We start from the raw sequence: 56,599 nt of genomic DNA, 5'->3' as shown, positions 1-56,599 counted from the left end.
GAGGCCATCAGCTGATCGCCCTCGGAGCGGACGCCGGTCCTCCACGCGACCGGCGTCCGCTCCGCTGCGAGACTCGCTCCGTTCGAATACCATTCGAGCAACGGAACCTCGCCCCCACCCTCCAGTCCGCACCCACCTCGGAGTCTCAGTGACCGCCACCTCCGCCCCTGCCAAACCGGTGCTCAGCCTCGGCGACCGCGTGTTCTCGCGCTCCGCGGTGTTCGCGGGCAGCATGATCCTCGTCACCCTCGCCGCCGTCGCGATCTTCCTCATCGCCCGCAGCCTGCCGGCCTTCGTCGCCACCGACGAGAGCGCCTCGCTGCTCACCACCAACTTCTGGGCCTACGTCGGCCCCCTCGTCTTCGGCACGGTGTGGGCGGCGACCCTGGCCCTCCTCATCGCGCTCCCCCTCTCCATCGGCATCGCGCTCTTCATCTCGCACTACGCGCCCCGGCAGCTGGCCCAGGTGCTCGGCTACGTGGTCGACCTGCTCGCCGCCGTGCCCAGCGTGGTCTTCGGCCTCTGGGGCATCGGAGTGCTGGCTCCCGCAGCGCAGCCGGTCTTCGTGTGGCTCAACCAGTACCTCGGCTGGATCCCGCTCTTCGGCGGCACGGCCAGCGGCACCGGTCGCACGATCCTCACCGCCGCGCTGGTGCTCGCGGTCATGATCCTGCCGATCATGACCGCGATCTGCCGCGAGGTGTTCCTGCAGGCGCCCGCACTGCACGAGGAGGCCGCCCTCGCGCTCGGCGCGACGCGCTGGGAGATGATCCGCCTCGCCGTGCTCCCCTTCGGGCGGCCGGGCATCGTCTCCGCCGCCATGCTCGGTCTCGGGCGCGCGCTCGGCGAGACCATGGCCGTCGCGATGGTGCTGTCGGCCACCGGAGTCGTCTCCTTCCGGCTGCTCACCTCGGAGAACCCCTCCACCATCGCGGCGAACATCGCACTCTCGTTCCCCGAGGCCTACGGCGAGAACATCAATGTGCTCATCGCCACCGGCCTCATCCTCTTCGTCGTCACCTTCCTCGTCAACGCGGTCGCACGATGGATCGTCGCCCGGCGAGCCGAGTTCTCGGGTGCGAACTGATGCTGCAGCAGTCAAGAAGCAAAGAAATGGGGAACGATCCCGTGGCTCTCACCGTTCGTCCCGTCCGCGCGGGCTCCGCCCTCGCCGGCAACCGGCTGGCTCGCAACACCCCCTGGATCGTGCTCGCCGCCGCGCTCGTCGCGTCGTTCGCCCTCTTCGGCCTGCTCGCCATCGCCTCAGGCGGGGAGTTCTCGGTGGTCGGAGCCGTCCTGATCGGAGCGATCGCCTACCTCGTGGTCATCACCGTCATGTCCGCCACGGTCGAGGGCCGGCGGCAGGCGATGGACCGACTCGTGACGGGTCTCGTCACCGGCGCGTTCCTGCTCGCGATGGTACCGCTCATCTCGGTGTCGATCACCGTGATCAGCAACGGCATGGCGCGATTCGACGCGGAGTTCTTCAACTCGTCGATGCGCAACGTCACCGGTGAGGGCGGCGGCGCGCTGCACGCGATGGTCGGCACCCTGCTGATCACGCTCGCCGCGACCGTCATCTCGGTGCCGCTCGGGCTCATGACCTCGATCTACCTCGTCGAGTACGGCCGCGGCCGGCTCGCCAAGATCATCACGTTCCTCGTCGACGTGATGACGGGCATCCCCTCGATCGTGGCCGGCCTCTTCGCGTACGCCCTGTTCGCACTCTTCCTCGGCCCCGGCGTGCGCATGGGCATCGTCGGCGCGGTCGCGCTCTCGGTGCTGATGATCCCGGTCGTCGTGCGTTCGAGCGAGGAGATGCTGCGGCTCGTGCCCAACGAGCTGCGCGAGGCCTCCTACGCGCTGGGCGTGCCGAAGTGGCGCACGATCGTCAAGGTCGTGCTGCCCACCTCGATCGCCGGCATCACCACCGGCATCATGCTCTCCATCGCCCGCGTCATCGGCGAGACCGCGCCGCTGCTCATCACGGCCGGCTTCACGGCCTCGATGAACTACAACCTGTTCCAGGACCGCATGCAGTCGCTCCCGGTGTTCGTCTACACGCAGTTCGCCAACCAGGGCAACCCAGCCTTCGCGTTCCTCGAGCGCGCCTGGGCCGCGGCGCTGCTGCTCATCCTCATCGTCATGGCGCTCAACCTCTTCGCACGCCTCATCGCGAGATGGTTCGCGCCCAAGACCGGCCGCTAGCCCCTCCGGTCGAGCGGAACGGAATCGCACCCCGATCCCCGCCCGCCCACCGCCCCCTTTGATTTCGACTCCGCCCGATCAGCGGAGCAGACTCCCGAACGGAAGAACACACCACATGTCGAAGCGCATCGAGGTTTCCGACCTCAACGTCTACTACTCGAAGTTCCTGGCGGTCGAGGGCGTGTCGATGAACATCGAGCCCCGCAGCGTGACCGCCTTCATCGGCCCCTCCGGCTGCGGCAAGTCGACCTTCCTGCGCACCCTCAACCGCATGCACGAGGCCATCCCCGGCGCCCGCGTCGAGGGCGAGGTGCTGCTCGACGGCGAGGATCTCTACGGCCCCGGCGTCGATCCCGTGCTCGTGCGCCGCCAGGTGGGCATGGTGTTCCAGCGCCCCAACCCGTTCCCCACGATGTCGATCCGCGAGAACGTGCTCGCGGGCGTGCGCTTGAACAACCGCAAGATCTCGAAGAGCGACGCCGACGACCTCGTCGAGCGCTCCCTCGGCGGCGCCAACCTGTGGAACGAGGTGAAGGATCGCCTCGACAAGCCCGGCTCGGGCCTCTCGGGCGGCCAGCAGCAGCGCCTCTGCATCGCGCGGGCCATCGCGGTCTCCCCCGAGGTGCTGCTCATGGACGAGCCCTGCTCGGCGCTCGATCCCATCTCCACGCTCGCGATCGAGGATCTCATCGACGAGCTGAAGAAGGAGTACACGATCGTCATCGTGACCCACAACATGCAGCAGGCCTCGCGCGTCTCCGACCGCACCGCGTTCTTCAACATCGCGGGCACCGGCAAGCCGGGCAAGCTCATCGAGTACGACGACACGTCGACGATCTTCTCGACCCCGTCGGTGCAGGCCACCGAGGACTACGTCTCCGGGCGGTTCGGATAGGCGGTTCGGACCGGCGGTCCGGATCTAGAAGTGCCGCGGAGCTCTGAGCCTCGCGGCACTTTTCAATTCCACGGGGTCCGGTGCTCCTCCGGCTCCGCAGGCGCTCCACCCGCTCCGCAGGCATACCTCCGGCTCCGCAGGCATACCTCCGGCTCCGCAGGCGCTCCGCCTCTCTCCCTCACTCGTCAGAAGTTGCTGCCATTCTTCCGGTTTGGTGACAACTACTGACGCGCGTAGCGGCAGCGGTCGGCGAAGCAGGGGTCGCCGAAAGCACCGGGCGGCCGAAGCCGCAGGAGCCGCAGGAGCCGCCGAAGACACCGGTCGCGGCACGGGGTCGCGGTGCGTGCACGGGCAGAGAAAGGCCGGACCGCAGAACGCCTCTCGGCGGAAGGCCGCTCGAGGCGGCAGAAATTGGAGCCCGGGGTTACTGCGGCCCGGCGAGCAATAGTCTACCGCAGGGCATTCGCGCTCGCAGGGCGCCCCGCCCCGGAAAGCCGCTCAGGCGAGCGTGCCGTCGCGCCAGCGGCGCGCCCCGGCGTGGAGTTCCTGCGCGATGCTGGAGTAGCGCAGCGCGCGGGTCGTGAGATGCGCCGCGTGAGCGTCGTCGTGAGCGTCGCGCGTGTCGGCGAGGTCGGCCGCCCCGAGCGACATGACCCGGCAGTAGCTCGCCGCCCGGTCGAGCGCGTCGCCCACGTCGCCGACGAAGGCACCGCGCAGGATCGTGTCGCAGAGCTCGGCGATCGACATCGGCGTGACCGGCTCAGCCGCCCCCGCCACGACGGGATCGATCGTCGCCGCCGCAGCGGCGCCGCGGCGGAACAGTTCCGCGGATCCCGCGGGGTCCGCGGACACCACCCGGCGCAGCAGATACAGCCGCCAGAGCACTCCCGCGAGCGAGTGAGTGCCCTCCCCCGCCCACAGTTCGGCGATGTCGTCGATCCCGCTGCCCGAGGCGAGTCCCACCACACGCTCCACCACGGCCGGGTCGGCGACCGCGCGCACCCGATCGAGCAGCGCCCAGGAGGTCTCCTGAGCGATGCGGTGGGCGGCTCCCGGCTCATCCGAGCCGATGATCCAGTCGAAGCTGGCGGTCGGCTGCAGGAGCGGTCGCGGATGCTCTCGGGTCACATGACTCCTTCGGGGATCGGTGGGGGGTCGGGGTCGAGGCGGTGCGGGGCCTGAAGCGCGGTGCACTGCGGTGGGGATCGTCGCTGCGATCTCGGCTGCCGCGGATCGGAACGCCTGCTTCCGCCCGTCGACCCGTTCGCTCGGACGCAGCGAGTCTACGCCTCCGATACCCCTCGCACGTGCACCGGAGGCTCGACGAAACCCGATAGAATGGGTAACCAGGGGCTTGAGTTCTGAACCGAAGCCGTGCGGGCATCGCTCAGGGCTCCTGGGTCAGCTCTTCTGATGTGAGTTCTTCACCGCGAACGAGCAGTTCCCAGAAATCGAACACCACCTTCGTCTCACCGAAGTGATCCTGCAGGAGCGTTCTCAGCCGTTGGCCCTCCCGGTACTGCTCGCGGCACATCTCGCAACGGTCAACTCGCCGACTTCGTCGCGCTCAGCGAGGACATCCTCAGCGTCGATCCCACCGGTATCCGTGAGCTGCAGGCGACTCAGACGGTGATCGGCGGAGAGATCGCCTACGGGAGCCAGCGGCCCAGCGGTTCGAGCACCGAGGCGAGGCTTCCAAGGAACGCCGTACCTCGGCGCTTCTGATGCCGGACTGCATGAGAGCTCGTTCGCCGGGCCAGCGAACTCCAGCCGCTGTCTTGTCGTCGATCATGACCTGATGGGGTCCGACCACGAGGTCGTTGCTGCAGGGAGGGACATCCCTCCGCTCTCCATCTCCAGCGTTCATACCGCATCGCCCCGCCCACTCGGCAGAGTAACAACGAGGACCTCGCCGAAGACGATGAGGCACCCCGTCGCGTCAGGCTTTGTCTTTCCAGATAGCGCTGCCGTAGTAGTAGGTGCTTCCCTTCATCAGGTATACCTTGTAGCTGATCGCAGATCCTTCGGGAGCGTCGAACGCACAAGTTTTTGAAGTACCGCTTCCGCCCTTGTTGTCACAGGTTTTGATGCCCGAGCCCTTCCACGAAAGCTCAACCCGGGTCCAGTAGCCGTCGGCCCGCCGATCCTTCACAGTGACCTTGTCACCGTGCGACTTGTATGAGACCGTCGCCCGCAAGTATCCGCCATGGGAGTAGTCGTTCGAGGAGTCCGCATGCGCGGCCTGAACCCCGCAGAAGGTGAGTATCACGGCGGCGGCTCCAGCAATGCAGGCAGCGCGAATTGTTTTGTTCATTTGATAGTTCCTTTCAGTTTCCTGCCTCAGCGCAAGCTGAACTCGTGGAACCAGTCGAGGACTATTTGAGCCACGCCGGCCACGAGAAGAACGTGAATGGCGATGAATACCCAGGACCAGCTGCGCGCCCTCCCGAGAATCGCCTTACCCCGTACTCCCAACAGCCCGCGCCCCCCGAGCTCAAAAACGGATACCCAGAAAAGAGGGATCACCGTTACCCACACGACCATGCACCAGGGACACAGCGTCCCCAACATGAAGATGCTCTGGTACTGAAGCCATGACACGAACACAAGCGCCCCCATCACACCCAGCAGGTACACGCCCCAGAACCATCGCTTGAACTCGCCCCCTGCAAGCAGGGCTGCACCGACGAAAACCGGTGCCACGAACCCCGCAATTCCGAGGATCGTGTTCGAGAACCCGAACACCGACCCCTGAGAAGATCCCATGTTCGGGCCGCAGGTGACGAGTTTGGAGATACTGCAATTCGGGATGTACTCCGGAGTCACCAGTGTCTTGATGTACTCGGTCAGCAGCTCGAACGACGCAAAGAGACCCAGGATGCCAAACACGATGGAAAAACCGGCAAAGCCGACGGTCCACCGAGATGGTTGAGCAGATTTCATGGGCAAACACTAAACGAATACCCGAGACTCACGTGAGTGCCGTTGTCCCCCATCCGGGGGTCTTTTCCGACTGCTCACCGCCTTGAGGACACCTCGAAGGGTTCCCGGGCACCGCGATTGGTACCGCACTTCTCGCCGCGCACGCCGGAGGGGTCGCCGGAAAAGGAGGGCACCGAGCAGGGACGCTGAAACCCGGGTGCCCCCAGTAGGGATCGAACCTACGACCTGCGGATTAAAAGTCCGTAGCTCTACCGCTGAGCTATAGGGGCTGTCCGTAGTAGCCTATCGGATCCCGACCACTCGAACTCTCACAGCACGAGTCCTCAAGGGCGTCGCCGCGCGCGAGCCGAACCGCCGCACTACTCGTCGAAGGGCGTCGGCGTGCGATCCCGGTCGTAGGTGATCGACGAGTAGCCGTGCGGCGCCGCCCGCCCGTCCGGCCCGAGGTTCACGAAGACGATGCGCTCGATCGTGAGGATCGTCTTGCGCGTGATCATGTTGCGCACCACCGCCCGCATCGTCAGCGAGGTGCGCCCGAAGTCGACGGCGACGAGCCCCATCTCGATGAGGTCCCCCTGACGGGCCGAGGCCTCGAAGTTGATCTCCGAGATGAACTTCGTGACCACCCGCTGGTTGCCGAGCTGGATGATCGCGTAGATCGCAGCCTCCTCGTCGATCCATCGCAGCAGGCTGCCGCCGAAGAGCGTGCCGTTCGCGTTGAGGTCCTCGGGGCGCACCCACTTCCGGGTGTAGAAGTTGATGCCCTCACCCTGCTGCACTCGGCTGATCGTCATGCCTGCGAGCCTAGGAGCGCGACGTTACGAGGGCGCGACGGGAGTGTTTCGGGCAGCGCTCCGGCAAAGCCCTGGAGGGCCTGCTGAGAGCGCGCCCGGGGGTCAGCCGACCCGCGTGCCCCGGTCCCGCACCCACCGCGGGATCAGCCGGGCCAGCAGCACCATGGTGAGCAGTTCCACGAGCGTCTGGGCGACCACCGCGAGCGGCGCGAGGTCGAAGGCCGCGGGCAGGGCGAGCACGAGCGGCAGCACCACCAACGAGTTGCGCGTCACCCCGCTGAAGACGACGGCCCGGCGGCCCGGCGCGTCGAGACCGCCGAGCCGCCCGGTCGCGGCGCCGAGCGGCACCATGATCGCCGCGAAGAGCACGTACACGGGAATCGCGGGCAGCAGCGCGCCGATCCGTGCGCCCACCTCCGAGATCTGGGACGCGACCACCAGCGCGAGCGTGAGCATCATGAGCGGCACCATCGCCGCCGTCGCGACCTCCAGCACGATGGCGCCCGCCCGGGAGCGGGACGCGAACCACTGCGTCGCCGCCGCCGCCCCGAGCGGCAGCACGATGAGCAGCAGGAACGCCTCGACGAACGGCGCCGGATCGATCTCGGCGACGAGACCGCCTCCCGCGAACCAGCGCAGCAGCACCGGCAGCAGCAGCAGCTGCCCGAGCATCAGCAGGGGCGCTGCGGCGAGGAGGCGATCCCGCGCTCCGCCCGCGATGCCGGTGAACACGATCACGTAGTCCACGCAGGGCGTCAGCAGCACGAACAGCACGCCGATCAGCAGCGCACGATCGTGGGCGACGATCCTCGACAGCACGAACACGATCGGGGGCACGATCACGAAGTCGAGCACGAGCACCGTCACCAGGAAACGCCAATCGCGCAGAGACTCGCCGACCCTGCCGAAGGGCACGCCGAGGAAGGTCGCGTAGAGCAGCAGCCCGAGCACCGGGGTGATCGCCGTCTCCGCCGGCTCCGCCACCGCGGGCATCGCCAGGCCGGCCGCCGTTCCCAGCGCGAGCGCGAGCAGGTAGAGCGCGACCTGGTGCCGCTCCCACCGATCCACCCACTCGCGCATACGGCCATCCTCCCAGATCGCCGTCCGACGGATCGGGACGGGCGGATCGGGCCGGGCGGCGATCAGTGCACGAAGAGCAGCAGACCGGCCACGGCGATGAACAGGATCCCGAACACCGTGTTGAGGATGCGCTGCCCGCGCGCGGTCGCGACGTAGCGCCGGAAGGGCTTCGCCGCCGCCGCGAAGAAGAACCACATCACCAGGACGTCGATGCCCACGACCGTGCACATGAGCACGAGGTACTGCGGCAGCAGCGGTGCATCGGTGCGGATGAACTGCGGGATGAAGGCGAGGAAGAACACGATCGCCTTGGGATTGAGCAGGTTCACCCAGAACCCCCGGCGCAGCAGCGACCACGCGGTCTCGCCGGGCAGCGCCCCGGCGTCCTCCGAGACCGCGCTCTCCCGTGGCCTGGCGAGGATCAGGCGCACCCCCAGATACACGAGATAGGCGGCGCCCAGATACCGGATGGCATTGAACACGATCGGAGTGCTCGACACCAGCACGCCGACACCCGCGGCGACGATGAGGATGTGCAGGATCAGCGCCAGCTGCTGGCCCAGGACACCCCAGAAGGATCGCCGCCACCCCACCGTCAGCGCGTTGGACATCGTGTTGATGGCGCCGGCCCCCGGGGTTAGGCTGATCACGACGGAGGCGGTGAGCAGGGAGAACCAGATCGCGGGATTCACGAGCACAGTGTAGTGCGTGCGACGCGCCCGCGACGGCGCAGCCCGCTCGAACCGCGGCCGCACCCGACGAGCGGCGGGCCGAGAGAGAATTTCCGAGAGGCGCGACACCTTTCGCCCGATGCGCACTCTCTACAGGGTGTGGGATCTCCGCCGCGCACGCGGGGTAGGAGCAGTCGCGCCGGCGGATGCGCCGGAGAAGGGGGACGTCGTGAGCCGTGCGTACGAGCACCTGGCGCAGAACGGATCGAGCGACGCGGAGCTGCTGGGCAGGCTGCGCGAGGGCGACCGGTCGGCCTACGTCGCCCTGTGGGCGCGTCACATCTCGGCGGCGCTCCGCGTGGCGCACCGCCTGTATCCGTCGCGCGCCGAGGATCTCGCCTCCGAGGCGTTCCTCGCGGTGTATCAGCAGGTCGCGGTGTCGGGAAACGGCCCCCGCGAGGCGTTCCGGGCGTACCTGTTCACCACGATGCGCAACACGGCGATCCGCTGGGCGAAGGAGAGCAGCCGCTCCGACACGGTGGCGGAGATCGACCGCGTCGACCCGCGCGACGGGCTCGCCGTGCTCGAGGAGGACGCCGCGTCGGCCGAGCTGCTGGCGGCGTTCCAAGCGCTGCCCGAGCGCTGGCAGCGCGCCCTGTGGCTCTCCGAGGTCGAGAACGTCGCCAGACCGCGGATCGCCGAGGAGTTCGGGATCCGGCCCAACGCGGTGTCGCAGCTGCTCGGGCGGGCCAGGGCCGGGCTGAGCTATCAGTGGCTGGTGCAGCAGGTTCCGGCGGCGCTGCGGGACGACCCCGCGCACGTGGCCCGGCTGCTGCCGAAGTACCTCACCGACACCGACGCGGTCGCCGCCGAGGTCGAGGCGCACCTGCCCGGCTGCGACGTCTGCGCCGAGCTGCACGTCGACCTGCGCGGTGCTGCGGCGCAGATCCGCGGCACGACGCTCTCGGTCGCCGGGTTCACCGCGCTCGGCGTCGCACTGCCGTCGGTGTCGCCGCTCTCCGCGGGTCTGACGGCCGGGGCGACCGCGATGGCCATCGGCACCGTCGCCGGCGCCGGAGCGGCGGGCGGCACCGCCGGAGTGGGGGTCGGCCTCGGCGTGCTGGTCACCGGCGGCGTACTCGCGCTGACGCTGCTCGTCGCACCCGTCGTCCCGGGTCGCGACGCGGGTCAGAGCGCCGCGGGATCGTCGTCGCAGAGCACGATCGGGTCGGGGCGGCCCGTGTTCGTCCCCGAGGAGGACGACGGGGATCGGCGCCGTCAGGCATCCGGGACGCACGACGACCGCGGACCGGGCGACTCGAGCGGATCGGGCGGGGATCGCGGGACGGGGACCGGCGACGGTACCGGTTCGGGCGACGGAACCGGTACGGGCGACGGCCCGGGCGGCGACGGCGACCCCGGCGGAGACGACCGGAAGCGGCCGGACACGGGGCGCGGGAACGACGACGAGACGATCGAGGATGTCGACTTCGGCGGCGACTCGAAGCCCGACGATCGCGAGCGGCGCGACCGGCCCAGGCCCGAACCCGACGACGACGTGCCGGACCCCTCCACCGACCCGGAGGCGCCGCTGACGGTCGGCCTGACCTCGGCTCCCAGCAGCGACTACTTCGCGCCGACCCTGCAGGGCGCGACGCGTCCGGGGGCGCGCGTGCTGCTGCAGCTCGAGGGGTTCCCCGGAGCGGGCTTCCCGGGACAGCCCCGCACCTTCGCGGCGGACACCGCTCCGGACGGGCGATGGAGCTTCGACATGAGCCTGCTCGAACGCGATGCGGCGGGCACCTATGCGTACCGCCTGTGGGCGACCGACGGCACCGCCGCGTCGCAGCTGACGACGGGAAGCTTCACACTGCTGCCCATCGCCGTGGCCGGCTTCGAGGACAACCCCAGCATGCCGCTCGATGAGGCGAGTACCACCGGGGTGGTCATGGCCCTGCAGGGGCCGGCCGACGGATTCGTCTGCCTCGACTCCTGGACGGGGCAGAGCGCCATCATCCCGCTCGACGGGCAGGGCACCGCCGTGCGACGGGTGCGGCTGCTCACGGGAGGCTTCTACGTCTTCACATTCAGAGCCTGCAGCGGAGGAGTCCTGGGCGCCGGCACCGAGGCCTTCGCGGAAGCGGTCGACCCGGACGAGATCTTCGGCCCCTGGGGCCCCGGACTCCCCGAGGATCCGGTCTTCGAGATCGCCGAGATGTAGCGGCTGGAGCATCGATGGCGGCCTGATTTCGTTTCACGGTTCGGTTGCTGCTAGAGTGGTTCGCTGTCAGGGTCTGTGGCGCAGTTGGTAGCGCGTCTCGTTCGCAATGAGAAGGTCAGGGGTTCGATTCCCCTCAGATCCACCGAGATAGAGCGGGGTCGATCGGGCGGAAATGCCCGGCCGGGCCCGCTTTTCGTGTTTCTGGGTGAAGCGGCGATGCGACCGGCTCCGGTGATGAGAAGGTCACCTGGGGCAGATCCGGAGCGGCGGGCTCAATGAGCCGGATCGTCTCCCCGTGGTCGGCCGTGCCTGGTGGGCCGGTAGGCGAGTTCCTGGATGCGGCCGTCGAGGGTGCGGGCGTCGAGGAGTTCGAGGTCGAAGTCCGCGGCTCCCGCGAAGACCGGTTCGGTACCCACTGTCCCGCTGATCACCGGGAAGATGGTGACTTGGATCGTGTCGACGAGGCCTGCGGCCATGAGTGCGTGATTGATCGCGATGCTGCCGTGCGATCGCAGGGGAACATCGGAGTCGGCCTTGAGGTGCTCGACCGCGTCGGTGATGTCGCCGGGGACGAGCTCGGCGTTCGGCCAGTCGAGCGGGGCTGTGAGCGTGTTCGAGACCACGGTCGTCGGCAGATGCCGCATCCGGGTGACCCAGGGATCGTGCACGTCGGAGTCTCCCGGCTCCGCGGCCAGCATCTGCGCGAAGGCCCGATAGGTGTTGGCGCCGAGCACGAGCCGAAGCTCCTGATCGTACTGGGCGAGGCGATGGTCGAGGAACTCCGGCCCCTGCTTGCCCCAGTACCCGCCCCAGTCGCCCTCGTCGTTGAAGGAGCCGTAGCCGTCGAGGGTGCAGAACACGTCCCAGGTGTAGGTGGCTGTCATGGCAGCGTCCCCTCTCCTCGGCTTCGCGGAAGCCCTCAGACGTCTTCGGGCGACAGGTCGCCCTCCCCCTCCTCGCCGAGTTCCGCGATCACCGGATCGGCGCCCTGAGTCTCGGGCTGCACCTCCGGCGCGGGCAGATCCTCGGCCGGGATCTCCTCATCGTCGTCGGTGCCCTCGGCGCCGGGACCAGTGGCACTCGCCGCGCCGGGCTCTTCGTCCGGCACGCCGCTGTCTCGGGCATCCGTCCGCTCCCACTCGGCCTGCGCCGGGTCGTCGGCGGGATCGTCGGGGGCGGTCGCATCGCGGTCGCGGAGCGGCCGCACCTGCTCGAGGCCGTCCTCGTCGGAGATGAAATCAGGTGTCGAGTCCATGGCTCCTCCTGGTTCTGCGGCGGGGACGGAGGATCCGGCCCGCCTGTCCCCCAGTCTGGCTGCTGCGGCACCGATCGCTCAGAGGGTTGAGGAAACGTCGCCGACTGGGTAGAGTCGCGCGTCCGCCCGTCGACCGACCGGGAGGCCTGTCGGCGGACGGCGGCCGCACGGCGCCGCAGCACATGCCGCCGCAGGGACGAGGGATCCCGCTCGCAGCGGCGCGGGACGCGCTGCGCTCGGGCGAGAGACGCGCTGCGCTCGGGTCTAACTCGCGTTGCGGCGTCGGCGCAGCACGGCGTCGAGGTCGGGCATTCCCGCGCTCGTGTCGCCGATCACACCCATCTGGCGCAGGCGTTCCCGGGCCGCGCGCTGCTGCGCGCTCATCCCGGCAGCGGGCGCCCGTCGCGGACCGGCGCCCTCGCTCGAGATCTCCGCACCCGGAGCCTCCGTGTTCGAGCCCGCAGCGCCCGGAGCCGCGGGCTGCGGAAGCGCCTCGGAGGCGGCGCTGCGCTGCGGCTCGGCGGGTCGCGCTGCCGCGGAAACCGCCGCGGAGCCCTGCGCGCCGCGATCCCGCGCCGCCTGTTCCCGCGCTTCGCGCAGCAGCATCGAGTCGGGCTGGTTCTCGCGGGCGGCCGGCCGTTCGGCCCGGTTCCGGGCCAGAGCCCGTGCGCGCTCGATGCGCGCGGCGGCGGCCTGCTGCGCCGCAGCGTGCGCGGCCGCCTGCTGTTCGGCATCCTCGGTGGCGACGATCTCCTGCTCGACGTCCGAGGCCGGCTCGACCGGCGCCACCTGCTCGGCGGGGATCGTCTCCAGCCGCACGCGCCCCGGAGCCATCAGCACGAGCGCCCCCAGCGACGCGCAGAAGACCAGTCCGCTCCACACCACGATGGCGACGCCGCTTCCGGCCACCGCGAAGCCGATGCCGACGAGCGCCCCGATGAGACCGACCAGCGCACCCAGCGCCGCCAGTGCGCGGAACCGCCGCACCACGGGCTTCCGCAACCGCGCCGAGCGCTGCACGGCGGCCTGCTTGCGCTGCATCCGCTGCGCGTGGATCTCGGCCCGCACCTGCACGGCGCGCGCCTCGGCCAGCTCGGCCTGGCGCTCCGCCTCCTGCCGCTTCTGCGCGGTGCGCAGCAGCTTCTCGTGGGCGAGCGCCTGCCGGGCGGTGGCCTCGAGGTGCACCTCCTGCGGCACCTCGGCGGTCTCGGCGAGCACCCGCAGCGTCCGCTGCAGGCGAGCCGCGTTGCGCTCCGCCGCGCGGAACTCGCGGCGACGGATCCAGGCAGGCACCAGCACCGCCGCCCACAGCAGCGCGGCGATCACGAAGATCACGCCCCCGCCCAGTACGCCGCCCGTCATGGGGTTCACTGTACGACGTTCGCGCGGCGGACGCCTCCCGGCGCGCCGCGATCCTCGTCGAGTCCGCAGAAATCGTGGCGCTCGACTACGACAGCCGGCCCAGCATCCCGCCCGCGGCCTCCTCGCGGGTCACCACGTAGCACTCGTGGTCGCGCCACGCCCCGTCGATGTGGATGTAGGCGTCACGACGCCCCTCGTAGCGCAGCCGCAGCTTCTCGACGACGCGCAGCGACGCCGTGTTCTCCGGTCGGATGCAGATCTCGACGCGGTGCAGCCGCAGTTCGTCGAACAGGTAGTCGAGGGCCAGCGCCACGGCCGTCGGGGCGATCCCGCGCCCGGCGACGTGCTCGGACACCCAGTAGCCGATCTGCGCCGACTGCAGCGCACCGCCGCTCAGCTCCGAGATGCTCAGCTGCCCCACGACCTCGCCGTCGTAGAGCACCACGAACGGCACCCCGCTGCCGATGCGCAGCTGGCGCCGCAGCAGCCGAACCGTCGGCCGCATCGACACCGACCCGGGCTCGACGCCGCGCCCCGAGGGGTGCGTGGCCTCCCAGCGTCGGAGCCAGGTGCGGTTGCTCTGGAGCAGGCGGCGCAGGGGTTCGGCGTCGCCGCGCTGGAGGATGCGGAGGGCGACCCTCCCGTGCTGCAGCGGGGCGGGGTCCTCGATGGGGCGGCCGAGCGGCGCCACGCCTCAGCCGTTCGCGTCCTGGGTGCGGAGGCGGTCGGCGAAGTCGATGATCCACGACCGGATCTCGTCGCCGAGCTCGTCGTGGTCCACTCCCAGCAGCACGTTCGCCTTGATCCAGTCCGCGCGATCGCCCGTGTCGTAGCGGCGACCCCGGAACACGACCCCGTACACCGGCCCCTCGCCCTTGCCCTCGGCGAGATGGTTCAACGCGTCCGTGAGCTGGATCTCGCCGCCGCGCCCCGGCGGCAGCTCGTCGAGGATGTCGAAGATCTCCGGACGCAGCACGTACCGGCCGATCACCGCGAGATTCGACGGCGCCTCCTCCGCGGACGGCTTCTCCACCAGTCCCGTCACCCGCACCACGTCCGGATCCTCGGTCGCCTCGACCGCGGCGCACCCGTACAGGTGGATCGATTCCCGCGGCACCTCCATCAGCGCGATCACCGTCGCCTGCCGCGCGTCGTGCTCGGCGATCATGCGCTCCAGCAGCGGATCCCGCGCGTCGATCAGGTCGTCGCCCAGCAGCACCGCGAACGACGCGTCGCCCACGTGCTTGCGCGCGCACGCGACCGCGTGCCCGAGCCCCAACGGCTGCCCCTGCCGCAGCAGATGCACCTCGGCCAGCTCGTTGGGCTCGTGCACCTTGCTCAGCTTGTCCGCGTCGCCCTTGCGCTCCAGCGCGTGCTCGAGCTCGGGCACGCTGTCGAAGTGGTTCGAGATGTTCGTCTTGTTCCGGCCCGTGATGATCAGCACATCGTCCAGCCCCGCAGCGGCGGCCTCCTCCACCACGTACTGGATCGCGGGCTTGTCCACGATCGGCAGCATCTCCTTGGGCATCGCCTTCGTCGCCGGCAGGAACCGGGTCCCCAGCCCCGCAGCCGGCACGACCGCCTTCGTCACCGAACCCCGCGAACCCCGTGCATCAGTCATGAGAGCCAGCCTAACCCGCGCCCCCGACAGGGCCAAAGTCGGGCGCGGCCCCCTTGCGCGGCGAGCGATGCGTGTGCTCCGCCCCGGCCGTATGCTGGCCTGCATGGGTGAACAGCTGCGTGCGGACGACACCGCCAAGCGTGCGGTGCGCGCCGCAGTGCGCTCCAGGAGGCGCGGCATGGGAGCCGAGGATCGCGCCACGGCCCGGTCGGAGCTCGCGCGCCGGCTCGCCGAACTCGTCGAACGCACCGGGTCCCGCACCGTCACCTGCTTCGCCTCGCTCCCCGACGAACCCGATACCGGGGGCTTCCTCGAGTGGGCCGACGCGCACGGCGTCGCCGTGCTGCTCCCCGTGACGAGGCCGAACGGGGCGCTGGAGTGGGTGCTCTCGGGCGGCGGTTTCGTCTCGGGTCCGCTGGGCATCCCCGAGCCGGTCGGCACTCCGGTGGATCCCGCCGAGGTCGCCGCCGTCGACCTCATGCTGATCCCCGCGTGCGCGGTGGACCGCGACGGGGTGCGGCTGGGCTGGGGCGGCGGGTACTTCGACCGCCTCCTCGGCGGGCTCGACTCGCGGCCTCCCGTCTACGCCGTCGTCTTCGAGGAGGACCTGGTGCCCCGGCTCCCCCGGGAGGCGCACGACGTGCCGGTCGACGGCGTCGTCACGCCGGAGGGCGCTCGGCGCTTCGACCAGGGGGTGTGAGGGCCCGCACTCGAGGCGGGGGTCTTCCGACACGGGGGACGCCTCCGTCGAGCCCTCACACTGCATGAGAGTCGGAAACCGGCGAAAGGTGTCGCGCCGGCGGAGAAGTTCTCTCCCGCGTCCCGCCGCCGTCGCATCACCGCCTTCGCCGGCGGGGACGCCCATCTCGCGAACAGCGGCTAAAATAGACTCTCGTGCCTACCTATGCTTATCGCTGCGCCGACTGCGGCCACGCCTTCGACGTCTACCAGTCGTTCTCCGACGAGGCCCTGAAGGTCTGCCCGGAGTGCGCCGGCAAGCTGCGCAAGGTCTTCGGCTCGCTCGGCGTGACCTTCAACGGCTCCGGCTTCTACCGCACCGACTCCCGCGCGGGCGCTTCGAGCAGTTCGTCGAGCGGTTCGAGCGGTTCGGGCGGCTCGGGATCCGGCGCCTCGAGCGGCGCCGCGTCCGGCGGCTCGGGATCCTCCGCAGCCTAGTCCCGTCGCCGACGGAGCCCGCTACCCCCAGTGGGGCGGGCGATCCGCCCGCAGCCGCGCGTCGTTCTCGGACTCGGCGCGCTGCTCGACCGGCGGGTCGTGGGGCTCGGGATCGCTGCCCGCCGGTGCGGGCAGGCTCGCCCGGCGCGGTCGCCGAGCCGGGCGCTCGGGCCGCTCGCGATCCTGCGCTTCCCGGTCCTCGCCCGTCACCGCTCCGCAGCGCTCCCCGCGTCGTCCGCTCCTGACTCGTAGCCGACGATGCGCGCGATGCGGTGCGCCACCTCGCCCGGGTCCGCGAAGAGGTCGAAGCTCTGCACGCGGTGGTAGTGCCAGCCGAGACGGCGCAGCACCGCGGGACGCAGCCGCAGCGTGTCGCGCAGGCTGTCGCCGCCCTCTCCGCCGGCGCCGAGGTCGATGTCGATCGCGATGGCGCGCTCCCCCAGCGAGGCGGCGAGCGGGATCGCCCCCCGGTAGTCCATGGCGACGGTGAGCCCCAGCGCTTCCAGCCGATCGGCCAGCTCCCCCAGCATGGGGTCGCGCTCGGCCGGCAGCGACGGAGGCTCGGGCACCGGGTGCTCGAAGGCGAGCAGCTCGGCCAGCTCGACCACGCCGTGCTTGATCCGCGCCGTGTCGAGATCCTCCGGCTTGAAGCAGCTGACGATGGTCATCGCCCGGCGCGCGCGCGTCATGGCGACCGCGAGCAGCCGCTCGCCGCCCGGGCGGCCGAGACCGCCGAAGTTCGACAGCACCCGGCCGTGTGGGGTGCGGCCGTATCCGATGGAGAAGATCACCCGGTCGCGGCTCTGCGCCGTCGCCTGCTCGAGCGTGAGCACCGCGAACGGCTCCGCGCGCTCGCCCAGCAGGAACTCGCGGTACTGCGGGAACTTCGAGAACGCCTGCAGCACCGCCTGGTACACGCGCACCGCGTGCCGTTCGCTCGCGGTGATCACCATGAGCGACTCCCCGGCCCGCTCGCTCGCGTGCTCGAGCACCAGCTGCACCACGCGGTCCACCTCGGCGTCCGTGCTCTCCACGGCGCCCGTGTGCTGATCCGGCAGCCCCTGGCCGCCGCGCACGAACTCGTAGGTGAGGCTCGAGTGCCCCAGGAAGCTGCCCGCCCAGGGCAGCGACTGGATCGCGCCTCCGTAGAAGCGCGAGTTGACGAGGTTGGTGAGATCCTCGCCCCCGGCGCGATAGCTGCGCGTCAGGGTGAGGGTCGGCAGCACCTGCCCCAGCTGCGCGAAGGCGGAGCTCGCGTGCAGCGACTCGGCGTCCTCCTCGTCGGAGTCGACGGGCTCGCCCACCGAGATCTCGAAGCGCGACGGGGTCTGGGTCATCGTGTCGCCGAAGGCCACGACCTGCTCCGCACGCCGGATCGCGCCGAGATTCTCCACGAGCGTCGTCGCACCGGCGTCGACGAGCAGCACCGTGTCGAACGGCATCGCGTCGGGCAGCTGCGCCACCTCGTACGGCGACATCGTCCACACCGGGGCGAGCACACCCAGCAGATGGGGGGCGCGCTGCACGAGCGCCGCGGCGGAGACGTAGCCGCTGCGCAGGGCCTCGCGCATCGCGAGGGCCTCCTGCTTGTGGTCGAGCACGGCGACCCGCCAGGCGTCGGCGAGCGAGCCGGCGAGGATCGATCCGTTGGCGCCCGAGTGCGCGTCGTCGACCAGCCGGAAGTCGGCCTCGAGGCGCTCGATCACACTCGTGTTGGCGCTGAGGAGGGCCGGATTGGTCTGCAGCATGCGCTCGAGGGCCGACTGCCACCAGGCCAGCTCGAGCTCGGCGGCCACGTCCTCCGCCGGCACGTGCCGGGCCGAGAGGTCGTCGAGCAGCGACTCGAGGTGCGCGGCGCGCAGCCGCTCCACGATCGTGGTGCGCTCCTGGATGTTCTGCAGCACCTCCGACTCGCGGGCGAGGTCGGAGATGCGGCTCGCGAGGCGGCCCAGCGAGAGGTTCTTGAGCCGATCGGCGTCGCCCGTCGTGCCGAGCACGTGGTCGAGCTTGTCGAGATCCTGGTAGGCCGACTGGAAGGCCACGACCACGTCGGCGATGCCCAGCGGCACCTCCGGACGCGCGCCGACGACCGTCGTGTACCGCTGCCAGAGCACGCGCTGCTGCTGGATCTGCACGAGCCGGGAGTACATGTCGGTGATGTGCACGCCCGGCCGCACGTACTCGCGGGCGAGCTTGCGCAGCCGGCGCTTGTTGGCCGACGACATCTCGTCGCCGCCGCGCGGGGCGTGCGCCGCGATCACCTCGGTGAGGGATCGGTCGTAGACCTCGGGGGTGAAGCGGTCGAGCGTGTCGCGGATGCCCATGAGCAGCCGGAGGTAGACTCCCAGCTCGGCGACCGTCTCGTAGGGCCGCATCGAGGTCTGGCTGACGACCTCGTTGGCCATGGAGATCAGCCGCGGCAGCTGCGACTCGGCGAGGTCCACCGCCAGGGCGTACGCCGAGCGGGCCTCCTCGGTCGTGCCGAAGTTCACGCCGTACCAGGGCGAGTCCCCCGGCCCGTACTGGAACTGGCCGAGCCGGGCGACCTCCGTGAGCGCCTCGGCCACCGAGGAGCGGTCGAGCGTGAGCTGGCCGAGCGCCTGATCGTCGAGGCGCACCGTGGTGCTCGGCGGCCGCTCGCTCAGCGCGAGCACCGTGAGCTTGCGCAGCGCGTCGAGCGGAGAGACGCCGAAGCGGTGATCCGGCTCGGAGAGCGCGCGCTGGTAGTCGAGCAGCGCGCCGCGCAGGCGGGTGAGCGCCTCGTCGACGTCGCGCAGCTGCTCGGGTCGCGCGTTCTCGTTGCGACTGATGGCCTCCACCAGGTTGCGGCGCAGGCGGCGCGGGCTCACCGAGAGCCCCGCGAGACCGGCGCGGGTCAGACGGTGCGTGATGCCGTCGAGCGTGGCGCGGCGCGGGGAGACCACGAGCACGCGCTTGCCGGCGCGCACCAGGTTGCCGATGGCGTTGACCACGGTCTGGGTGCCGCCCGTGCCCGGAAGGGTGTGCACCACGAGCGAGTGGCCGGCGTCGATCTGGGCGAGCACGTCGTCCTGCTCGGCGTCGGCGTCGTAGAGGCAGCGATCGGTGTCGGGCGAGCGCTCGTCGGGCGGCGTCGGGTTGACCGGCTGGTACGCCTGCGCGAGACGGCGCTTGGCGGGCTCGCTGCCGCAGACCGCGGCGAGGATCGGCACGTCGAGATCCTTCGCGTCCGCGGCCATCCGCTGGGACACGTTGTGGAACGAGGACACCACGAGTCGCGGCTGCACGAGGAAGTCGGGCACTCCCGCGACCATCTGCCGCAACCGGTCGATCACGGGCTGCGGTTTGAAGACGCCCTCGGACTGGGAGAGCTCGATGAGCGCCCGCGCGTCGAGCGTGATCCCGAACTGCAGGCGCAGCACGCGGATCAGCTCGGAGTTGACGACGGGGAACTGCTTGAGCTTGAGCTCGAAGTCGCGTCCGTAGCGCCGGATGGCGAGGGGCCGCAGCAGCACGGGCGCGCAGAAGTCCTCACCCTCGAAGCTCCATTTGGCGATGCCGACGCCCAGGTTGACGGTCTCGAGCCCGCGCACGGTGCGCATCTCGATGGCCTTGTCGGTGACGCGGCCGGCGGCGGCGCGCGCATGGCGCAGGGCGAGATCGTCGCGGATCAGAGCCGACAGCAGGATCTTGTTGCCGGTGATGAACTGCGGCAGGCCGCCCGGGTGCGTGGTGGAGAGCTCGATGCGGTTCGCCGGCCGGTCGTCGAAGTGGAGCAGCGGATTGCGCCCGCCGATGCGCGCGAGCTCGCTCCGCCAGTCGGCGTGTTCGTCGGCGTAGGCGTCGACCAGCGAAACGGGGCCGGTCAACTGCGCCGAGAGATCGGGTTCGGGGTCGGGCTCCGCGGATCCCGGCGCGGGATCGGGCGCGGTCGCGAGCGCGCCGTCGTTTCGAGGCCGGGCCGCCTCTGCGACCGCCTCCTCAGCACCGTTCTCGCCGCGGTCCTTCTCAGGCCGCCGTCGCCGATCAACACTCCACACACCGCCACCCTAAGCGGTGGTGCCGGGAATCGCCGGAATCAGCCCGGTGTTTCGCGGCTGCCGGCGCCAGACCGAGCGTTCCTCGCCCGCCCCGCCCGGCCAGCCGATTCCGATCGTTTCTCCGCCCGGCTCCACTCTCACCCCGTGCTCGGCGCGTCAGTAGTTGTCACCAAACTTCGGGTTTGGTGACAACTACTGACGCGCGTCGGTCCACGGGCGGCGGGCTACTTGGACTCGGGCACGTGCACCGCGCCGGTGCTTCCCGTGACCACCGGATCCGCGACCTCCACCTCGCCGCCGCGCGCCTTGGCCAGCCCGTTCATGAGGTGGTAGACGCCGATCGCCGCGATCGTGCCGAGCGCGATGCCGTTGAACACGACGGGCTGCCCCTCGGACCCGATCTGCAGCCCGAAGTCCGCGATGCCGACGATCAGCGGGATCGCGGCCGAGAACTGGTTGATGGGCTTGGAGAAGTCGACCTTGTTGTCGATCCAGATCTTCACGCCGATGAGGCCGATCAGACCGTACAGCGCCACGGTCACGCCGCCGAGCACGCCCGCCGGCACGGAGAAGATCAGGGCCCCCACCTTCGGCGAGAAGCCGAGCAGCATCGCGATGATGCCCGCCACCCAGTAGGCGGCGGTGGAGTACACGCGGGTCGCCGCCATCACGCCGATGTTCTCGCCGTAGGTGGTGGTGGCCGATCCCCCGCCGAACCCGGCGAGCACGGTCGAGACGCCGTCGGCGAGCAGCGCGCGGCCCGTCACGGGGTCGAGATCCCGCTCGATCATGAGGCCGACGCTCTTCACGTGGCCGACGTTCTCGGCGACGAGCACGAGCACCACCGGCAGGAACGAGGGCAGCAGGCCCCACAGCGAGGGATCCGAGATCGGATTGCCCGGCGCGTGGAAGTCGGGCAGGCCCACCCAGGCCGCGGCCTGGACGCCCGAGAAGTCGACGATCCCCATCAGCGCCGCCGCGACGTACCCGACCACCATGCCGAGCACGATCGAGAGGCGGCCGATGATGCCGCGGAACAGCACCGTGATGAGCAGGATCGAGACGATCGTGATGAGCGCGGCGGTCGAGTGCAGGCCCTGGTTCACGTCGGGGTTCGCGGCCGGGTTGCCGAGCCAGTTGTTCTTCACCGCCGGCGCGAGGTTGAAGCCGATCAGGGCCACGACGCCGCCCATCACGACGGGCGGCATGAGGGCGTTGATCCACCCCGTGCCCCACTTGGCGACGACGATGCCGACGATCGCCATGAGCACGCCCATCGCGAGGATGCCGAAGGACGCGCGGGCGAGCCCCTCGGCGCTGGCCGCCTCACCCGGTCCGACGCCCGTCGCCACCCAGATCGGGGCGAGGAAGGCGAACGAGGATCCCAGGTAGCTGGGCAGGCGGTTGCCGGTGAGCAGCAGGAAGAGCAGCGTGCCGAGGCCCGAGAAGAAGAGCGTCGCTGTGGGCGGGAAGCCCGTCAGCAGCGGCACGAGGAAGGTCGCGCCGAACATCGCGACCACGTGCTGCGCGCCGAAGCCGATGGTGCGCGGCCAGGTCAGGCGCTCCTCGGGGAGCACGATCGCGTCGGACGAGACGCGCTTGCCGTCTCCGTGCAGCTTCCAGGGCAGCGCCATCGGGGCTCCTTCGAGGGTCGGGATCGGCGCGGTCGCGCCAAGGCATTATCCTATGGGCACGCGGTCGGCTTCGCACGCGCCGCGGGTCGGGCGGGCGGTCTTCCCTCCACCGTCATCCTGCGCGAAGAGCACGCAGCGCACGCAGACGCAGGATCCGCGCCCACCCCGTCATCCTGCGTCTGCGTGCGCGGAATGCTCAGGCAGGACGCCCCAGCGTATGCGCATTCCGCGGCGACGCTACAGCGTCGGTGCGAGTCGCAGGATCCATACCGCGACCTCCGGATCACATGGATCCTGCGCCTCCGGCTCGTTCCTCGCCTCCGCGCAGGACGGCGCAAGCAGGCCGCTTCGCGCTCCGCCCGACAGGCGGAGGCGCCTAGGACGCGGAGATGTAGACCTTGCGGATGTGATCCTCGACGGTCCAGCGCGTACGGGTTCCGGCGAGCAGGCGCATCACGTCGCCGGGCCCCACCTCGACCGCGCGATCCTCGTCGAGCAGCTCGATGATCGCGCTGCCCGAGAGCACGACGAACAGCTCGTCCACCTCGGTGTCGGTGACCGCGCCGCCGCGCAGCTCCCAGATACCGGTCTCCGCACCGGCGATGGAGCCCAGCTCGGCGACGCCCTGTCGAGGTGCACCCGAGACGACGTCCTCGGCGGGCACGTCCTCGAGCTCGATGCCCGCGCGGGTGCCGCTCACCATCAGGTTCATGTCGTTCGGCAGCAGTTCGCTCATGTCAGGTCTCCTAGGAGTCGAATCCGAGCCCGAGCGCGTCGAGCGTCTTGAGCAGCACGTTGCGCTTGCCGCCGTTGTGGTCGGCGCGGTCCAGCGACCAGCGGGTCAGGTTGATGCCGATCGAAGCGGCGGGCTCGGGCGGGAACGGCAGGGGCACCTGCTTGACCATCTCGAGCTCGGTGCGCTCGGTGACGCGCCCCTCGAAGCGGTCCACCAGCACATCGGCGGCGAAGTGCGTCGCCCCGACGCCGAGTCCCGTGAAGCCCGCGACGTACTGCACGCGCCCGCCGTGCGCCTGCCCGAAGAAGGCGCAGAAGCGCGTCGAGGTGTCGATCACGCCGGCCCAGCGGTGCGTGAACTTGACGCCCGCGAGCTGCGGGAACGTGGTGAAGAAGTGGCTGGCGAGCTTGCGGTGGCTCTCCATGCGGTCCTCGTACTCGCGCTTGATGCGGCCGCCCGCGAAGTAGACGGCGTCGTAGCCGCCCCAGAGGATGCGGTTGTCCTTGGTGAGGCGCGAGTAGTGGAACTGGTTGGCCATGTCGGCGAGGCCCTCGCGGCCCTCCCAGCCGATCGAGGCCAGCTGCTCGTCGGTGAGCGGTTCGGTCATGAGCACGTAGTCGTACACGGGGACCGTGTGGAAGCGGTAGCGCTTCAGCAGCGACGGGAAGACGTTGGTGCAGAGCGCGACGCGCTGAGCCGTGACGGCGCCCCGCTCGGTGGTGAGCCGGATCGGCTCCTCCGCGGAGCCCTCGAGCCGCTCGACCGGGGTCAGCTCGTGGATCTCGACGCCGATCGAGGCGGCGTGGCGCGCGAGCTCGGCCGCCAGCTTGGCCGGATGCAGGTTGGCGTTCTCGCGCGGGGAGAACTCGCCGCCGAGGAAGGTCGGCGACTTGATGCGATCCTGCACCTGCTGCTGATCGAGCGTGACCGTCTCGGGATCGTCGCTCTCCCCCAGCCACTCCGTCTGGTAGGGCTCGTTGGCCACCGAGAGCTGGCCGGTGCGCTCGAAGTCGACGTCGAGCCCGTGCTCCTCGATGAAGCGCTCGATCGCGTCGAGGTTCTCGTGGCCGAGGCGGCGCAGCGTGCCCGTCTCGTCGGGCCAGCGCGACTCGGCGTTCGGCTCGCCGTGGGTGATGCTGGCCTCGCAGAAGCCGCCGTTGCGGCCGGAGGCGGCCCAGCCGATGCGCACCGCCTCGAGCAGCACGACCCGACGCTCGGGGTGCTCGGTCTTCAGCTTGATCGCGGTCCACAGACCCGCGAAGCCGCCGCCGACCACGGCGTCGTCGACGCGCACGTCGCCGTCGAGCGGCGGGTACTGCGCGGCGCGATCGGCGACGTCGTCGGTCCAGAAGCACGCGAGCCTGGTGTCGGCCAGCGAATCCTCGACGATCTTCGCGGCGGGACGGTGGGTTTCAAAAATGGTGGGGTGCATGGAGTCCTCGTCTTCGATGTCCGCTACGATCCTCGCACATCGGCGGGGAGATGTAAATGGGAATGTCAACGTCATTGACTATGTCGGCGCGCCCGCGCGGTCTGCGCACTCGCCCGCGCGGATCCCCTGTTCGGCCCCGACGCATCGCTGCCCACGAGACCGAGCCCATCGTTCGACCCCGAGCCATCCAGCGCGAATAATCACGTCGGGCTCTCGCAATGGGCTCGGTTTCAGGCTCAGGCGGAGCCCGCTACTCGGCCGGCGGCTTCATGATCGCGCCGGTGGCGAGGCCCAGCGCCAGCCCGGCCGGCAGCCACAGCCAGAACTGGGTGATCGCCCCGAGCACGACGCCCACGATCGCGCCCATCACGATGCCGACGATGATCTGCTTGCGTCTCGCCTGCGGCGACGGAGAGTCCGGCTTCCCGTCCCCGCCGCGCTTCGATCCTTTGCTCATTCCCCCAGCCTACGCGCCGCGCTCAGGAGACGAGCCCGCGCGCCGCCTCGCGGTCCGACGCATCGAGCCGCGCGAGCGCCTCGAGCACCGCGTCGTCCGCTCCGCGCGCGCGGGCGGCCGCGAGCAGCCGCCCGGTCGCACGCGCGATCTTCGCGAAGCTGAGCGAGTGCTCCGCCCCCGCGGCGAGCAGCACCGCCTCCACCCGATCCAGCACCGCCTCGTCCGCGCCCGGCATCAGCTCGGCCTCCCACTCCCGCCAGGCCCGATCCACACCCTCGACGCGATCGGTCGCGCGCACCCGGTCGTCGGCCAGCTCGACCGCCTCGCGGCCCGATCCGTCGCGCAGCATCACCACCGTGCGCTCGGTCTCCAGCTGGGCGACGGGCCGCACCTCGTCGGCCGCGTCGCCGATCCTGCGCCGGATCTCGTCCCGCAGCGCGTCGGGCATGCCCTCGCTCGGCGGCCACAGCAGCTCCTTCACCCCCGCGTCGCCGCGCTGCTTCAGGTGCCAGCCGGCGTCCTTGCCGCCGTGCCGCTCGCGCAGCGCGAGCCCCCGAGCGGCCAGGTCGCCCCGCGGGGTGTCGAAGTACCGAGCCGACAGCCGGTGCGTCACAGGCAGGTCGGGATCCAGTCCCGCCTCCCGGAAGCGGCCGGCATCCGGCAGCGGCAGCGCCACCGACACCTCGTACTTGCGCTCGATCTCGAGCGACTCCGATTCCGGCCCGCCGGCTATCGCCTCTTCCGTCACACCTTCAGCTTACGGGCCGTCACGTCGCGCGGCGCTCGCCCGCCGACCAGACGATTCCCGCGCCGGCCGCCACGACCAGCACGATCCCGGCCACCGCGACGGGCGTGAGCAGCTGCCCCAGGAACAGCGCCCCGATCACGGTTCCGACGACCGGGTCGAAGGCGAAGAACACGCCCAGCACTCGAGCCGAGGTGAGCCGGCCCGCCATCGTGTCGACCGTGAACGCGAGCGCCGTGCCGAGCAGAGCCGAGGCGAGCAGCGGCAGCAGGTGCTGCGGCTGCAGGAGCGGCACGGCCGGGATCGAGAAGGGCAGCGTGAGGATCGCCGCGACGACGACCGACAGGGCGACGCTCGGCAGGCCTCCCTCCGACTGGCCCACGCGGGCCGCCAGCACCGTGTAGAGGCCGAAGGAGGCCCCGGCGAGGGCGGCGAACAGCATGCCGAGCGGATCGAAGGGGCCGCCGAAGCCGGCGATGAGCCCCACGCCGATGATGGCGGCGACGGCGAGCAGCCCCTCGCGCGGCCGCCGGGATGCGGCGAGCGCGACGAGGCACGGCCCCAGGAAGTCGATGGTCGTGGCCACGCCCAGCGGCAGGCTGTCGAAGGCGAGGTAGAGGAAGGCGTTCATCGCGGCCATGGCCACGCCGTAGAGGACGATCCCGGCCCACTCCCGGCCGCTGCGGCCGCGCAGGCGGGGCCGGAACACGGCGAGCAGGATCACGGCCGCGATCGCCATGCGCACGGAGCTGGTGCCGAGCACGCCCAGTGCGTCGAACAGCCCCATGGCGATCGCGGCGGACGACTGCACGCCGATCGCGCCGACGAGGACGAGGAGCATGGCGCGGATCGTGGCGCGGCGCGTGATCGCCTGCGCTGCGGAGGAGTGGGTCACCGGCCACAGTCTATCCGCGGATACACTGGCCGGGTGACGGCGGAGAGGATCGGTGCGGCCGAGCGCGCGGTGCGCGCCTGCGCCGATGCGGCCGAGCGCCTGCGCGCCGAGGAGGTGCCCGCCGAGGCGATGGCGGAGTACATCGCTCCCCGGCGCGTGCTGCTGTGGACCCGGCCCGCGACCATGCGACCCCTGGGCGAGGTGTGGCGGATCGGTCCGCTGCTGCTCGGCGCCTCCGGCGAGCTGTACGCACTCGGGCACGCCACACGCGCGGCGGAGCGCGGCAGACCGGGCTACCAGTCGCTCTCCCGCGAGGAGCGCCGGGAGATCGCGGCGGCCGCGCTGCGGGGCGGCTACGAGGCCGGCACGCCCGTCAACTACGACGCGGCGCGCATCCCGCTCTCGGCGGAGGAGGCGGAGGCCGCGGCGAACGCCCCGGCGCAGACCGCTGCCACGGCGCCCGGCGCATCCGCGGCACCAGGCGCGCCCGCGGAGCCCGATCCCGAGCTGCCCGTCGGCTACACGGACGGCGAGTTCCGCGTGCGCTGGCGGGCGGGCGCGCCGCTGCAGGGCGCGCCCGCGCTCGCCGACTTCCTCGCGGAGCGCGTCGAACTGCTGCTCTCGCCCCCCTTCTGAGCGCGCCGCACCGCGACTCCCCCGAGTACCGTTCTCCCGCGCCCGGCGTTCAGCGATTCACCCGCCTCGATGCCCCCGACGCCGGGGTTCTTCTATCGAGTAGAAATTTCGCGAATCTTCACCCCCGATTCCGCCAGATAGCGCCCGCATTCTTGGGAATAGTGAGAAGTAGCCCATCAAGGCCCTGGTGAATTAGCCGCCACAACACAAGAGGAATCATCATGACTTCGTTCCAAGACGACATCGAGGCAGTGAAGGCTCTCAAGGAGCAGAACGGTGCCAGCTGGGATGCGATCAGCCCGGAGTACGTCGCCCGCATGCGGGCGCAGAACCGTTTCAAGACGGGTCTCGAGATCGCCCAGTACACCGCCGACATCATGCGCCGCGACATGGCCGAGTACGACGCCGACTCGTCGGTCTACACGCAGTCGCTCGGCGTCTGGCACGGCTTCATCGGCCAGCAGAAGCTGATCTCGATCAAGAAGCACCTCAAGAGCACCGACAAGCGCTACCTCTACCTCTCGGGCTGGATGGTCGCAGCCCTCCGCTCGGAGTTCGGCCCCCTCCCCGACCAGTCGATGCACGAGAAGACCGCGGTGCCGGCGCTCATCGAGGAGCTCTACACCTTCCTCCGTCAGGCGGATGCCCGCGAACTCGATCTCCTCTTCAGCCAGCTCGACGACGCCCGTGTCGCGGGCGACGAGACCGCCGTCGAGTTCATCCAGTCGCAGATCGACAACTACGAGACCCACGTGGTGCCGATCATCGCCGACATCGACGCTGGCTTCGGCAACCCCGAGGCGACGTACCTCCTCGCCAAGAAGATGATCGAGGCCGGCGCGTGCGCCATCCAGATCGAGAACCAGGTCTCGGACGAGAAGCAGTGCGGCCACCAGGACGGCAAGGTCACGGTTCCGCACGAGGACTTCATCGCGAAGATCAACGCGGTGCGCTACGCCTTCCTCGAGCTCGGCATCGACAACGGCGTGATCGTCGCCCGCACCGACTCGCTCGGCGCCGGCCTCACTCAGAAGCTCGCGGTCACCAGCGCCCCCGGCGACCTGGGCGACCAGTACAACGCGTTCCTCGACGTCGAGGAGATCTCCGAGGCCGACCTCGGCAACGGCGACGTGGTCATCAAGCGCGACGGCAAGCTGCTGCGCCCGAAGCGCCTCGCCAGCAACCTCTACCAGTTCCGCTCGGGCACCGGCGAGGACCGCTGCGTGCTGGACTGCATCACCTCGCTGCAGAACGGCGCCGATCTGCTGTGGATCGAGACCGAGAAGCCCCACGTCGAGCAGATCGCCGGCATGGTGGATCGGATCCGCGAGGCGATCCCGAACGCGAAGCTCGTCTACAACAACAGCCCCTCCTTCAACTGGACCCTCAACTTCCGCCAGCAGGCGTACGACCAGCTCGCCGAGCAGGGTCAGGACGTCACGGCCTACGATCGCGCGAACCTCATGAGCGTCGACTACGACGGCACCGAACTCGCGCAGCTGGCCGACGAGAAGATCCGCACGTTCCAGCGCGACGGCTCCGCCCGCGCCGGCATCTTCCACCACCTCATCACCCTGCCGACCTACCACACGGCGGCGCTGTCGACCGACAACCTCGCCAAGGGCTACTTCGGCGAGGAGGGCATGCTCACCTACGTGCGCGACGTGCAGCGCCAGGAGATCCGCCAGGGGATCGCCACCGTGAAGCACCAGAACATGGCCGGCAGCGACATCGGCGACAACCACAAGGAGTACTTCGCCGGCGACGCGGCCCTCAAGGCCGGCGGCAAGGACAACACGATGAACCAGTTCAACTGATTCGTCCGCAGGACACGCGAACGGGACCTCGGCTTCGGCCGGGGTCCCGTTCGCGTGTGCGACGGCTCGGTCGCCGGCGGCGGCTCCGGGCCCCCGGGCCCAGGATCAGACGGCCGAGCTCAGGACCACCCGGCGGCTGTTTCTCAGCGATCGGCGAGGAGAGGCTGCGCCGGATCGCCCGCCGGTCGCCGCGCACGATGCGCCTCGATCGCCGCGACCGCGATGACCACGCAGATGGCCGATCCGACGACCGTCACCACCGGCAGCAGCGCGCACGCGATGATGCCGGCGGCCGCGAGGAGGAACACGGTCGACGCGGCCGCCGAGATGCGGGTGCGGAGGAGGATCAGCCAGACGACCACCACGTACGCCGCGACGGGCACGGCGAGCGAGAGCGAGGCCGTCGACGGCGCCAGGTGCTCGGAGGCCTCGGTGAGGAGGTCGAGTTCGACCTCGATCCCCGCGGAGATCGCCCCGACGGCGGCGAACAGCAGGTAGTGGGCGTAGCCGAAGCCGAATGCGGTGCGGGCGGAGTCGAGCCGGTCGCCGTACTCGTGCGAGAAGTACATCCACCACACGCCGGCGGCCAGCACGATGCCGGCGAGCGCGAGTCCGACGACGCCCTCGATGTGCTCGCCCGAGTTCAGGGCGTCGATGATGGCGTTGGCCGAGGCGAGCAGGCTCTCGCCGAGGAGAATGAGCACGAACAGGCTGTAGCGCTCGGCGATGTGATGCGGGTGCCAGGGTGTGTTCCGCGCGCGCTCGGCCCAGACGGGCACCAGCACCTCGAGCACCATCGCGGGCCAGAAGGTCCAGAACTGGGCCTCGGCGGGAAGCGTGAGGCGGAGCACCCAGAGGCACTGCACCACGGTGATGCCGGCGGCGTAGCGCAGGGCGACCGCGCGCAGTCGCGGGTCGGAGATGGCGAGCCGCACCCACTGCAGCACCATCGCGAGCCGCATGACCACGTAGCCCCAGGTGACCGTGGCCCAGTCGCCCTCGGTCATGGCGTCGTGCACGCCCGCGGCGACCACCAGTACGCCGCCCATCTGCACGATGGTGGTCACCCGGTACAGCCAGTCGTCGGTGTCGAACGCCGAGGCGAACCAGGTGAAGTTCATCCACGCCCACCAGACGGCGAAGAAGACCATGGCGTAGGCGAGGACCGCGCTCGCCGCGTGGCCCTCGACGATGCCGTGATGCAGGTTCTGCGACGCCTGCGAGACCGCGATGACGAACACGAGGTCGAAGAAGAGCTCGAGCGGGCTCGCGACGCGGTGCCGCTCATGCGGATCGCGCCCCGACATGCGCACGAGGCCGAACCGTCCGAGCAGTGCGGTGCGCGGAGGTGCGTCGGGAATCTGAGTGCCGCTCACGGACCGCTCCTTCTCCTGGGCGAGACCCCGCGCCTGATGGCCCGGGGAGGACTCGCACTGGGAGATTGTATAGCCGAAGTGCGTCGGCGCACGGGTTCTCGGAGCCGTTCCTTCGCCAGCGAGAGCAGCAACTTCCGAATGCGCCGTTTCTTGACGGCGCTACTGGGGACAAACCCTCGTCCGCTGTTGACAACCGCGGATCCGGGATCCTATGGTCAGCTGCGAAATGACGACACCATCACGCAACACGGCAGGACTCGCGGTCGGCGGTATCGCACTGCTGCTCCTGCACCTCGCATTCGGCCTCTTCTACGCCTTGTGGAGCATCGCAGACGGTGAGGCCGTCAACCGCATGGAATCCGCCGGAGGCTACGACGTCGCGTACCTGCTCCCGAATGCCTATCTCATGTGGATCGCGGCACAGGCGTCGCTCGTGCTGGTGCTGGTCATCGACGCACTGTACGTGCTGCTCCCGGTCGCACGCAGGAGACGGGTGAGCGGCGGTTAGCATGCCATCGCCAGAAAGAGCCCGTCCTCGCGACAGGCTGCGGGAGAGTCAGGCGAGGTGCGCGAAGCCCGTGACCGGGCTGCGAGCCCGGTCACGGTGTGAGCGAAGCGATGCTCCGCTCTCCTGCGATCGTGCCCTGGAGAGGAATCGAACCTCCGACACCTTCTTTAGGAGAGAAGTGCTCTATCCACTGAGCTACCAAGGCGTGCGGTGCGCGCCGAGGCGTCGCACCGAGAATCGAGTCTAGCAGCGCGGATCGCTCCATCGCAGAACACGGGACATCGGCCGGGCTCCGAGCAGAGGCGGCGACGGGTGCTGCGCCTGCCCCGCCGGGGAACGCGCCCAGAGACGCGAAGAGCGGGCGGGGTCGAAACCCCGCCCGCTCTTCGAAGCTGCGTGTGCGATCAGCCGAAGCGCACGACCCCGTCGGGGGCGCCGTCGATGAAGGCGCTCGCGACGACCGTCTGGTTGCCGCCGTAGCCGCCGTGCACCGCCTGGCCGTTGCCGATGTACACGGCCACGTGACGACCCGACCAGATGAGCACGTCGCCCGGGGCGTAGTCGCCGCTGGTGACGAGCGCGCCACCGAGACCGGTGTACTCCCCGACCTGCGTGCCGAGGTCGCCGGCGGGAATGCCGATCGCCCGCAGCGAGCGCTCGACGAGCGCCGTGCAGTCCTGGAACTGGCCGAGCTGCGCGAGGGCCGCGTTCACGATGCCCTGGGCACCCTTGCCTGCGGGGACGTCCTTGCCCGAGTAGGCCTGCGAGGCCTGCTGGTCGGCCGCTGCTGCTGCGGCCTGCTCCTCGGCGAGGCGGGCCGCCTCGGCGGCCTCCTCGGCCAGGCGCTCCTCTTCGAGGATCTCGCTGCTGACCTCGCCGCTGGGAGCCGCGAGCGGGAGGACCGTATCGTCGACCTCCACGGTCTTGAGGGTCTGAGCCGCGGCGAAGCCGTCGGGCAGTCCCTCCGGCTCGGGGGCGGTGGCGTAGGCCGGGAGGCTGAAGGTGCCCACCAGGCCGAAGCTGAGCGCTGCGGCACCGGCCATCTGAGCGATTCGCTTCGCCTTCGCCGAAGCCGGCTTCGCGGCGTCGCCGGAAAGCACGACTTCCGTGCTGGGGTTCTGAATCACGAGAATAATCTGCCTAACGTTCGCTTACGGTTCTCAACTTCCGAGAAACGACCCTTTCGGGCCGCGACCGTTCAAGGGTAACCGAAGAACACACGAATGTCACGTTCCGGTCACGAAACCTTCAACATGCCTTGAAACTCGGCGTCTTTTCCACGGAATCCGGAGTGCCCGTTCTCTCGATGTCGAGAGAAACCTAGATCACGCCCTGCTCGAGCATCGCCTGCGCCACCCGCACGAACGCAGCCGAGTTCGCGCCGAGCACGTAGTCCCCGGGTCGCCCGTAGCGCTCCGATGCCGCGTAGGTGGCACCGTGCACGTCACGCATGATGTCGTGCAGTCGCGTCTCGCTCTTGTCGCGGTCCCAGCGCGAGCGCGCGGCGTTCTGGCTCATCTCGAGCGCCGACGTCGCCACGCCGCCGGCGTTCGCCGCCTTGCCCGGCCCGAACAGCACGCCGGCCTGCTGCAGCAGTTCGACGGCGGCCGGCGTCGTGGGCATGTTGGCGCCCTCGGCGACGGCGCGCACGCCGTTCGAGATCATCGCGCGGGCGTTCCCCTCGTCGAGCTCGTTCTGCGTGGCGCACGGGAAGGCGAGCTCCGCCGGCACGTCCCAGACGGAGCCCTCGGAGACGAAGCGCGCCGAGGAGCGCCGCTCCGCGTACACCGAGATGCGTGCGCGCTCGACGCCCTTCACCTGCTTCAGCAGATCGAGGTCGACACCCGCCTCGTCGACGATGTAGCCGCTCGAGTCGGAGGCCGTGACGGCCTTGCCGCCGAGCTGCTGGATCTTCTCGATCGCGTAGGTGGCCACGTTGCCGGATCCGGACACCACGGCGCGGCGGCCCTCGATCCCCTCTCCCGCGCGCAGCAGCATCTCCTCCGCGAAGAACACGGCGCCGTAGCCGGTGGCCTCGGTGCGCACCTCGGCACCGCCCCAGCCCACGCCCTTGCCGGTCAGCACACCCGCCTCGTAGCGCTGGGTGATGCGCCGGTACTGGCCGAACAGGAAGCCGATCTCGCGCGCGCCCACACCGATGTCGCCCGCGGGGATGTCGGTGTGCTCGCCGATGTGGTGCACCAGCTCCGTCATGAAGCTCTGGCAGAAGCGCATCACCTCGGCGTCGCTCTTGCCGCTCGGATCGAAGTCAGATCCGCCCTTGCCGCCGCCGATGCGCTGCGACGTGAGCGCGTTCTTGAAGATCTGCTCGAAGCCGAGGAACTTGATGACCGAGAGGTTCACCGACGGGTGGAAGCGGAGACCGCCCTTATAGGGCCCGAGCGCGGAGTTGAACTGCACCCGGAAACCGCGGTTCACCCGCACGAAGCCCTCGTCGTCCGTCCACGGCACCCGGAAGATCAGCTGCCGCTCCGGCTCGACGAGCCGCTCGAGAATCCCGCCCTCCACGAACTCGGGGTGCTCGGCGAGCACCGGTTCCAGCGATTCGAGCACCTCGTGCACGGCCTGCAGGAACTCGGGTTCGCCCGCGCTGCGATGCTCGACGACCTTCGCGACCGCACGGAGATGGGATTCAGGGGTGGGCAGTGACATTCGACTCCTCGGTCTATCAACTCCATTGTGGACAGCCCTCTCGGGCATCTCCGTGGTTTCCTCCGCGCCCCGCGGACGGGATCTCGTCTACACCGAGACGAAGATGTGCGCCGCGACGTCGCTCGGCAGATCGAGCGCCTCGCTCGATCCCGCGACCTCGACGTGCACGACATCGCCGCGACGCGTGAACGTCGCAGTGCTGCCCGGCAGCACGCCGGCCCCGGCCAGCTGCTCGAGCAGCTCGGGATCCACCTGCAGCGGCTCGGCGAGGCGCTTGATGTGCGCGGTCACCGGCTGCTCGGGGTCGATGAGCAGTTCGGCGATACCGGTGACACCGGACTGGAACGAACCCGCTCGCAGCGCGCCGAGCTCGTCGAGCCCCGGGATCGGGTTGCCGTAGGGGGACTCGGTGGGGTGCCCGAGGATGCCGAGCAGCTTGCGCTCGACCCGCTCGCTCATCACGTGCTCCCAGCGGCAGGCCTCCTCGTGCACGTACGCCCACTCGAGGCCGATGACGTCGGAGAGCAGGCGCTCGGCGAGGCGGTGCTTGCGCATGACGTGCACGGCCTTGGTGCGCCCCTGGGGGGTGAGCTCGAGGCGGCGATCGTCGGTCACGACGACGAGGCCGTCGCGCTCCATGCGGCCGACGGTCTGGGACACGGTGGGGCCGGAGTGGCCGAGTCGCTCCGAGATGCGGGCGCGCAGAGGGACGATGCCCTCCTCCTCGAGTTCGAGGATCGTGCGCAGGTACATCTCCGTCGTGTCGATCAGGTCCGTCATCGCCGTCCTCTCATTAACTTAGGTTCGCCTAACACACTAGAGCATCCGGCACCGGTTTCCCGACTCTTCTCGGTGGAGGATCTCACTCTCTCCGCGAACGTTCCGCGCCCGGCTCTCGTAGAATCGTCCACATGGCCGATATCATCATCCCCGCTGAACTCCTGCCCGCCGACGGTCGCTTCGGATGCGGCCCCTCCAAGGTGCGGGGCGAGCAGCTCGACTTCCTCGCGTCGCTGCAGCCCGCCGTACTCGGCACCTCCCACCGGCAGGCGCCGGTGAAGGATCTGGTCGGCAGCGTGCGCGAGGGGCTCGCCGAGCTGTTCCGGGCGCCCGAGGGCTACGAGGTACTGCTCGCCAACGGCGGGGCCACGACGTTCTGGGATTCGGCCGTGCACTCGCTCATCGAGCGCCGCAGCCAGCACCTGACCTTCGGCGAGTTCGGCGCGAAGTTCGCGAAGGCCGCTGCCGCCGCTCCGTTCCTGGAGGAGCCCGACGTGCGCACGGCCGACGCGGGCTCGCGCTCGCAGGCCGAGGCGGTCGCGGGTGTCGATGTCTACGCCTACCCGCACAACGAGACCTCGACGGGCGTGATGGCCCCCGTGCGCCGCGTGGCGGGCGACGCGGGAGCGCTCACGGTCGTCGACGCCACGAGCGGGGCCGGCGGGATCGACTTCGACGCGAACGAGGTCGACGTCTACTACTTCTCGCCGCAGAAGAACTTCGCGTCCGACGGCGGCCTGTGGTTCGCCCTCGTCTCCCCCGCCGCGATCGAGCGCATCGAGCGCGTCACCGCGTCGGGCCGCTTCATCCCCGAGACGCTGAACCTCGCGGGCGCGATCGAGAACTCGCGCAAGAACCAGACCCTCAACACCCCTGCCCTCGCGACGCTCGGGCTCATGGACGAGCAGGTGCGCTGGATCAACGGCCGGGGCGGCCTCGCCTGGGCCGCCGCCCGCACCGCCGAGTCCTCCGGAGTGCTCTACGAGTGGGCGGAGCGCACCCCGGTAGCCACGCCGTTCGTGGCGGATCCGGATCACCGCTCGCAGGTGGTCGTGACGATCGACTTCGACGACGCCGTGGATGCCGCGGCGATCTCGAAGGCGCTGCGCGCGAACGGGATCGTGGACACCGAGCCGTACCGCAAGCTGGGCCGCAACCAGCTGCGCATCGCGACCTTCACCGCGATCGAGCCCGACGACGTGCGGACGCTCACCGGCGCGATCGACTACGTGCTGGAGCGCCTGGTCTGATCCGATCGGGATCTCGCCACCGGCGGAACCCGCGGCTGCGCAGCGGGAGCCCCGCCCTCAGCGCACTCCGCGGCTGCTCAGCGCCACGTAGCCGCCGATGACCACCACGGCGGCGCCCGACCACACCGCCCACCAGGGGAACCCGGGAACGGTCGGGTCGCCGCCGGCGGCCTCCACGTCCGCGACGGGCGTGGGGGTCACCCGCTCGCCCGTGACGAGGATGCGGTGCGAATTGACGCCGAGCGGTGTGCACGTCACCAGCGTGGCGAGGTCGCGGCCGAGCACGGGGAACAGCGACTGGGTCTGATCGGGCTCGACCACCTGCGTCTCGACGACGCGGTAGGTGAGCACCTCGCCGAACACCTCGATGACGAAGGTGTCGCCGACGCCCACGCGGTCGAGATTGCTGAAGAGCTCCGCCTTCGCGAGGCCGCGATGCCCCGTGAGCACGGTGTGCGTGTCGATGCCTCCCACGGGCAGCGCCGTGCCCTCGAGGTGGCCGACCCCCATCTCGAGCACCGCGTCGCTCGTGCCGTGGTAGACGGGCAGGTCCACGTCGATGGAGGGGATCTTGATGCGGGCCATGAGGCCCGTCGCGTCGGCTCGGAGGAGGCGATCGTAGCGGTCCGCCTGCCCGGCGTCCGCGGCCCGGGGCACCCGCTCCCCCGCCCCGACGACGGCGGTGCCGGTGAGGAGGTCGGCGTTGTAGGCGCGGGCCTCGGCGAGCGCCTGCTCGCGGACCTCGGCGCCGTTGTCGACCGTCGCCCGGTTCATGGCGACGATCTCGCGGGAGGCCTCGAGCTGCGAGAACCAGGTGGCGATCCCGGGCAGTTGCAGGAGCACCGCTCCGGCGAGCGCGAGCAGCGCGACGAGAAGCACTACCGGACTCGGCCGGCGCCGCCGCCGAGCCGAGCCCGATAGTAGAGCGGGTTGCGTGTCCTGTGCGGCAGGATCCGGGGGATTTGGGGGGTTCTCCGAATCGAGTATCTGCTGCGACATGGGCGTCTCCGCTTCTGGTGCGGGGTGGAGAGGAGACGGGGAAGGACTCCTCTCCACCCCGGTCTGTTACCTGGTCGTCGCCTGCTTGCGGCGCGACGCGATGAGCGCCGTGCCGGCAGCGGCGACCAGGAGAGCGAGGCCGGCGATGGAGAGCACCAGGGCTCCCGCCGAGCCGGTGAGCGGCAGCTGCACCGGAGAGACCTGGGTGTTGGCGACCTGCACGATCGTGGCCTCCGCGATCGAGCCGGGGGTCACGGTCACCGGGATCACGGCGTCGTGGCGCTGGTAGCCGGCGGGTGCCTGCGTCTCCACCAGGTAGTAGTCCCGGGCCGTCTGCCCGTCGGTGGTGTCGCCGACGTACAGGCCGTCGATCGTCGCGGTGCCGTCGCCGCTCGTCTCACCCGTCCAGACGGGGGTGCCGACGGTGCCGGCGAGCGCGGCCTCGGCCTCGGCCTGGGTCTGGTAGAGCGCGAACTTCGCACCGTTCAGCCGCTGGCCCGCGCCCTCCTCCGCGTCGTACTTCTCGATCGTCACCGCGCCCCACTTGGTGGCGGGCTTGTTCGAGGGCAGCGACACGTCGCCGGGCAGGTGCACGAGCGCCTGGTTCTCGATCACGCCGTTGCCAATCGACTGGACCGTGCTGGTGAACACGATCACCACGTACTCGCCCTGGTTGGCGTTCACGGTGGCGAGGTCCGGGGTAACCAGGAGCGTCTGGCCGCTGCTTCCGGCGGTGGAGTAGGCGACGTCGACGTCGTTGATCGTGACCGAGTCCACGCCGAGCCCGCCGAGCCTGCTGTCGAAGGTGTCGCTGACGCCGAAGCTCGCGAGCGATTCGCCGGGGGCCAGCTGCGGGATCGCGGCGGTGACCGTCCACTTCACCACGTCGCCGAGCTTCACGGCGTCGGAGCTGTCGACCGACTTCTCGATGCTGCCCACCGAGTTCTTCGGGTAGACGTGGACGTCGTACAGCCACTCGTTGTCGTGCGGCAGCGGCACCGTCACGAAGAACGGCTCCGCCTTGCTCACGATGCTGTTGCCGCCGTTGTCGGCGCCCTCGGTCACGAGATAGACCCCGATGCCGAGGCCGGAGAAGGTGGTCGAACCGCTCACCGTCTCCTGCGTGCCCACCGCGGTGACCGAGTAGGTGTCCACCCCGTCCGTCACCCGGCCGCCCGAGTACTGGAGGCTGGGCACCACGGCCCAGTCGTCAGGGTTCGTGAGGTCGATGCCGTCCACCTGGGCAACCGTGAACTCCACGCCGCTCAGCGCATTGCCCGAGGGGGTCTCACTGCCGTCGGGGTTCAGCGGAGAGGTCGAGCCCTGCTCCTCGTACTTGTGCACGGTCAGCGAACGCGCCTGCCCGGTGTCGATGTTGCCCACGACGGTCGGCGATACCGGCTCGTCGACCGCGGATGCGGCGCTCGCCGAGGTGATCGCCCCGACCACCGCCAGAGCGGTGACGCCGATCGCTGCGAGGGCCCGTCTGCCGAAGCGGCCCCGTTGCTGTTGCCTCATGATGATGTTCCTCTCTTGAGGGGCGCGTCCCCGGGCCCCGTTCGGTGTTCGATGCGGAAGGTCTGCACGGCCGGCGGCCGCGTCCGATGCGGTGCCCGTGTCACGGCACCTCCGGGAGTCGGCGCCTGCGGTTCCAGTAGAGGGTCCCGATGATGGCCGCGAGAGCGGCGAGGCCGATCCCCGCGATCCCGAACGCGTCCGAGCTGAGTCCGCCGGTGAGCGGCACCGCCACCATGGGCGCCGGCTGGTTGACGAAGCGGTAGATGGCGTGCTGTCCCAGGCCGACCGAGATGTCCGAGGGATCGGAGATCGTCACGCAGGCCGCGGGATCGAAGCCGCCCGGCAGGCTCGCGTCGGGCTCGCACTGCTCCACGCGGTCGAGGAAGTAGGCGATGACGCTGCCCGGATCGGCGAGCGCCTCGGTGAGGGCGTGGCTCGTGCCGGGAGTCACCTCGAAGGTGTTGGCGCCGGTCGCGGCCTCATCGCCCGAGACCGTGATCGGCGTTCCGCCCTCGGGCGTCGCCGTGAGGTCCCAGTCGCGCGCCGGCGCGTCTCCCGCGGTCACGTGCTTCACCAGGGTGAGCGAGGTCGCACAGGTCACGGTGTTCGTGATCCCGAAGGTGTTGGCGCCGCCGACGAGGGTCGCGGTGTGGGTCGCGCCCCCGCTCAGGTCGACCGGCGGGTTCACAGCCGCCCCGTTGGCCCGGGTGAGCCGCTGCGAGGTCAGCTCGCATCCCGGGTGGTCGGCCGTGTCGATGGAGGCGGTCTCGCCGATGGCGACCTGCTGATCCTTGACGAAGCCGGGGTACACGGTGCCCCACTGGGGGCCGTCGACCCCCTGGATCGTGGGGGATGCCGTCAGCCAGCTCGGCACCGGATCGCCGGCGCCCTGGGGCGCTGTGTAGGTCCCGATCGTCTCGCCGGCGGAGTCCGTGATCACCCAGGTCTTGTGCACCGCGAGGGTTGCGGGCTCCGCGTGACGGTTCTTCACGGTGCAGGTGATGTTGTCGCCGATTCCGAACGGGGGCACCGTCCACGAGTCGCCGTCGCGCGTGACCGGGACGGGGATCGTGCCGCGGTTGACGCAGGTCACGCTGTCGAGCGTCCAGTTCTCCTTCGGCGTCTCCGTGATCGTGAGCGACGCCTGCTGGTCCTCGGCCGTGAAGCTCTGGATCCACTCCACCGAAGCGGCGACGCCGGCGACCGTGGTCTGCTGCGCCGCACCGTTCAGCGTGCCCTGGCTTCCGGCCACGAGCCCCGCCGTGTAGCTCCAACCTCCGCGGAGAGGGGTCTCGGTGCCGTTCGAGGCGATCTCGGTCTTGTTGACGGTGATCGGGGCCTGGCAGGTCAGTCCCTGCGCGATCGCCCTGAGCCGCCCCTCGAGCTCGCTCCAGTCCGCGGTGAAGTAGTCCTGGTTCAGGGTCTTCCCGGAGATGGCCATCAGGTTGGTCTCCGAGCCGCCGGGAAGCGCCACGCCGACCGCCCAGACGGGGGCTCCGCCGGCCTTCACGGCGTTCGCGGAGAGCACCGCGTTCTCCACGTGGAAGAACCGCACGCTGTCGGCGCTCGTGGTGGAGCGGCTGCGCGTCGGGGCGCCGTCCGTCACCATGAGCACGATGTCGTAGTTGCCGGCCGAGGCCTTGTCGAGCGCGTCGTCCCAGTTGGTCGCCGCGGCGTAGTTGCCGTTGTTGCTCAGGTAGCCGTGCAGGTTCGAGGCGAGGGCCGATGAGGCGATTCCGCTGCGGCCGCTGGCCTCGCTCTGCACCGTCCCGGCGTTGTTGAACATGATCGACGTGATGTGGATCAGGTCGGTCGGGGTGACGAGCCCGTTGACGAGGCTGCGCACGGCATTGGCGTAGGCCGTCTGCTCGGAGGTGTCGATCGACGTCGAGGTGTCGAGCACCAGGCCGATCCGCAGACCCGTGGTGCAGGTGGGCAGCACCTGCGGGTTGAAGATCGCGTTCGTCGTGGCGCCGATGCTTGAGAGATCGGTGGATCCGCTCACCGTCGTGCGGGGCACGTTGACGGTTCCGCCCGACGTGGGCAGCACGCCCGTGCTGCCGGGATACGGCTTGGCGGTGAGCGCGCCGGTCGCCGAACCGGTGGCGATCTGACCCAGCGCGAAGGTGCCCGGCCCGGGCGTCGTCTCCACGACGCGGTAGGAGACGCCGGTGAAGCCGCCGGGGACGAGGATGCTGCAGGAGGTGCCCGAGGTGATCTCGCAGCCGGCCCACGGCTGGTCGACGCGCACCGAGGGGCTGGCGTCGGTCCAGAGCTCGAACTTCGCACCGGCCGCGAGCGCGGCGTTGGCCCCGCCCCGCAGCACCTGCTTGTTCACCTGGATCGTCACCGGCTGCCGGAAGGTCTGCGTGAAGGTGCAGTAGGCGTAGCGGTTGCTCGGCGTCTGGTTCGTGTTGTTGTTGAACGACACCGTGCGGTTCGGCGCCGAGACGGTCGCGTTGCTGGTCTGGCTGCACGCGAAGCTCGTGGTGTACTGCGCCTGGATCGCCGGATCGGCCGTCGCCGAGAGGGTGTAGGTGGCGTTCCGCGGCACGGTGCGCGTCTGCCCGGAGGAGAAGGGGTACTCGTCGGAGGTCGCGTTGTTGCGCACCGCCTTCAGCTCCCAGGCGGCCGCCGTGGCGGTTCCGCCGCCCGCGTTGACCACGGTGGTGGTGATCCTCAGGCCGGCACAGGCGTTGGTGTTCCCGCAGTCGTCCACGATCACGGCCAGCGGGGCGATCGGCTCGGCCTGCAGGCCCGCGTCCTCCTCGCCGGAGGCGGCCCGGGCGGCGGGCGCCGCCTCCGTCTCCTCCGGAGCCGCCACCGTCTCCTCGACGGGCGGGGCGGGATCCGCCGCCGGCAGCTCTTCGACGGCCGGTGCCGGCTCCGTTGGCGGCGGGCTCGTCGGCTCCGCGGGAGGCGGATCGGCGACCGGCGCCGGATCAGCGGTCGGCGGAGCGGGATCCGCGACCAGCGGTGCGGGATCGACGGAGCTCTGAGCCGTCTCGGGTCCACCGGCTGCGGGCGATCCCTCCGCGAACGCGGGCGCCGCGCCCAGGAGGGCGATCGAGCATGCCGCGATCGCCGCGATCACCCCGGTTGCGCCTCGACGGTTCAGGCGGCGTCGCGCCGCGCGTGCACCGCTGAGCGTTCCCCGTTGCCGGTGGCCTGATAGCTCCATTGCGTCCTCGATTCCCACGGATCACGAGGATGCAATCGATCGGCCTGCGCCGTGCTCCCCGTTGTGTGAGAACGCTATGGAGAGATCCGGATCCGGGGATCCGTGGAAAATACGTACTTCGGATCGAGGCCAATGTTGCACACCGATGAGACCCCCTTCGAGAGGGTCCGGCCGCAGGGGCCCGAGAAGACGGTCTACTCGTCGTCTTCCGAGTCGTCGTCTAGGTCGTCGAGGTCATCGGAGTCGTCGTCGAAGAGCTCGGTGTCGTCGGAATCGTCCGCGAGATCCTCATCCGCATCGACGTCGTCTTCATCCGGATCTTCAACCGTCCCGGCGAGCACGGCGCCTTCCTCGTCGAGGTCGACGCCGTCGATCTCGTCGTCGAAGTCGCTGAAATCGTTGTCGAGGATGTCGCCGTCGAGCAGATCCTCCTCCGAGTCCGCATCGTCCTCGTCGCTCAGCTCCGCGGCGGCTGCCTCGGCGGCGGCCGCCTCCTCGGCGGCCTGGCGCGCCTGCGACTCGCGGTACTGCGCCAGACGCACCGACCAGGGCACCCACTCGGGCGCCACGACCGCACCGGCCCCCGGCAGGAGCTCGACCTCGAGCACGTTCACGGCCGACTCCTCGTCGATGCGCGCGAGGGTCGCGGCCCAGCGCCATCCGGGGTAGCCGGGCAGCCGGCACTCGAAGAACAGCGTGAGCACGTGCTCCTCGTGCACCTCGTGCCCGTCGTCCGATCCCACGGTGCGCGGGTCGGTGATCTCGGCCAGCGCGGCGCGCGCCTGATCCCGCGCCGCCAGCAGCACCTCATCCGGCTCGATCTCGATCGGCGGGATCTCAACGGCATCGGCCGCCTCGAACCCGGTTCCCTCGGCCTCCGGCGCTTCGGAGCCGGGAGCCCCGGCGGCCCGCGTCCCGGGTTCGTCGAACGGCGACGCCTGCGGCTCAGACATCGAAGTCATCCGCGACGCGGCGCAGCATGGTCGCGACCTTGCGCGACTGCGAGCGCTCGGGGTACTGGCCGTTCTTCAGGTGGCTGCCCAGCCCGTCGAGCAGCTTGACCAGGTCCTCGATGATGACCGCCATCTCGTCCGCCGACTTGCGGTTGCGCTTCGCCAGGCGAGGCGTGTCGATCACGCGCACGGAGAGCGCCTGCGGACCCTTGCGACCGTCGGCCACGCTGTACTCCAGGCGCGTGCCGGTCTGCACGTCGGCCCCCTCGGGGATCACCGACGCGTGCAGGTACACCTGTGCTCCGTCATCGCCCTGGATGAACCCGAAGCCCTTCGCCTCGTCATAGAACCTGACCTTGCCGTTCGGCATGCCTTCGTCCCTCTCCAGCGGAGATCGCTCCGCCACGCACGTCTTCGCGAGCGCTGCGCTCGCATACTCGGCCAAGTCTACCGCGCTCTCCTCCAGTCGCTTCAGCGGTGCAGCCGATAGCATGGCACGGATGTCCACTGAACCCAGCACCCCGTCGGTCCTCGAGAGGATCCTCGCCTACGCCTCGCTCGCCATCATCGCGACCGCGCTGCTCTCGTTCTTCGCCACGCTCATCGTGGGAATGAACGACCGTCAGGCCATGGCGGAGGGGCTGTGGCCGTTCGTCTACGGGTTCTCGCTCATCGGTCTGCCCGTGGGGTTCGTCCTGCTGATCCTGTTGCTCGTGCTCAGCCAGCGCCGCCGTCGCGCCGAGTTCCGACGCGGCAACCGCTCGTAGGCTCGGCGACGCTATGAGCGGCACCCTGGCGCTCGCCTCCGCCATCGCGGAGATGGATCGCGACGCGCTCGAGTCGCTTGTGCGCCGGCGGCGCCCGCAGGCACCCTCGAGCGTGCTCGACCCCATCGGGCTCGCGGCCGAGCTGCTGCGACCGGAGTCCGTCCTCCGCGCCCTGACTCCGCTCGACCGCGGCGCGCTGGCGGTGCTGCTCCGGGTGGGAGCGGCCCCGGCGGCCGCGCGAGGGGAGGACGACGAACCGCTCGCCGCGCTGCGGGATCTCGGCCTGGTGGGCATCGAGGACGGACGCCCGGTGGCGCTCCCCGAGGTCACCGAGACGCTGCGCCAGGCGCTGCAGGCCGCCGGGCTCCGGCCCGACGAGGTCGGCGCGGACCCGGCACCGCTCGAGCCCGCCGAGGGCGCGGTGGATCCCGAGGAGCCGGACGCCCCCTCGTGGATGACCGCGGCGCTGACCTCGGTCGGCCAGGCCGCCGAGTGCCTGCGCGTGCTGGGGGATCATCCCGGCCGTCTGAACCGCAACGGCACCGTCGCCGTCGCGACGGTGCGCGGGATCGCGGAGGTCGTGGGGATCGACGCGGACTACGCCGCGCAGGCGCTCGCGGCCGCCGACCGGGCGGGCCTGGTCGTGGCGGGCGGATCCTCGCTCGTCGTCGCGGACCGGGCCGCCGACTGGATGCGGGGCGACCACACGGCGCGGTGGCTCGAGCTCGCCGCGGCGACGCTGGCGACCATGCCCGTGCCCCTGCGAGCCGCCCTGCCGCGGTCGGCCTCCCTCGCGGCCGCGGCCGACGCGCTGCCGCGGCGCTTCCCGCTGCTGCCCGAGGCCGAGCTCGAAGCGGCGCGGCGGTTCGTCGCCGCCGCCGAGCATCTCGGGCTCGCCGCACGCGGGCGCCTCAGCCGGGTCGCGGAGCTGCTGCGCTCGGGCGAGCGCGACGCGGCGGCCGAACTCGCCCGGCAGCTGCTGCCCCCGGCCGCCCCGGGCGTCTACGTGCAGCCGGATCTGAGCGTGATCGTGCCCGGCCCGCTCGCACCGCAGGACGAGATCGACCTGGCGTCCCTCACCGTGCCCGAGCACATCGGCGTCGCCTCGACGAAGCGCATCACCGAGGCGTCGATCGCCGAGGCGCTCAAGCGCGGCGTCACTCCGGCCGAGGCGCGCACCGTCTTCGAGCGGGTCTCGCTCACCGGTATTCCGCAGCCCCTCGACTACCTGCTCGGATCGCTCGCCGAGCGCGTGGGCAACATCGTCGTGAGCGAGTACCAGGGCGACGACGGGCGCACCCGCGTCGTCGTCAGCCGCCCCGAGCTCGCCGACACCCTGACCGTCGACCGCGCGCTGCAGCACCTGCAGCTGCAGCGCGTCGACCCGACCACGCTGCTCTCCCGGTTGCGCGCCGACCACGTGCTCGCAGCGCTCGCGGACGCCCGCTACCACGCCTCGGGACCTCGTGAGGCCGCGCCCGAGCGGTCCGCGCACGCGGCTCCCCCCATCGATCCCCAGCCCCGCGCGGGCGCCCTCGCCGAGGCGCTCGCGGAGCTGATCGAGCGCGTCTACCTCGCGGCGCGCTCCGAGCCGGGCACCGGCGACTTCACCCGGAGGCTCGAGCTCGCGATCCGCGACCGCACCCCGGTGCGCGTCACCGCCGAGGCCCGCGGCCAGCATCACACCTTCCTCCTGCTGCCGGTATCGCTCAACGCCGGCCGCCTGCGCGCGACCGACCAGGCCGCCGGGGTCGAGCGCACCCTGCCGGTCAACCTGATCACCGCCGTCGAACCGGCCTGATCCCGCGGCCCCACCCCGCCCCGCCCCGCGAGACACCTTCGCGCGTCAGTAGTTGTCACCAAACCTGACGTGAGGCGACAACTACTGACGCGCGCTCCGGGGTGAGGGAGCACCCGGGGCGGGCTTCCCCGAGTGCCCACTCGCCCCGGCAGTGCTCACTCGCAGGGTTCGCGCGGAGGCCGGAGCACCGGCTCGCCGCCCGGGCACGGTAAACTAGTCAGTTATGAATCTCGGGCCCCTCATCGTGCAGAGCGACCACACCGTGCTCATGGAAGTCGCGCACCCGGACGCGGAGGACGCCCGCCACGAACTCGCGGTGTTCGCCGAGCTGGAGCGCGCACCCGAGCACATCCACACCTACCGCATCACGCGGCTCGGCCTCTGGAACGCGCGCGCCGCGGGCCACACCTCCGAAGAGATCCTCGACACGCTGAACCGGCACGCCAAGTTCCCGGTGCCCACCGGGGTGGCGAGCGAGATCGAAGACACGATGCGCCGCTACGGCCGGCTCACCATCGAGCGCGCGGGAGCCGATGAGTACGGCGGCGAGCGCGCGGGCGAGCTGATCCTGCGCTGCGACGATCCCGCGGTGCTGCGCGAGGTGGCGAGCGCGAAGAAGATCGCTCCCCTGCTCGGCAACCGGCTCGACGATCGCACCTACCCCGTCGAGGCCTGGGCGCGGGGCGAGCTGAAGCAGCAGCTCGTGGCGCGCGGCTGGCCCGCCGAGGATCTCGCCGGCTACACACCCGGAGAGCCCTACGACATCGATCTGGAGCAGCAGGGCTGGCAGCTGCGCGACTACCAGTCCAAGGCGGTCGAGGCGTTCCAGCGGGGCGGCTCCGGCGTGGTGGTGCTGCCCTGCGGCGCCGGCAAGACGATCGTGGGCGCGGCCTCGATGGCCGCAGTGGGCGCGAAGGCGCTGATCCTCGTCACCAACGCGGTCTCGGCCCGCCAGTGGCGCGACGAGCTGCTGCGCCGCACCAGCCTCACCGAGGACGAGATCGGCGAGTACTCCGGTCAGGTGAAGGAGGTCAAGCCGGTCACGATCGCGACCTACCAGATCCTCACGAGCCGCCGGAAGGGCGAGTACGCGCACCTCTCGCTGCTCGACGCGCAGGACTGGGGCGTGATCGTCTACGACGAGGTGCACCTGCTGCCCGCGCCGGTGTTCAAGCTCACCGCCGAGCTGCAGGCCCGCCGCCGCCTCGGCCTCACCGCGACGCTCGTGCGCGAGGACGGCCGCGAGGGCGACGTGTTCAGCCTCATCGGCCCGAAGCGCTACGACGCGGCCTGGAAGGACATCGAGGCGCAGGGCTTCATCGCGCCCGCCGCCTGCTTCGAGGTGCGCATCGACCTGAGCGAGTCGGAGCGCATGGACTACGCGGTGGCCGAGGATCAGGACCGCTACCGCATCGCGTCGTCGACGTTCGCCAAGCAGTCCGTCGCGCGGCGCATCATCGAGAAGCACCCCGGCGAGAGCGTGCTGGTGATCGGGCAGTACATCGACCAGCTCGAGGCGATGGCCGAGGCGCTCGGGGCGCCGCTCATCACCGGTCAGACTCCGGTGGACCGGCGCGAGGAGCTGTTCCAGGCCTTCCGCTCGGGCGAGGAGCGGATCCTCGTCGTCTCGAAGGTCGCCAATTTCTCCGTGGATCTCCCGGATGCGTCGGTGGCGATCCAGATCTCCGGATCCTTCGGATCGCGCCAGGAGGAGGCGCAGCGCCTCGGCCGCCTGCTGCGGCCGAAGTCCAGTGCGCGGGCCGCGGAGAGGCGAAGCCTCGAAGCGTCCCGCGGCGGCGCGCCCGACGTCCGGGATGAGGACGAAACCGCTCCCCTGACGGCGTCGTTCTACACGCTCATCGCACGCGACACCGTGGATCAGGACTTCGCCCAGAACCGGCAGCGCTTCCTGGCCGAGCAGGGCTACAGCTACACGATCCTCGACGCCCACCAGCTGTAGCTGCTCCGGCCGCCGGGCCGGGGCCCGGGTCCGGGCTCGTTACATCATCGCGACCGAGATTCCATACCGACCGGTCGACATGTAGAGTGGGCACGGAACCGTCCGCACCGCACAAGGGAGCACCCCGATGAGACTCGGCCAGGCCATCAGCACGCTGCTCGCGGAGTACGGCGTCGAACAGGTCTTCGGGATCCCGGGCGTGCACACGCTCGAGCTCTTCCGGGGCATCGACGGGAGCGGCCTCCGCGTCGCGGTGCCCCGCCACGAGCAGGGTGCGGGGTTCATGGCCGACGCCTACGCACGGGTCACCGGCGAGCCGGGCGTCTGCTACCTCATCACCGGCCCCGGCGTGACCAACGCGATGACCCCGATCGCGCAGGCGTGGCACGACTCCGTGCCGATGCTGGTGATCGCGTCCGCCGTCGAGCGCGCGCAGCTGGGCTCGCACCGCGGCACGCTGCACGACACCCCCGACCTCGCCGAGGTGCTGCGCCCGTTCACCCTCATCAGCGAGACCGTCGACTCGGCCGCACGTGTCGCCGAGCTCATCGACGAGGCGTTCCGCCGCTGGGCCGCGGAGCGCCCCCGGCCCGTCTACATCGGCGTGCCCGTCGACCTGCTCGCCGAGGAGGTGGGCGAGCTGGGGCGCCCCGAGCGCGCCCGGCGCGACGCCGCCGGGAGCGACGGGACGGCGGCCTCGCCCGACGTGGTCGCGACGCTCTCCGCGGTCGCGGTCGCAGCCGCCCCGGCCGGCCTCGCCGATGCCCTCGACCTCCTCGCGGCGGCGGAGCGCCCCGTCGTCGTCGCGGGCGGCGGGGCGCGGCACGACCGGCCGGCGGTGATGGCGCTGGCCGAGCGCGTCGACGCCCCCGTGATCCTCACCGGCAACGCCAAGGGTCTGCTCCCGCCGCAGCATCCTCTCACCACGGGCGTGAGCCTGTTCTTCCCCGCTGCGCACCGCCTGCTCGCCGAGGCCGATCTGGTGCTCGCGCTGGGTACCGAACTCTCCGACTCGGAGGGTCTCCCCCTCCCGCCGGCCGGGCCCGAGCTCCCCGAGATCCTCCGCGTGGACATCGATCCCACCGCCGCGCACCCGCGCCAGCGCCGGCCCGCGATCCCGATGCGCGTGGCCGAGTTCGCCGCACGCGCGCTCGAGCACCTGCCGCCGCTCCCGCGAGTCGGGGGCGGCTCCGGATCCGACCGCGCGGCCGCGGTGCGCGACGAACTCGCCGCTGCGCGCGCCGCCGACCCCTACACCCCCTGGATCGCGGCGCTCGAACGGGCGCTCCCCGACCATGCGCTGCTCACCGCGGACTCCGCGCAGCTGGCCTACCAATCGCATCTGTTCCTCGAGCTCGACTCTCCAGGCCGCTGGCTCGCGCCCTACGGCTTCGGCACGCTGGGACCCGCCCTGCCGATGGCGATCGGCGCAGCCATCGGGGCTCCGGGCCGGCCGGTGGTGGCGCTCGCGGGAGACGGCAGCGCGCTGTTCACCCTGCCCGAACTCGCCACCGCGCACGATCTCGGCCTTCCCGTGGTGCTGGTGATCTGGGACAACGGGGGCTACCGCGAGATCGAGCGCTCGTTCGAGCGCTCCGGGATCGCACCCGCGGGCGTGCGCACCACCGCCCGCGACCTCGGCCGGATCGCCTCCGGGTTCGGGATCCCGATCGCCCGGCCGACCTCGCCCGACGAGCTCGAGCACGAGCTGCGCACGGCGATCGAGCGCGGCGGCCCGGCGGCGCTGATCGTCTCCGCCCCCGCCGAGCTCCGGGTGCGATGACGCCGCCGCATTTCCAGCGACTTCATAGCAAACAATCAGAGACTGAGAGCATGACTACTCAGCACAAGGGACCCAGGATCCTCATCGTCGATGACGAGCCCAACATCCGCGAGCTGCTCAGCACGAGCCTGCGCTTCGCCGGGTTCGGCGTCCGCGCCGTCGCCAACGGTGCGCAGACCATCTCGGCGGTCCTCGAGGAGGAGCCCGATCTCATCATCCTCGACGTCATGCTGCCCGACATGAACGGCTTCAGCGTGACCAAGCGCCTGCGCTCGGCCGGCTACACGGCGCCCATCATCTTCCTCACCGCGAAGGACGACACCGAGGACAAGGTGGAGGGCCTCACCGTCGGCGGCGACGACTACGTGACCAAGCCGTTCAGCCTCGACGAGATCGTCGCCCGCATCAAGGCCGTGCTGCGCCGCACGATCCAGGAGGACGAGGAGTCGGTGCTCACCGTCGGGCCGATCACCATGGATCAGGATACGCACGAGGTGACCGTCGAGGGCGCCTCGGTCGAGCTCTCCCCCACGGAGTTCAAGCTGCTGCGCTACCTCATGCAGAATGCGAACCGCGTGCTCTCGAAGGCGCAGATCCTCGACCACGTCTGGGAGTACGACTTCAACGGCGACGCGGGCATCGTCGAGTCGTACATCTCGTACCTGCGCCGCAAGCTCGACCCTCTCACCGAGGAGTCGCTGATCCAGACCAAGCGCGGCTTCGGATACATGCTCAAGACCGAGACCAAGTAGCGTGACGCGCTTCGCGGACCGCTGGACAGACGTCTCGCTGCGCGCGAAGATCACCGGGGTCACGGTCTTCATCCTGTTCCTCGGTCTGATCGTGGCGGGTGTCGGCACGATGGCGCTGCTGCGTCCGACGCTCATCAACAACCAGACGACCGAGCTGGCGCAGCTGCGCAGCGATCCCACGCCGGCCCTTGCGAACGGCGCCGATCTGCGCGGGCTGACCCGCGAGGATGTGCTCTTCGCCAACCGCGAGTACTACGTCGCGATGCTCGACGCGCAGGGCAACCTGCTCTACGACAACACCGGGTACGCCGACGCGGAGGCCGAGGGCAACAAGAGCATCGACCGCCCCCAGCTGCCGCAGACCCCCCTGTCGCTCGACGCCGTCGCGGAGAAGCGGGATCGGATCGTCGACCTGGAGGGCGAGGGCGGCACGGGGTGGCGCGCGATCGTCTTCCCGATCTTCGTGAACGGCCAGCCCAACGGCACGCTGCTCATCGCCAGCTCCACGACCCTCATCACGCAGGCCGTGGCCAACTACGTGGTCATCTTCACCGCGTTCGGGATCGCCGTGATCCTGCTCGGCGCCGCGCTCACCCGCCTGCTCGTCACGGCCACCATGCTGCCGCTCGCGGAGGTCGAGAAGACGGCGCTCGAGATCTCCCGCGGCGACTACTCGAAGCGCATCATGGTCACGAGCCCGCACACCGAGGTGGGCCACCTGGGCGAGTCGCTCAACGTGATGCTCGACCGCCTCGACGGCTCGCTCGAGGACCGGGCGCGCACCATCGAGCGCATGCGCCGCTTCATCGGCGACGCGAGCCACGAGCTGCGCACGCCGCTGGTCTCGGTGCGCGGCTACGCGGAGCTGTACCGCATGGGCGCCCTGCAGGACGAGGAGCAGGTCGGCCAGGCGATGGAGCGCATCGAGAAGGAGTCGATCCGCATGACCTCGCTGGTCGAGGATCTGCTCGCGCTCGCCCGCCTCGACGAGCGCAGACCCCTCGAACTCGCGCCGCTGCCGCTCAACCGGCTGGCGCACGACGCCGCACTCGACGCGCGGGCGCAGGCGCCGGATCGCGAGGTGTCGGTCATCGAGGCGCCGGGCGCGCCCGAGGTGATCGGCGACGAGCACAAGGTGCGACAGCTCATGACGAACCTCATCGGCAACGCGATGAGGCACACGCCGGCGGGCAGCCCCATCGAGATCGTGGTCTCGGTGCCACCCGCCCCGGCCGACGACGGCCCGCAGGTCGACCCGGTCCGGCCCGGCCCCGCCGCGCCGGTGGCACGCTTCGAGATCGTCGATCACGGCGACGGGATCCCCGAGCAGATCCGTGAGAAGATCTTCGGCCGGTTCTGGCGCGCAGACACCTCGCGCAACCGCGAGACGGGCGGCTCGGGGCTCGGCCTGGCCATCGTCAAGTCGATCGTCGATGCGCACGGGGGACGCGTCAGCGTGCACGAGACGCCAGGCGGCGGGGCGACCTTCCGCGTCGACCTGCCGAGCGCCCCGCCCTCGGACGACACGGTCCCGGTGGCGCGCCTGATCGTCTGAGCCTCCCCGGCCCGCTCGTGCAGGGAGCACCACCGGCACAGGACCGATCCCCCGATCGCCTCCTGCACGAGTGGTTCTCTCCGGCGCGAACGGCAGCTCACCTCGGCCGCCCCTGCGAGATCGCCATCATGATCTGGGCCTGCACCCACGGCCACTCGAACATCACCTGCCGATAGCTGACGCGGATCACTCCGTAGCCGTTGTTCGCCAGGACGGCGTCGTGGCGGTTGTCCTCGTCGCGCTGCTCGCCGGTGTGGGTCGCCCCATCGATCTGCAGCGCCAACCAGCCGTCGATCAGAAAATCCACTCGATGGCCGAACAGCCAGGTCTGCGCGACGACCGGGAGCCCGAGCGAGCGCACTCTGCGCCTCACGTAGCTTTCCAGGCCCGAGTCGGCGAACGGCGTGCACTCGTGCAACAGGCTCCTCGCGCGAGTCCCGAGAGGCAGTCGCGCGAGCGATTCCCTCGTCACCATCTCCCTGTTCAGCGCGGACTCCCAGATCGCCTGTGCCTCTTCCCTCGGCTGGCAGGACGCCACGTAGGCGAGCGCGTTCTCGAGGGGATCGAGCAGCAGGTGCGGCTCCCTCCGCAGGACCGGGCGCCCCCAGTGGACGACGTGGCCGTCCGTGTCGAGGTGGGCGTGAGGCGAACGCGCCGCTACGTGCAGCGGCCCCTGGCGCTCGAGCGACCAGAGCTTCCGGCGACGCACCACGGTCACGCAGCTCAGGACGACGCCCCTCTCAGCGGCGTAAAGCAGTTCGCGGTCGGTACCGGGAAGGGCGACCCAGCCGCGTTGCGGCCGGATCAGGCGACCCCGCGCGAGCAGACCCCGCAGGCGGTGCCTGCCGAAGCCCAGCTCCTCGAGGTCACGGGTGCGCATGATGCCGCCGGCGGCGCGAAGGGTGGAGTCAAGGTTCATCCGTCCAGGCTTGCCGCAACTGCGATGTCTCGCGTTCATCCGAGCGGTGACCTGAACAAGTTCGCCACGGCGCGCTCGTATTGCCGCCTTGTGAGCGGAGAACGCCTGCGCGTCACGCGCCACTCGTGCAGGAGAAAACCACTGGTGCAGGACCGATCCCCCGATCGCCTCCTGCACCAGTGGTTTTCTCCTGCGCGAGCGTCCTGCGTTAGTCCAGGACACCCTCGCGGAGTGCGCGGAGCACCGCCCGCGTGCGATCCCGGACCCCGAGCTTCGTCAGGATGGTCGAGACATGGTTCTTCACCGTGCCCTCGGCCAAGAACACGGCCTCCGAGATCTCCCGATTGCTGTACCCCTCCGCCATGAGGCGCAGCACCTCCAGCTCGCGCCCGGTGAGATCCTCGATCGGGGGCGCGTGCGCGTCCATCGGGGCCGGCTCCGAGCGGAGCGCGCGCAGCAGCCGATCCGTGATCGACGGCGCGATGTAGCTCCCGCCGTCGGCCAGCACATCGACCGCCCGCGTGAGCTGTTCCAGGGTGACGTCCTTCAGCAGGTACCCGCGCGCGCCGGCGTGCAGTGCCTCCAGCACCAGCCGGTCGTCCTCGAAGGTCGTGAGCACGAGCACCGGCACGTCGCCGCCCAGCTCCTGCAGTCGCCGCAGCGTCCACAATCCGTCGCGGTGGGGCATGCGCAGGTCGAGCAGCACCACCTCCGGCCGGACGTCGGCGATGAGCGCCAGCGCCGCCTCCCCGTCCCCGGCCTCGCCCGCGACCTCGACCCCGGCGAGCTCGAGCAGCGCGCGGATGCCGGACCGCACCAGCGCCTGGTCGTCGATCACCACGACCCGCCTCGCACCACCACCGGCGCCACCCGCACCGCTCATGACGCCGGAACCCTCGCGGTGACTCCGAATCCTCGCGCACCGTCGAACCGCACGTTCCCGCCGAGCGACTCGAAGCGCTCGCTGAGCCCGCGCAGTCCGTTGCCCGGCTGCAGGTCGCGGACCCCGCGCCCGTCGTCACGGGCGCGCAGCACGATCCCGTCCTGATCCGAACGCACTTCGATCCGCAGCTCCCTGGCGTCGGCGTGGCGGATCGAATTGGTGACGATCTCCTGCACCGCCCGGATCAGCAGCACCGTGCGCTCCTCGTCCAGCGCCAGTCCGTCGTCGACCTCGAGCACCACACTCGGACGGGTGAGATCCCGCACGACCCGCTCCAGGGTGCCCCGCAGCTCCGGGCGCTCACCGCGCAGGTCCCCGACGGTCGTTCGCACGTCGGACAGCAGTTCGCGCGCCACCGTTCCAGCGCGCTCGATGTGCCCGGCCGCCGCGGATCCGGGGTCCCGGTGCTTGGCGGCCTCGAGCTCGAGTGCCAGCACCGTCAGCTGGTGGCCGATCAGGTCGTGCAGGTCCCGGGAGATGCGCAGCCGCTCCCCTGCTCGAGCGGTCTCGGTCAGCAGCTCCCCCTGCGCCTGCAACTCGACGTGCGCCTCGGCGAGCGCCCGCCCGGACCGCTGCTCGCGCAGCAGCGCGAGCGAGCTGAGCAGCGCCGCCACCTGGATGAGCAGGTAGAACCCGAGGGTGATCGAGAGCTCGGTGAGCAGGCCCGGCCGCTCCTCGCGACTGGTGAACGGCACCGCGATCACCGCGAGGTTGACGACGGCGAGCGAGAAGCCGACCCACGTCGGTACGAGGTACGGGCTGATCGAGACGACGACCACCAGCACGATGGGCAGCAGTCCGAGTCCCATCCCCGTGACCACCAGGGCCCACGAGGCGCCCACCCCGACGCCGAAGCAGACGTACTGCCACGCACGCGGCCGCAGCTCCCAGGCCGCCAGCAGCAGTGCGAGCAGCATCGCGCAGAACAGCGCGATCCACCAACCGTGCGGGATCAGCGTCTCCGCCCCGCCGAACAGCACCGGACCGGCGGCGATCAGCAGAACCGCGAGCATGGCGATCCCCGACCATATCTCCGGATCGAAACGGCGCATCTCCCCAGGGTAGGGGTGGGCGGCCGCGGGTGTACAGGTGCCGGAAGTCACCTTCGAGATCGTGACTCCCTGCAGGGGCGCCCGAGCCGCCTCGCTCCCTAGCGTGAGGGTATGGATGCGAATCGGGAAGCGATTGCAGAGGGAGACGGCACGAGGTCGTCCCAGGGTCGGGAACCGGCGGCCGTCAGCGCCGTCCGGCTCCACAAGCGGTACCGGCGGCGCATCGCCGTCGAGGAGGTGAGCCTGCGCGTCGAGCAGGGCGAGGTCTTCGGGATCCTCGGTGCCAACGGGGCGGGCAAGACCACCACGGTCGAGATGATCGCGGGGCTGCGACGCCCGGATCGGGGCCGCGCGACCGTACTCGGCCTCGACCCGGTGCACGACCGTGCGGCCGTCCGCCAACTGCTCGGGGTGCAGCTGCAGGAGGCGGAGCTGCACGGCTCGCTCACCGTCGGAGAGCTGATCGGACTGTACCGCGGCTTCTACCCGGAGCCGCGGCCGGCCGACGAGCTGATCGAGCTGGTCGGGCTCGGCGATCAGCGGCGCACGCGCTTCGACAGGCTCTCCGGCGGGCAGCAGCAGCGGCTCTCGATCGCGCTCGCCCTCGCGGGACGCCCCCGCGTGGTGATCCTCGACGAGCTGACGACCGGGCTCGACCCGCGAGCCCGCCGCGGCATGTGGCGGACCGTCCATCGGCTGCGCGACGAGGGCTGCACGATCCTGCTGGTGAGCCACGCGATGGAGGAGGTCGAGCTGCTGTGCGACCGCGTCGCGCTGCTCGACGCGGGCCGGGTCATCGCCCTCGATACGCCCGCAGGTCTCGTGGCCCGGGCGGGTGCCGAGGATCTGGACCAGGCCTTCGTCGCGCTCACCGGCAAACAACCGGAGGAGACCTCATGACCACCACCGCGATGACGCATCCGCCCGCGCGGCACCGCCCCGGCCTTCGGGCGTGGCTCGGCCTCTTCGTGTGCGAGGCGAAGATGACCGCCCGCGACACGGCCGGACTGATCGTTCCGCTCGGCCTGCCGCTCATCATCCTGCTCACCTCGGCGTCGACCGCGAGCGCGGAGATCGTGGTGAACGGACGCAGCGTGCTCGACCTGTTCGTGCTGCCGCTGGTCTTCGTGATGGTCGCCACCATGATCGGGGTGCTCAACATGCCGAGCTTCCTCGCCTACTACCGCCGCAGCGGGATCCTGCGCCGGCTCGCGACCACCCCGCTCTCGCCGCTCATGGTGCTCGCGGCCCAGGTCGCGGTGAGCCTCGTGCAGGCCGCGATCGGCATCGGGATCGCCTCCGGTGTGGCGGCGGCCTTCTTCGGCGCACGGCTGCCGGTGCATCCGTGGACCGCCCTCGGGGTGCTGCTGCTCACGATGCTCGCGATGTACGGCATCGGCATGATCGTCGCCTCGGTCTCACCGACGCCGAACTCCGCGGTCGCGATCGGGCTCATCGGATTTCTCGGGCTCGGTGCCCTCGGCGGCATGTTCGGCGGACGCGATGCGCTGCCGGATTGGCTCTCGGCCGTCGGAGAGGCCCTGCCCTTCGGCGCGGCGGTCGAAGCGCTGTCGTCGGCCTGGGCCGGGATGCCGTTCGACCCCGTGCACGTGCTCAGCCTCGTCGCGGCGTCCGTGCTCGGCGCGACCATCGGCGCGCTCTTCTTCCGCTGGGAGTGAGTCGCAGCACCCGGGCCGCCGCGAGCCAGGATCGAGCGCGGCGAAACGGGATCCCGCGCGGCGGGAACTCCTGCGACGGCCACTCCTCGAAAACGATGAAGGGCGAGGCCTCGCGGCCTCGCCCTTCATCGTCGCCGGACTTAGAAGTCCATGCCACCGGTCGGGTCGCCGGCCGGAGCCGCAGCAGCGGGCTCGGGCTTGTCGGCGACGACGGCCTCGGTGGTGAGGAAGAGGCCTGCGATCGACGCGGCGTTCTGCAGCGCCGAGCGGGTCACCTTCGCGGGGTCGAGGATGCCCTGGGCGACCAGGTCGCCGTACTCGCCGGTCGCGGCGTTGAGGCCGTGGCCGATGGGGAGGTTCGCGACGCGGTCAGCGACGACACCCGGCTCGAGACCGGCGTTCTGCGCGATCTGACGCAGCGGAGCCTCGATCGCGGCCTGCACGATCTTGGCGCCGACCGCCTCGTCGCCCGAGAGCTCGAGGGTCTCGAAGACGTCCTTGCCGGCCTGGATCAGCGCGACGCCGCCGCCGGGCAGCACGCCCTCGTCGACGGCCGCCTTCGCGTTGCGCACGGCGTCCTCGATGCGGTGCTTGCGCTCCTTGAGCTCGACCTCGGTGGCCGCGCCCGCCTTGATGACGGCCACGCCGCCGGCGAGCTTGGCGAGGCGCTCCTGCAGCTTCTCGCGGTCGTAGTCGCTGTCGGTGGTCTCGATCTCACGGCGGATCTGAGCCACGCGGCCCTGGATCTGCTCCTCATCGCCACCGCCCTGGACGATGGTGGTCTCGTCCTTGGTGATGATGACCTTGCGAGCGGTGCCGAGCATGTCGAGGGTCGCGTTCTCGAGCTTGAGGCCGACCTCCTCGCTGATCACGGTGCCGCCGGTGAGGATCGCGATGTCCTGCAGCATGGCCTTGCGGCGGTCTCCGAAGCCCGGGGCCTTGACGGCCGCCGACTTGAAGATGCCGCGGATCTTGTTCAGCACGAGGGTCGCGAGGGCCTCGCCCTCGACATCCTCGGCCAGGATGAGCAGCTGCTTGCCCGACTGGATCACGGGATCGACGACGGGGAGCAGGTCCTTGATGTTGGAGACCTTGCTGTTGACGATGAGGATGTAGGGATCCTCGAAGACCGCCTCCTGGCGATCGGCGTCGGTGACGAAGTAGGCCGAGAGGTAGCCCTTGTCGAAGCGCATGCCCTCGGTCAGCTCGAGCTCGGTGCCGAAGGTGTTGGACTCCTCAACGGTGACCACACCCTCCTTGCCGACCTTGTCGATGGCCTCGGCGATGAGCTGGCCGATCTGCTCGTCGGCGGCCGAGATCGATGCGGTGGCCGCGATCTGGTCGGTGGTCTCGACCTCCTTGGCGTTCTCGAGGAGCTTCGCCGAGACGGCGGCGACGGCCTTCTCGATGCCCTTCTTGATCGCGATGGGGTCGCTGCCGGCCGAGACGTTGCGCAGGCCCTCGCGCACGAGCGCCTGGGCGAGCACGGTCGCGGTGGTGGTGCCGTCACCCGCGACGTCGTCGGTCTTCTTGGCGACCTCCTTGACGAGCTC

Annotated in this window: 52 protein-coding genes and 3 tRNA genes (1 of these 55 cut by a window edge); 20 read left to right on the top strand and 35 right to left on the bottom strand. The window is 70.5% G+C overall.

Annotated elements, in window-relative coordinates; genetic code table 11:
- From pstS to pstB, 4 genes are all read left to right on the top strand, one after another.
- Positions 1–15, top strand: the end of a protein-coding gene (gene pstS, locus ACWKZU_RS15190) for a phosphate ABC transporter substrate-binding protein PstS (protein WP_449283174.1). The gene continues 1,092 nt to the left of window position 1, outside the view; only the last 15 of its 1,107 coding nucleotides appear in the window; its start codon lies off the left edge, out of view; the stop codon is at positions 13–15.
- A 133-nt stretch (positions 16–148) separates the two neighbouring features.
- Positions 149–1,087, top strand: a complete 939-nt coding sequence (gene pstC, locus ACWKZU_RS15185) for a phosphate ABC transporter permease subunit PstC (protein ID WP_449283173.1) — start codon at positions 149–151, stop codon at positions 1,085–1,087.
- Positions 1,088–1,113: 26 nt separating this feature from the next.
- Positions 1,114–2,208 carry a phosphate ABC transporter permease PstA gene (gene pstA, locus ACWKZU_RS15180; RefSeq protein WP_449283172.1) on the top strand — a complete coding sequence of 365 codons (1,095 nt, stop codon included), beginning with the start codon at positions 1,114–1,116 and terminating at the stop codon, positions 2,206–2,208.
- A gap of 115 nt (positions 2,209–2,323) precedes the next feature.
- Entirely contained in the window at positions 2,324–3,103 is a 780-nt protein-coding gene (gene pstB / locus ACWKZU_RS15175) for a phosphate ABC transporter ATP-binding protein PstB (protein WP_449283171.1), read from the top strand.
- Between the two features lie 498 nt (positions 3,104–3,601).
- Here pstB and ACWKZU_RS15170 read toward each other — a convergent pair whose 3' ends face one another.
- The 8 genes from ACWKZU_RS15170 to ACWKZU_RS15135 all read right to left on the bottom strand — a co-directional run bounded on the left by ACWKZU_RS15170 (position 3,602) and on the right by ACWKZU_RS15135 (position 8,612).
- Entirely contained in the window at positions 3,602–4,231 is a 630-nt protein-coding gene (locus ACWKZU_RS15170; RefSeq protein WP_449283170.1) for a hypothetical protein, read from the bottom strand.
- Positions 4,232–4,490: 259 nt separating this feature from the next.
- On the bottom strand, positions 4,491–4,637 hold the full coding sequence (locus ACWKZU_RS15165; RefSeq protein ID WP_449283169.1) for a hypothetical protein: 147 nt from the start codon (positions 4,635–4,637) through the stop codon (positions 4,491–4,493).
- A 405-nt stretch (positions 4,638–5,042) separates the two neighbouring features.
- A complete protein-coding gene (locus ACWKZU_RS15160) occupies positions 5,043–5,417 on the bottom strand; it encodes a hypothetical protein (protein ID WP_449283168.1) in 375 nt (124 codons plus the stop codon).
- A gap of 26 nt (positions 5,418–5,443) precedes the next feature.
- A complete protein-coding gene (locus ACWKZU_RS15155) occupies positions 5,444–6,046 on the bottom strand; it encodes a vitamin K epoxide reductase family protein (RefSeq protein WP_449283167.1) in 603 nt (200 codons plus the stop codon).
- 197 nt (positions 6,047–6,243) lie between these two features.
- Positions 6,244–6,315 (bottom strand) — tRNA-Lys (locus tag ACWKZU_RS15150).
- A gap of 90 nt (positions 6,316–6,405) precedes the next feature.
- A complete protein-coding gene (locus ACWKZU_RS15145) occupies positions 6,406–6,840 on the bottom strand; it encodes an acyl-CoA thioesterase (RefSeq protein ID WP_449283166.1) in 435 nt (144 codons plus the stop codon).
- 102 nt (positions 6,841–6,942) lie between these two features.
- The gene (locus ACWKZU_RS15140) at positions 6,943–7,920 is read right to left on the bottom strand and encodes an arsenic resistance protein (RefSeq protein WP_449283165.1); all 978 of its coding nucleotides are present in this window, start codon (positions 7,918–7,920) and stop codon (positions 6,943–6,945) included.
- Between the two features lie 62 nt (positions 7,921–7,982).
- Positions 7,983–8,612 carry a LysE family translocator gene (locus tag ACWKZU_RS15135; protein ID WP_449283164.1) on the bottom strand — a complete coding sequence of 210 codons (630 nt, stop codon included), beginning with the start codon at positions 8,610–8,612 and terminating at the stop codon, positions 7,983–7,985.
- A gap of 208 nt (positions 8,613–8,820) precedes the next feature.
- Here ACWKZU_RS15135 and ACWKZU_RS15130 point away from each other — a divergent pair, with 208 nt between their 5' ends.
- Complete coding sequence (locus ACWKZU_RS15130; protein WP_449283163.1) at positions 8,821–10,812, top strand: RNA polymerase sigma factor; 1,992 nt, start codon at positions 8,821–8,823, stop codon at positions 10,810–10,812.
- A gap of 69 nt (positions 10,813–10,881) precedes the next feature.
- A tRNA-Ala gene (locus ACWKZU_RS15125) sits at positions 10,882–10,954 on the top strand.
- A gap of 130 nt (positions 10,955–11,084) precedes the next feature.
- On the opposite strand, the gene ACWKZU_RS15120 is transcribed toward ACWKZU_RS15125, so the two are convergent.
- The 5 genes from ACWKZU_RS15120 to galU form a co-directional block, all read right to left on the bottom strand.
- Entirely contained in the window at positions 11,085–11,696 is a 612-nt protein-coding gene (locus ACWKZU_RS15120; RefSeq protein WP_449283162.1) for a dihydrofolate reductase family protein, read from the bottom strand.
- Between the two features lie 35 nt (positions 11,697–11,731).
- The gene (locus ACWKZU_RS15115) at positions 11,732–12,067 is read right to left on the bottom strand and encodes a sugar ABC transporter ATPase (protein ID WP_449283161.1); all 336 of its coding nucleotides are present in this window, start codon (positions 12,065–12,067) and stop codon (positions 11,732–11,734) included.
- Between the two features lie 264 nt (positions 12,068–12,331).
- Entirely contained in the window at positions 12,332–13,429 is a 1,098-nt protein-coding gene (locus ACWKZU_RS15110) for a hypothetical protein (RefSeq protein ID WP_449283160.1), read from the bottom strand.
- Between the two features lie 85 nt (positions 13,430–13,514).
- The gene (locus ACWKZU_RS15105; protein ID WP_449283159.1) at positions 13,515–14,120 is read right to left on the bottom strand and encodes a GNAT family N-acetyltransferase; all 606 of its coding nucleotides are present in this window, start codon (positions 14,118–14,120) and stop codon (positions 13,515–13,517) included.
- A gap of 3 nt (positions 14,121–14,123) precedes the next feature.
- On the bottom strand, positions 14,124–15,050 hold the full coding sequence (gene galU, locus ACWKZU_RS15100) for a UTP--glucose-1-phosphate uridylyltransferase GalU (protein ID WP_449283158.1): 927 nt from the start codon (positions 15,048–15,050) through the stop codon (positions 14,124–14,126).
- Positions 15,051–15,153: 103 nt separating this feature from the next.
- Between galU and ACWKZU_RS15095 the strand changes: the two genes are divergently transcribed.
- Positions 15,154–15,750, top strand: a complete 597-nt coding sequence (locus tag ACWKZU_RS15095; RefSeq protein ID WP_449283157.1) for a 5-formyltetrahydrofolate cyclo-ligase — start codon at positions 15,154–15,156, stop codon at positions 15,748–15,750.
- 194 nt (positions 15,751–15,944) lie between these two features.
- Positions 15,945–16,226, top strand: a complete 282-nt coding sequence (locus ACWKZU_RS15090) for an FmdB family zinc ribbon protein (RefSeq protein WP_449283156.1) — start codon at positions 15,945–15,947, stop codon at positions 16,224–16,226.
- 21 nt (positions 16,227–16,247) lie between these two features.
- Here the strand turns inward: ACWKZU_RS15090 and ACWKZU_RS15085 are convergent, their stop codons facing one another.
- The 8 genes from ACWKZU_RS15085 to ACWKZU_RS15050 form a co-directional block, all read right to left on the bottom strand.
- A complete protein-coding gene (locus ACWKZU_RS15085; RefSeq protein ID WP_449283155.1) occupies positions 16,248–16,436 on the bottom strand; it encodes a hypothetical protein in 189 nt (62 codons plus the stop codon).
- The gene (locus ACWKZU_RS15080; RefSeq protein WP_449283154.1) at positions 16,433–20,245 is read right to left on the bottom strand and encodes an AAA family ATPase; all 3,813 of its coding nucleotides are present in this window, start codon (positions 20,243–20,245) and stop codon (positions 16,433–16,435) included. The genes ACWKZU_RS15085 and ACWKZU_RS15080 overlap by 4 nt, the downstream gene beginning before the upstream one ends.
- Positions 20,246–20,469: 224 nt before the next feature.
- Positions 20,470–21,879, bottom strand: a complete 1,410-nt coding sequence (locus ACWKZU_RS15075) for a uracil-xanthine permease family protein (protein ID WP_449283153.1) — start codon at positions 21,877–21,879, stop codon at positions 20,470–20,472.
- Positions 21,880–22,255: 376 nt separating this feature from the next.
- Complete coding sequence (locus tag ACWKZU_RS15070; protein ID WP_449283152.1) at positions 22,256–22,615, bottom strand: cupin domain-containing protein; 360 nt, start codon at positions 22,613–22,615, stop codon at positions 22,256–22,258.
- A 10-nt stretch (positions 22,616–22,625) separates the two neighbouring features.
- Positions 22,626–24,047 carry an NAD(P)/FAD-dependent oxidoreductase gene (locus ACWKZU_RS15065; RefSeq protein ID WP_449283151.1) on the bottom strand — a complete coding sequence of 474 codons (1,422 nt, stop codon included), beginning with the start codon at positions 24,045–24,047 and terminating at the stop codon, positions 22,626–22,628.
- A gap of 250 nt (positions 24,048–24,297) precedes the next feature.
- Positions 24,298–24,504, bottom strand: a complete 207-nt coding sequence (locus ACWKZU_RS15060; RefSeq protein WP_449283150.1) for an HPP family protein — start codon at positions 24,502–24,504, stop codon at positions 24,298–24,300.
- Between the two features lie 22 nt (positions 24,505–24,526).
- Entirely contained in the window at positions 24,527–25,252 is a 726-nt protein-coding gene (locus ACWKZU_RS15055) for a CYTH domain-containing protein (protein WP_449283149.1), read from the bottom strand.
- 19 nt (positions 25,253–25,271) lie between these two features.
- Entirely contained in the window at positions 25,272–26,144 is an 873-nt protein-coding gene (locus tag ACWKZU_RS15050; protein WP_449283148.1) for an EamA family transporter, read from the bottom strand.
- 33 nt (positions 26,145–26,177) lie between these two features.
- Between ACWKZU_RS15050 and ACWKZU_RS15045 the strand changes: the two genes are divergently transcribed.
- Together ACWKZU_RS15045 and ACWKZU_RS15040 are read left to right on the top strand one after the other, a co-directional pair.
- Positions 26,178–26,780: a hypothetical protein gene (locus ACWKZU_RS15045; protein ID WP_449283147.1), complete on the top strand. Its 603-nt coding sequence runs from the start codon at positions 26,178–26,180 to the stop codon at positions 26,778–26,780.
- A gap of 221 nt (positions 26,781–27,001) precedes the next feature.
- Entirely contained in the window at positions 27,002–28,597 is a 1,596-nt protein-coding gene (locus tag ACWKZU_RS15040) for an isocitrate lyase (protein ID WP_449283146.1), read from the top strand.
- Positions 28,598–28,740: 143 nt separating this feature from the next.
- On the opposite strand, the gene ACWKZU_RS15035 is transcribed toward ACWKZU_RS15040, so the two are convergent.
- Positions 28,741–29,973: a low temperature requirement protein A gene (locus ACWKZU_RS15035; RefSeq protein WP_449283145.1), complete on the bottom strand. Its 1,233-nt coding sequence runs from the start codon at positions 29,971–29,973 to the stop codon at positions 28,741–28,743.
- A 226-nt stretch (positions 29,974–30,199) separates the two neighbouring features.
- Here ACWKZU_RS15035 and ACWKZU_RS15030 point away from each other — a divergent pair, with 226 nt between their 5' ends.
- A complete protein-coding gene (locus ACWKZU_RS15030; RefSeq protein WP_449283144.1) occupies positions 30,200–30,481 on the top strand; it encodes a hypothetical protein in 282 nt (93 codons plus the stop codon).
- Between the two features lie 132 nt (positions 30,482–30,613).
- On the opposite strand, the gene ACWKZU_RS15025 is transcribed toward ACWKZU_RS15030, so the two are convergent.
- The 4 genes from ACWKZU_RS15025 to ACWKZU_RS15010 form a co-directional block, all read right to left on the bottom strand.
- Positions 30,614–30,686, bottom strand: a tRNA-Arg gene (locus ACWKZU_RS15025).
- A 199-nt stretch (positions 30,687–30,885) separates the two neighbouring features.
- Complete coding sequence (locus tag ACWKZU_RS15020) at positions 30,886–31,608, bottom strand: NlpC/P60 family protein (protein ID WP_449283143.1); 723 nt, start codon at positions 31,606–31,608, stop codon at positions 30,886–30,888.
- A gap of 193 nt (positions 31,609–31,801) precedes the next feature.
- A complete protein-coding gene (gene gdhA / locus ACWKZU_RS15015; protein WP_449283142.1) occupies positions 31,802–33,154 on the bottom strand; it encodes an NADP-specific glutamate dehydrogenase in 1,353 nt (450 codons plus the stop codon).
- Positions 33,155–33,241: 87 nt separating this feature from the next.
- Positions 33,242–33,934: a metal-dependent transcriptional regulator gene (locus tag ACWKZU_RS15010; RefSeq protein WP_449283141.1), complete on the bottom strand. Its 693-nt coding sequence runs from the start codon at positions 33,932–33,934 to the stop codon at positions 33,242–33,244.
- Positions 33,935–34,065: 131 nt separating this feature from the next.
- On the opposite strand from ACWKZU_RS15010, the gene serC reads away from it, so the two are divergent.
- Positions 34,066–35,184 carry a phosphoserine transaminase gene (gene serC / locus ACWKZU_RS15005; RefSeq protein ID WP_449283140.1) on the top strand — a complete coding sequence of 373 codons (1,119 nt, stop codon included), beginning with the start codon at positions 34,066–34,068 and terminating at the stop codon, positions 35,182–35,184.
- Positions 35,185–35,241: 57 nt separating this feature from the next.
- On the opposite strand, the gene ACWKZU_RS15000 is transcribed toward serC, so the two are convergent.
- From ACWKZU_RS15000 to ACWKZU_RS14980, 5 genes are all read right to left on the bottom strand, one after another.
- Entirely contained in the window at positions 35,242–36,063 is an 822-nt protein-coding gene (locus tag ACWKZU_RS15000; RefSeq protein ID WP_449283139.1) for a class C sortase, read from the bottom strand.
- A 186-nt stretch (positions 36,064–36,249) separates the two neighbouring features.
- The gene (locus tag ACWKZU_RS14995) at positions 36,250–37,701 is read right to left on the bottom strand and encodes a SpaH/EbpB family LPXTG-anchored major pilin (RefSeq protein WP_449283138.1); all 1,452 of its coding nucleotides are present in this window, start codon (positions 37,699–37,701) and stop codon (positions 36,250–36,252) included.
- Positions 37,702–37,801: 100 nt separating this feature from the next.
- Positions 37,802–40,795: a vWA domain-containing protein gene (locus tag ACWKZU_RS14990; RefSeq protein WP_449283137.1), complete on the bottom strand. Its 2,994-nt coding sequence runs from the start codon at positions 40,793–40,795 to the stop codon at positions 37,802–37,804.
- 281 nt (positions 40,796–41,076) lie between these two features.
- Positions 41,077–41,835: a DUF3027 domain-containing protein gene (locus ACWKZU_RS14985; protein ID WP_449283136.1), complete on the bottom strand. Its 759-nt coding sequence runs from the start codon at positions 41,833–41,835 to the stop codon at positions 41,077–41,079.
- Entirely contained in the window at positions 41,828–42,205 is a 378-nt protein-coding gene (locus ACWKZU_RS14980; protein ID WP_449283135.1) for a cold-shock protein, read from the bottom strand. The genes ACWKZU_RS14985 and ACWKZU_RS14980 overlap by 8 nt, the downstream gene beginning before the upstream one ends.
- Before the next feature lie 130 nt (positions 42,206–42,335).
- On the opposite strand from ACWKZU_RS14980, the gene ACWKZU_RS14975 reads away from it, so the two are divergent.
- The 6 genes from ACWKZU_RS14975 to ACWKZU_RS14950 all read left to right on the top strand — a co-directional run bounded on the left by ACWKZU_RS14975 (position 42,336) and on the right by ACWKZU_RS14950 (position 50,453).
- On the top strand, positions 42,336–42,602 hold the full coding sequence (locus ACWKZU_RS14975) for a hypothetical protein (RefSeq protein WP_449283134.1): 267 nt from the start codon (positions 42,336–42,338) through the stop codon (positions 42,600–42,602).
- A 13-nt stretch (positions 42,603–42,615) separates the two neighbouring features.
- Positions 42,616–44,403, top strand: coding sequence for a helicase-associated domain-containing protein (locus ACWKZU_RS14970; RefSeq protein ID WP_449283133.1), 1,788 nt, complete (start codon positions 42,616–42,618; stop codon positions 44,401–44,403).
- Positions 44,404–44,626: 223 nt separating this feature from the next.
- A complete protein-coding gene (locus ACWKZU_RS14965) occupies positions 44,627–46,363 on the top strand; it encodes a DNA repair helicase XPB (protein ID WP_449283132.1) in 1,737 nt (578 codons plus the stop codon).
- Between the two features lie 127 nt (positions 46,364–46,490).
- Entirely contained in the window at positions 46,491–48,146 is a 1,656-nt protein-coding gene (locus ACWKZU_RS14960; protein WP_449283131.1) for a 5-guanidino-2-oxopentanoate decarboxylase, read from the top strand.
- A 50-nt stretch (positions 48,147–48,196) separates the two neighbouring features.
- A complete protein-coding gene (locus ACWKZU_RS14955) occupies positions 48,197–48,898 on the top strand; it encodes a response regulator transcription factor (protein WP_053385559.1) in 702 nt (233 codons plus the stop codon).
- Position 48,899: 1 nt separating this feature from the next.
- Complete coding sequence (locus tag ACWKZU_RS14950; RefSeq protein ID WP_449283130.1) at positions 48,900–50,453, top strand: ATP-binding protein; 1,554 nt, start codon at positions 48,900–48,902, stop codon at positions 50,451–50,453.
- 97 nt (positions 50,454–50,550) lie between these two features.
- Here ACWKZU_RS14950 and ACWKZU_RS14945 read toward each other — a convergent pair whose 3' ends face one another.
- From ACWKZU_RS14945 to ACWKZU_RS14935, 3 genes are read right to left on the bottom strand one after another with little or no spacing between them, the layout of a single operon-like run.
- The gene (locus ACWKZU_RS14945) at positions 50,551–51,549 is read right to left on the bottom strand and encodes a DUF559 domain-containing protein (protein ID WP_449283129.1); all 999 of its coding nucleotides are present in this window, start codon (positions 51,547–51,549) and stop codon (positions 50,551–50,553) included.
- Between the two features lie 31 nt (positions 51,550–51,580).
- On the bottom strand, positions 51,581–52,255 hold the full coding sequence (locus ACWKZU_RS14940) for a response regulator (RefSeq protein WP_449283128.1): 675 nt from the start codon (positions 52,253–52,255) through the stop codon (positions 51,581–51,583).
- Positions 52,252–53,367 (bottom strand): sensor histidine kinase, encoded by a 1,116-nt coding sequence (locus ACWKZU_RS14935; RefSeq protein ID WP_449283127.1) that lies wholly within the window; start codon positions 53,365–53,367, stop codon positions 52,252–52,254. Before ACWKZU_RS14935 ends, ACWKZU_RS14940 begins: the two co-directional genes overlap by 4 nt.
- Positions 53,368–53,478: 111 nt before the next feature.
- Here ACWKZU_RS14935 and ACWKZU_RS14930 point away from each other — a divergent pair, with 111 nt between their 5' ends.
- Complete coding sequence (locus ACWKZU_RS14930) at positions 53,479–54,267, top strand: ABC transporter ATP-binding protein (protein WP_449283126.1); 789 nt, start codon at positions 53,479–53,481, stop codon at positions 54,265–54,267.
- Positions 54,264–55,046, top strand: coding sequence for an ABC transporter permease (locus ACWKZU_RS14925; RefSeq protein WP_449283125.1), 783 nt, complete (start codon positions 54,264–54,266; stop codon positions 55,044–55,046). Before ACWKZU_RS14930 ends, ACWKZU_RS14925 begins: the two co-directional genes overlap by 4 nt.
- A 140-nt stretch (positions 55,047–55,186) precedes the next feature.
- Here ACWKZU_RS14925 and groL read toward each other — a convergent pair.
- A partial coding sequence (gene groL / locus ACWKZU_RS14920) for a chaperonin GroEL (protein WP_449283124.1) occupies positions 55,187–56,599 on the bottom strand: 1,413 nt, incomplete at its 5' end.

Source organism: Leucobacter sp., assembly GCF_053528595.1.
This window is presented reverse-complemented; position numbering and strand designations above follow the sequence as displayed.

Bases quoted from the DNA above. Each gene is read 5' to 3' on its own strand.
- pstA (WP_449283172.1), top strand. From the start codon at position 1,114: ATGGGGAACGATCCCGTGGCTCTCACCGTTCGTCCCGTCCGCGCGGGC.
- pstB (WP_449283171.1), top strand. From the start codon at position 2,324: ATGTCGAAGCGCATCGAGGTTTCCGACCTCAACGTCTACTACTCGAAG.
- ACWKZU_RS15165 (WP_449283169.1), bottom strand. From the start codon at position 4,637: ATGTGCCGCGAGCAGTACCGGGAGGGCCAACGGCTGAGAACGCTCCTG.
- ACWKZU_RS15160 (WP_449283168.1), bottom strand. From the start codon at position 5,417: ATGAACAAAACAATTCGCGCTGCCTGCATTGCTGGAGCCGCCGCCGTG.
- ACWKZU_RS15155 (WP_449283167.1), bottom strand. From the start codon at position 6,046: ATGAAATCTGCTCAACCATCTCGGTGGACCGTCGGCTTTGCCGGTTTT.
- ACWKZU_RS15145 (WP_449283166.1), bottom strand. From the start codon at position 6,840: ATGACGATCAGCCGAGTGCAGCAGGGTGAGGGCATCAACTTCTACACC.
- ACWKZU_RS15140 (WP_449283165.1), bottom strand. From the start codon at position 7,920: ATGCGCGAGTGGGTGGATCGGTGGGAGCGGCACCAGGTCGCGCTCTAC.
- ACWKZU_RS15120 (WP_449283162.1), bottom strand. From the start codon at position 11,696: ATGACAGCCACCTACACCTGGGACGTGTTCTGCACCCTCGACGGCTAC.
- ACWKZU_RS15115 (WP_449283161.1), bottom strand. From the start codon at position 12,067: ATGGACTCGACACCTGATTTCATCTCCGACGAGGACGGCCTCGAGCAG.
- ACWKZU_RS15110 (WP_449283160.1), bottom strand. From the start codon at position 13,429: ATGACGGGCGGCGTACTGGGCGGGGGCGTGATCTTCGTGATCGCCGCG.
- galU (WP_449283158.1), bottom strand. From the start codon at position 15,050: ATGACTGATGCACGGGGTTCGCGGGGTTCGGTGACGAAGGCGGTCGTG.
- ACWKZU_RS15095 (WP_449283157.1), top strand. From the start codon at position 15,154: ATGGGTGAACAGCTGCGTGCGGACGACACCGCCAAGCGTGCGGTGCGC.
- ACWKZU_RS15075 (WP_449283153.1), bottom strand. From the start codon at position 21,879: ATGGCGCTGCCCTGGAAGCTGCACGGAGACGGCAAGCGCGTCTCGTCC.
- ACWKZU_RS15070 (WP_449283152.1), bottom strand. From the start codon at position 22,615: ATGAGCGAACTGCTGCCGAACGACATGAACCTGATGGTGAGCGGCACC.
- ACWKZU_RS15065 (WP_449283151.1), bottom strand. From the start codon at position 24,047: ATGCACCCCACCATTTTTGAAACCCACCGTCCCGCCGCGAAGATCGTC.
- ACWKZU_RS15060 (WP_449283150.1), bottom strand. From the start codon at position 24,504: ATGAGCAAAGGATCGAAGCGCGGCGGGGACGGGAAGCCGGACTCTCCG.
- ACWKZU_RS15040 (WP_449283146.1), top strand. From the start codon at position 27,002: ATGACTTCGTTCCAAGACGACATCGAGGCAGTGAAGGCTCTCAAGGAG.
- ACWKZU_RS15030 (WP_449283144.1), top strand. From the start codon at position 30,200: ATGACGACACCATCACGCAACACGGCAGGACTCGCGGTCGGCGGTATC.
- gdhA (WP_449283142.1), bottom strand. From the start codon at position 33,154: ATGTCACTGCCCACCCCTGAATCCCATCTCCGTGCGGTCGCGAAGGTC.
- ACWKZU_RS15010 (WP_449283141.1), bottom strand. From the start codon at position 33,934: ATGACGGACCTGATCGACACGACGGAGATGTACCTGCGCACGATCCTC.
- serC (WP_449283140.1), top strand. From the start codon at position 34,066: ATGGCCGATATCATCATCCCCGCTGAACTCCTGCCCGCCGACGGTCGC.
- ACWKZU_RS14995 (WP_449283138.1), bottom strand. From the start codon at position 37,701: ATGAGGCAACAGCAACGGGGCCGCTTCGGCAGACGGGCCCTCGCAGCG.
- ACWKZU_RS14985 (WP_449283136.1), bottom strand. From the start codon at position 41,835: ATGTCTGAGCCGCAGGCGTCGCCGTTCGACGAACCCGGGACGCGGGCC.
- ACWKZU_RS14980 (WP_449283135.1), bottom strand. From the start codon at position 42,205: ATGCCGAACGGCAAGGTCAGGTTCTATGACGAGGCGAAGGGCTTCGGG.
- ACWKZU_RS14975 (WP_449283134.1), top strand. From the start codon at position 42,336: ATGTCCACTGAACCCAGCACCCCGTCGGTCCTCGAGAGGATCCTCGCC.
- ACWKZU_RS14970 (WP_449283133.1), top strand. From the start codon at position 42,616: ATGAGCGGCACCCTGGCGCTCGCCTCCGCCATCGCGGAGATGGATCGC.
- ACWKZU_RS14965 (WP_449283132.1), top strand. From the start codon at position 44,627: ATGAATCTCGGGCCCCTCATCGTGCAGAGCGACCACACCGTGCTCATG.
- ACWKZU_RS14960 (WP_449283131.1), top strand. From the start codon at position 46,491: ATGAGACTCGGCCAGGCCATCAGCACGCTGCTCGCGGAGTACGGCGTC.
- ACWKZU_RS14955 (WP_053385559.1), top strand. From the start codon at position 48,197: ATGACTACTCAGCACAAGGGACCCAGGATCCTCATCGTCGATGACGAG.
- ACWKZU_RS14940 (WP_449283128.1), bottom strand. From the start codon at position 52,255: ATGAGCGGTGCGGGTGGCGCCGGTGGTGGTGCGAGGCGGGTCGTGGTG.
- ACWKZU_RS14935 (WP_449283127.1), bottom strand. From the start codon at position 53,367: ATGCGCCGTTTCGATCCGGAGATATGGTCGGGGATCGCCATGCTCGCG.
- ACWKZU_RS14930 (WP_449283126.1), top strand. From the start codon at position 53,479: ATGGATGCGAATCGGGAAGCGATTGCAGAGGGAGACGGCACGAGGTCG.
- ACWKZU_RS14925 (WP_449283125.1), top strand. From the start codon at position 54,264: ATGACCACCACCGCGATGACGCATCCGCCCGCGCGGCACCGCCCCGGC.